Origin of the sequence: Acinetobacter beijerinckii CIP 110307, assembly GCF_000369005.1 — a bacterium.
Classification (GTDB): domain Bacteria; phylum Pseudomonadota; class Gammaproteobacteria; order Pseudomonadales; family Moraxellaceae; genus Acinetobacter; species Acinetobacter beijerinckii.
Genome location: NZ_KB849764.1, coordinates 124702 through 182372 on the forward strand (window position 1 = coordinate 124702; position 57671 = coordinate 182372).

51 protein-coding genes and 1 tRNA gene (1 of these 52 running past the window's edge) are annotated in these 57671 nt (G+C 35.6%); 29 read left to right on the forward strand and 23 right to left on the reverse strand.

Annotated features, from left to right (window positions below; genetic code table 11):
* Positions 1–2859, forward strand: a 2859-nt coding sequence (locus F933_RS02200; RefSeq protein ID WP_005058142.1) for an ABSDF2314 family large adhesin, incomplete at its 5' end; no start/stop codon positions are given.
* 226 nt (positions 2860–3085) lie between these two features.
* Here the strand turns inward: F933_RS02200 and F933_RS02205 are convergent.
* The 3 genes from F933_RS02205 to F933_RS02215 are packed head-to-tail and all read right to left on the reverse strand — an operon-like array spanning position 3086 to position 7412.
* Positions 3086–4120 (reverse strand): hypothetical protein, encoded by a 1035-nt coding sequence (locus F933_RS02205; protein ID WP_005058144.1) that lies wholly within the window; start codon positions 4118–4120, stop codon positions 3086–3088.
* Positions 4120–5661 carry a glycosyltransferase gene (locus tag F933_RS02210; protein WP_005058146.1) on the reverse strand — a complete coding sequence of 514 codons (1542 nt, stop codon included), beginning with the start codon at positions 5659–5661 and terminating at the stop codon, positions 4120–4122. The genes F933_RS02205 and F933_RS02210 overlap by 1 nt, the downstream gene beginning before the upstream one ends.
* A 59-nt stretch (positions 5662–5720) precedes the next feature.
* On the reverse strand, positions 5721–7412 hold the full coding sequence (locus F933_RS02215; RefSeq protein WP_005058149.1) for a hypothetical protein: 1692 nt from the start codon (positions 7410–7412) through the stop codon (positions 5721–5723).
* 308 nt (positions 7413–7720) lie between these two features.
* On the opposite strand from F933_RS02215, the gene F933_RS02220 reads away from it, so the two are divergent.
* Together F933_RS02220 and F933_RS02225 are read left to right on the forward strand one after the other, a co-directional pair.
* Positions 7721–8710 carry a hypothetical protein gene (locus F933_RS02220; RefSeq protein WP_005058152.1) on the forward strand — a complete coding sequence of 330 codons (990 nt, stop codon included), beginning with the start codon at positions 7721–7723 and terminating at the stop codon, positions 8708–8710.
* 421 nt (positions 8711–9131) lie between these two features.
* The gene (locus F933_RS02225) at positions 9132–9713 is read left to right on the forward strand and encodes a recombinase family protein (protein ID WP_005058154.1); all 582 of its coding nucleotides are present in this window, start codon (positions 9132–9134) and stop codon (positions 9711–9713) included.
* Between the two features lie 151 nt (positions 9714–9864).
* Here the strand turns inward: F933_RS02225 and F933_RS02230 are convergent, their stop codons facing one another.
* Positions 9865–11934 (reverse strand): TonB-dependent receptor plug domain-containing protein, encoded by a 2070-nt coding sequence (locus F933_RS02230; protein ID WP_005058157.1) that lies wholly within the window; start codon positions 11932–11934, stop codon positions 9865–9867.
* Between the two features lie 275 nt (positions 11935–12209).
* On the opposite strand from F933_RS02230, the gene F933_RS02235 reads away from it, so the two are divergent.
* Positions 12210–14456, forward strand: a complete 2247-nt coding sequence (locus F933_RS02235; RefSeq protein WP_005058159.1) for a TonB-dependent receptor — start codon at positions 12210–12212, stop codon at positions 14454–14456.
* 107 nt (positions 14457–14563) lie between these two features.
* Here the strand turns inward: F933_RS02235 and purB are convergent, their stop codons facing one another.
* The 8 genes from purB to F933_RS02275 form a co-directional block, all read right to left on the reverse strand.
* Positions 14564–15952, reverse strand: coding sequence for an adenylosuccinate lyase (purB, locus tag F933_RS02240; RefSeq protein WP_005058161.1), 1389 nt, complete (start codon positions 15950–15952; stop codon positions 14564–14566).
* A gap of 89 nt (positions 15953–16041) precedes the next feature.
* On the reverse strand, positions 16042–16773 hold the full coding sequence (gene hflD, locus F933_RS02245; RefSeq protein ID WP_005058162.1) for a high frequency lysogenization protein HflD: 732 nt from the start codon (positions 16771–16773) through the stop codon (positions 16042–16044).
* Between the two features lie 18 nt (positions 16774–16791).
* A complete protein-coding gene (gene mnmA / locus F933_RS02250; protein ID WP_005058163.1) occupies positions 16792–17925 on the reverse strand; it encodes a tRNA 2-thiouridine(34) synthase MnmA in 1134 nt (377 codons plus the stop codon).
* A gap of 4 nt (positions 17926–17929) precedes the next feature.
* Positions 17930–18418, reverse strand: a complete 489-nt coding sequence (locus F933_RS02255; protein WP_034710331.1) for an NUDIX hydrolase — start codon at positions 18416–18418, stop codon at positions 17930–17932.
* An 85-nt stretch (positions 18419–18503) separates the two neighbouring features.
* Positions 18504–19274, reverse strand: a complete 771-nt coding sequence (locus F933_RS02260; RefSeq protein WP_005058167.1) for a DUF4262 domain-containing protein — start codon at positions 19272–19274, stop codon at positions 18504–18506.
* Between the two features lie 61 nt (positions 19275–19335).
* Positions 19336–19878 carry a gamma carbonic anhydrase family protein gene (locus F933_RS02265; protein WP_005058169.1) on the reverse strand — a complete coding sequence of 181 codons (543 nt, stop codon included), beginning with the start codon at positions 19876–19878 and terminating at the stop codon, positions 19336–19338.
* Positions 19879–19968: 90 nt separating this feature from the next.
* Positions 19969–21117 carry a D-alanyl-D-alanine carboxypeptidase PBP5/6 gene (dacC, locus tag F933_RS02270; protein WP_005053136.1) on the reverse strand — a complete coding sequence of 383 codons (1149 nt, stop codon included), beginning with the start codon at positions 21115–21117 and terminating at the stop codon, positions 19969–19971.
* 114 nt (positions 21118–21231) lie between these two features.
* A complete protein-coding gene (locus F933_RS02275; RefSeq protein WP_005058172.1) occupies positions 21232–21636 on the reverse strand; it encodes an MCR_0457 family protein in 405 nt (134 codons plus the stop codon).
* A gap of 373 nt (positions 21637–22009) precedes the next feature.
* Between F933_RS02275 and F933_RS02280 the strand changes: the two genes are divergently transcribed.
* Positions 22010–22369, forward strand: a complete 360-nt coding sequence (locus tag F933_RS02280) for a hypothetical protein (protein ID WP_005058174.1) — start codon at positions 22010–22012, stop codon at positions 22367–22369.
* 101 nt (positions 22370–22470) lie between these two features.
* Here F933_RS02280 and F933_RS02285 read toward each other — a convergent pair whose 3' ends face one another.
* The gene (locus F933_RS02285; protein ID WP_005058176.1) at positions 22471–22845 is read right to left on the reverse strand and encodes an MCR_0457 family protein; all 375 of its coding nucleotides are present in this window, start codon (positions 22843–22845) and stop codon (positions 22471–22473) included.
* Positions 22846–22948: 103 nt separating this feature from the next.
* Between F933_RS02285 and surE the strand changes: the two genes are divergently transcribed.
* From surE to F933_RS02300, 3 genes are all read left to right on the forward strand, one after another.
* Positions 22949–23719, forward strand: coding sequence for a 5'/3'-nucleotidase SurE (gene surE, locus F933_RS02290; RefSeq protein WP_005053140.1), 771 nt, complete (start codon positions 22949–22951; stop codon positions 23717–23719).
* Between the two features lie 110 nt (positions 23720–23829).
* Positions 23830–24654, forward strand: coding sequence for a peptidoglycan DD-metalloendopeptidase family protein (locus tag F933_RS02295; protein WP_005058178.1), 825 nt, complete (start codon positions 23830–23832; stop codon positions 24652–24654).
* A 130-nt stretch (positions 24655–24784) separates the two neighbouring features.
* Positions 24785–25714, forward strand: coding sequence for a LysR family transcriptional regulator (locus tag F933_RS02300; RefSeq protein WP_005053142.1), 930 nt, complete (start codon positions 24785–24787; stop codon positions 25712–25714).
* Positions 25715–25754: 40 nt separating this feature from the next.
* On the opposite strand, the gene F933_RS02305 is transcribed toward F933_RS02300, so the two are convergent.
* Positions 25755–28388, reverse strand: coding sequence for a Lon protease family protein (locus tag F933_RS02305; RefSeq protein WP_005058179.1), 2634 nt, complete (start codon positions 28386–28388; stop codon positions 25755–25757).
* Positions 28389–28638: 250 nt separating this feature from the next.
* Here F933_RS02305 and F933_RS02310 point away from each other — a divergent pair, with 250 nt between their 5' ends.
* The 4 genes from F933_RS02310 to rpmE all read left to right on the forward strand — a co-directional run bounded on the left by F933_RS02310 (position 28639) and on the right by rpmE (position 32743).
* Positions 28639–30813 (forward strand): AmpG family muropeptide MFS transporter, encoded by a 2175-nt coding sequence (locus F933_RS02310; protein ID WP_005058180.1) that lies wholly within the window; start codon positions 28639–28641, stop codon positions 30811–30813.
* 2 nt (positions 30814–30815) lie between these two features.
* Positions 30816–31217: a lactoylglutathione lyase gene (gene gloA / locus F933_RS02315; RefSeq protein ID WP_005058181.1), complete on the forward strand. Its 402-nt coding sequence runs from the start codon at positions 30816–30818 to the stop codon at positions 31215–31217.
* Between the two features lie 133 nt (positions 31218–31350).
* The gene (locus F933_RS02320; protein WP_005058182.1) at positions 31351–32319 is read left to right on the forward strand and encodes a bile acid:sodium symporter family protein; all 969 of its coding nucleotides are present in this window, start codon (positions 31351–31353) and stop codon (positions 32317–32319) included.
* Between the two features lie 199 nt (positions 32320–32518).
* The gene (rpmE, locus tag F933_RS02325; RefSeq protein ID WP_005053147.1) at positions 32519–32743 is read left to right on the forward strand and encodes a 50S ribosomal protein L31; all 225 of its coding nucleotides are present in this window, start codon (positions 32519–32521) and stop codon (positions 32741–32743) included.
* Between the two features lie 128 nt (positions 32744–32871).
* On the opposite strand, the gene F933_RS02330 is transcribed toward rpmE, so the two are convergent.
* Genes F933_RS02330 through epmB form a run of 3 tightly spaced genes read right to left on the reverse strand, consistent with a single transcriptional unit; the run spans position 32872 to position 37726 of the window.
* A complete protein-coding gene (locus F933_RS02330) occupies positions 32872–34965 on the reverse strand; it encodes an EAL domain-containing protein (protein ID WP_034710332.1) in 2094 nt (697 codons plus the stop codon).
* A complete protein-coding gene (locus F933_RS02335; RefSeq protein ID WP_005058185.1) occupies positions 34947–36698 on the reverse strand; it encodes a hypothetical protein in 1752 nt (583 codons plus the stop codon). Before F933_RS02335 ends, F933_RS02330 begins: the two co-directional genes overlap by 19 nt.
* Positions 36699–36709: 11 nt before the next feature.
* A complete protein-coding gene (epmB, locus tag F933_RS02340; RefSeq protein WP_005058189.1) occupies positions 36710–37726 on the reverse strand; it encodes an EF-P beta-lysylation protein EpmB in 1017 nt (338 codons plus the stop codon).
* 87 nt (positions 37727–37813) lie between these two features.
* On the opposite strand from epmB, the gene efp reads away from it, so the two are divergent.
* The 8 genes from efp (at position 37814) to F933_RS02380 (ending at position 45704) form a co-directional block, all read left to right on the forward strand.
* Positions 37814–38383, forward strand: a complete 570-nt coding sequence (efp, locus tag F933_RS02345) for an elongation factor P (protein ID WP_005053151.1) — start codon at positions 37814–37816, stop codon at positions 38381–38383.
* Positions 38384–38561: 178 nt separating this feature from the next.
* The gene (locus F933_RS02350; RefSeq protein WP_005058192.1) at positions 38562–40664 is read left to right on the forward strand and encodes a carbon starvation CstA family protein; all 2103 of its coding nucleotides are present in this window, start codon (positions 38562–38564) and stop codon (positions 40662–40664) included.
* Positions 40665–40666: 2 nt separating this feature from the next.
* Positions 40667–40969, forward strand: coding sequence for a YbdD/YjiX family protein (locus F933_RS02355; protein WP_005053155.1), 303 nt, complete (start codon positions 40667–40669; stop codon positions 40967–40969).
* Between the two features lie 78 nt (positions 40970–41047).
* The gene (locus tag F933_RS02360) at positions 41048–42007 is read left to right on the forward strand and encodes an AAA family ATPase (RefSeq protein ID WP_005058194.1); all 960 of its coding nucleotides are present in this window, start codon (positions 41048–41050) and stop codon (positions 42005–42007) included.
* A 13-nt stretch (positions 42008–42020) separates the two neighbouring features.
* Positions 42021–42938, forward strand: coding sequence for a DUF58 domain-containing protein (locus tag F933_RS02365; RefSeq protein ID WP_005058196.1), 918 nt, complete (start codon positions 42021–42023; stop codon positions 42936–42938).
* A 1-nt stretch (position 42939) separates the two neighbouring features.
* On the forward strand, positions 42940–44916 hold the full coding sequence (locus F933_RS02370) for a transglutaminase TgpA family protein (protein ID WP_005058198.1): 1977 nt from the start codon (positions 42940–42942) through the stop codon (positions 44914–44916).
* Between the two features lie 47 nt (positions 44917–44963).
* A tRNA-Val gene (locus F933_RS02375) sits at positions 44964–45040 on the forward strand.
* Between the two features lie 433 nt (positions 45041–45473).
* On the forward strand, positions 45474–45704 hold the full coding sequence (locus F933_RS02380; protein ID WP_005058200.1) for a hypothetical protein: 231 nt from the start codon (positions 45474–45476) through the stop codon (positions 45702–45704).
* 280 nt (positions 45705–45984) lie between these two features.
* Here F933_RS02380 and F933_RS17195 read toward each other — a convergent pair whose 3' ends face one another.
* Positions 45985–46161, reverse strand: coding sequence for a hypothetical protein (locus tag F933_RS17195; protein WP_005058202.1), 177 nt, complete (start codon positions 46159–46161; stop codon positions 45985–45987).
* Positions 46162–46512: 351 nt separating this feature from the next.
* Here F933_RS17195 and F933_RS02385 point away from each other — a divergent pair, with 351 nt between their 5' ends.
* The 6 genes from F933_RS02385 (at position 46513) to F933_RS02415 (ending at position 50699) form a co-directional block, all read left to right on the forward strand.
* Entirely contained in the window at positions 46513–46722 is a 210-nt protein-coding gene (locus F933_RS02385; protein WP_005058203.1) for a hypothetical protein, read from the forward strand.
* A gap of 65 nt (positions 46723–46787) precedes the next feature.
* On the forward strand, positions 46788–47411 hold the full coding sequence (locus F933_RS02390; RefSeq protein ID WP_155758107.1) for a hypothetical protein: 624 nt from the start codon (positions 46788–46790) through the stop codon (positions 47409–47411).
* Between the two features lie 93 nt (positions 47412–47504).
* On the forward strand, positions 47505–48500 hold the full coding sequence (locus F933_RS16925) for a hypothetical protein (protein WP_005058207.1): 996 nt from the start codon (positions 47505–47507) through the stop codon (positions 48498–48500).
* A gap of 52 nt (positions 48501–48552) precedes the next feature.
* A complete protein-coding gene (locus F933_RS02400; protein ID WP_005058209.1) occupies positions 48553–49086 on the forward strand; it encodes a DUF6714 family protein in 534 nt (177 codons plus the stop codon).
* Positions 49087–49827: 741 nt separating this feature from the next.
* On the forward strand, positions 49828–50118 hold the full coding sequence (locus F933_RS02410; protein ID WP_005058213.1) for a phage holin, lambda family: 291 nt from the start codon (positions 49828–49830) through the stop codon (positions 50116–50118).
* Positions 50115–50699, forward strand: coding sequence for a lysozyme (locus F933_RS02415; protein WP_005058215.1), 585 nt, complete (start codon positions 50115–50117; stop codon positions 50697–50699). Before F933_RS02410 ends, F933_RS02415 begins: the two co-directional genes overlap by 4 nt.
* Positions 50700–50764: 65 nt before the next feature.
* Here F933_RS02415 and F933_RS02420 read toward each other — a convergent pair whose 3' ends face one another.
* Positions 50765–51715 carry a hypothetical protein gene (locus F933_RS02420; protein ID WP_005058217.1) on the reverse strand — a complete coding sequence of 317 codons (951 nt, stop codon included), beginning with the start codon at positions 51713–51715 and terminating at the stop codon, positions 50765–50767.
* A gap of 157 nt (positions 51716–51872) precedes the next feature.
* On the opposite strand from F933_RS02420, the gene F933_RS02425 reads away from it, so the two are divergent.
* A complete protein-coding gene (locus F933_RS02425) occupies positions 51873–52379 on the forward strand; it encodes a hypothetical protein (RefSeq protein ID WP_005058219.1) in 507 nt (168 codons plus the stop codon).
* A 250-nt stretch (positions 52380–52629) separates the two neighbouring features.
* On the opposite strand, the gene F933_RS02430 is transcribed toward F933_RS02425, so the two are convergent.
* On the reverse strand, positions 52630–53271 hold the full coding sequence (locus tag F933_RS02430; protein WP_005058222.1) for a hypothetical protein: 642 nt from the start codon (positions 53269–53271) through the stop codon (positions 52630–52632).
* 148 nt (positions 53272–53419) lie between these two features.
* Complete coding sequence (locus F933_RS02435) at positions 53420–54052, reverse strand: glutathione S-transferase family protein (protein WP_005058223.1); 633 nt, start codon at positions 54050–54052, stop codon at positions 53420–53422.
* Positions 54053–54835: 783 nt separating this feature from the next.
* On the opposite strand from F933_RS02435, the gene F933_RS02440 reads away from it, so the two are divergent.
* Positions 54836–55057, forward strand: a complete 222-nt coding sequence (locus F933_RS02440) for a hypothetical protein (RefSeq protein ID WP_005058224.1) — start codon at positions 54836–54838, stop codon at positions 55055–55057.
* Between the two features lie 45 nt (positions 55058–55102).
* On the opposite strand, the gene F933_RS02445 is transcribed toward F933_RS02440, so the two are convergent.
* Both F933_RS02445 and argG read right to left on the reverse strand, forming a co-directional pair.
* The gene (locus F933_RS02445; RefSeq protein WP_005058225.1) at positions 55103–55786 is read right to left on the reverse strand and encodes a pirin family protein; all 684 of its coding nucleotides are present in this window, start codon (positions 55784–55786) and stop codon (positions 55103–55105) included.
* A gap of 196 nt (positions 55787–55982) precedes the next feature.
* The gene (gene argG, locus F933_RS02450) at positions 55983–57326 is read right to left on the reverse strand and encodes an argininosuccinate synthase (RefSeq protein ID WP_005053217.1); all 1344 of its coding nucleotides are present in this window, start codon (positions 57324–57326) and stop codon (positions 55983–55985) included.
* A 291-nt stretch (positions 57327–57617) separates the two neighbouring features.
* On the opposite strand from argG, the gene F933_RS02455 reads away from it, so the two are divergent.
* Positions 57618–57671, forward strand: partial view of an NADPH-dependent 2,4-dienoyl-CoA reductase gene (locus F933_RS02455; RefSeq protein ID WP_005058226.1) — the 5' end (the start) only. It continues 1977 nt past the right edge of the window; only the first 54 of its 2031 coding nucleotides appear in the window; its start codon is at positions 57618–57620; the stop codon falls past the right edge of the window.

Genomic DNA, 57671 nt, shown 5'->3' on the forward strand with positions numbered 1-57671 from the left:
GATTCTGACTCTGACAGCGATTCCGACAGCGATTCTGACTCTGACAGCGACTCTGATTCTGACAGCGACTCTGATTCTGACAGCGATTCTGACTCTGACAGCGACTCTGATTCTGACAGCGATTCTGACTCTGACAGCGACTCAGACTCTGACAGCGATTCTGACAGCGACTCAGACTCTGACAGCGATTCTGACTCTGATAGCGACTCTGACTCTGACAGCGATTCTGACTCTGACAGCGATTCTGACTCTGACAGCGATTCTGACTCTGACAGCGACTCTGATTCTGACAGCGACTCTGATAGCGACAGCGATTCTGATGACACTACAGCACCAGATGCACCGACAGCTGATGTTGTTAATGACGGAACGCAAGTTACAGGTACAGCAGAACCAGGTTCAACAGTTACTGTTAAAGACCAAAACGGCAACGTATTGGGTACAGTGGTTACTGATGAAAATGGCAACTACACAGTAGATCTCACAACTCCGTTAACCAATGGAGAAGTAGTTGATGTGACTGCGACAGATGCAGCTGGTAATGAATCTGATCCAACACAAGCAACAGCAGATGACACTACAGCACCAGATGCACCGACAGCTGAATTTAATGATGCTGGCGATGCAATTACAGGTACAGCAGAACCAGGTTCAACAATCACTGTTAAAGACCAAGAAGGTAACGTATTGGGCACAGCAGTTACTGATGAAAATGGTAATTACACTGTTCCAGTAAATCCAGGTGATTTAGCAAACAATGAAGTTGTAGATGTGACTGCAACAGATGTGGCTGAAAATGAATCACAACCAACTGAAGCAATAGCGCCATTGTATTTAGATGCAATTAACGATGTAGCTACAGTTATGAGTGAAATCACACCAGTAGTCACTAATCCTGATATTCCAGGTGGCGCACTAGTAACCTTCCCGTCATTATCATTGATTGGTCCAATTATCGACTTGAAAGGTCAAACACCAATTACTGTGAACGTACCTGAAGGTGGAATTGCATCGTTTGATGTATCTTTTGGTGGCGTTTTATTCGGTGGTGGTATTGGTTCATATGACCTAAATATTCTTCGTTATAACGAAAATACTGGTGGATACGAACCGTACAGCAAAATAGACAACGCTGGTATCATGGTTGGATTCATCGGTGGAGTTATGGGTGGAGGAGCATCTATTGATAATCTACCTGAAGGACAATACGCACTTGTACTGACTCCAGGTGAAGGTGTTCAAGTAACTGGTATTGGTATCGCAAGTATCTCAGTAACTAACGAAGTACTAAGTGATTATGGTGACGTTGTAGCTAAAGGTAATGTAATTTCAGCAAACAATCCTGAAAATCCTACTGATGTAGCAGACGTTATTCATGCTGGTGAAACTGCGACAGTTATTAGTGTTGCTAATGAAGATGGTGTAACAACTGCTTTACCACAAGACAGTGATGCATTTACTCGTATTCAAGGTGAATATGGTGAGTTGTTCATTGATAAAAATGGTAATTATGAATACATCCGTGATTTCACTGTTCCAAATAGTCTAGGTAAAGTTGATAGCTTCACTTACACCATTCAAGATGGTGATGGACATCAAGACACAGCGACTTTAAATATTCGCATCGATACAAACGATCTTGATATCACATGGCCAGAAGATCCAACTCAAGATGGTGTTGTAGCATTGACGGCAACCGATAATACAGCGACAGCTGCGATTACTTTGGTTCCATCGACTAATACAACAGTTGATACGGGTACAATGGCTGCAAGCAGCACAAAACCTTTATTTGGTGGTGCTACTTCAGTAGCTGGTAGTGATACGAGTGATGCAATTAATGTGGCAGCAAATACCGCAGCTTCAATTAATTTCTCAGTCACAACTCAAGGTGGTATTTTCGATAGTTCAGCGAATGGAGATACATTCAGTTATCAAGTGCAAAAACTTGTGAATGGTGTATGGACAACGCAACCTGGGGCATCTGCATCTGTCGTTCATTCTTCCCCAATCTTGGGTGATGCTGGTGGTACGGTGTTAATTAGTGGTTCATATCAAGTTTCGGCTTCAGATACAGCTAGCCAATGGCGTGTTGTATTTGGTAGTACAGAATCTAATATTCCATTAATTGCTGGGACCAACACAACAACTGTGAATACGACAGTAAATACAACCTTCACTCACTACGATCAATTCGTTGGAAATGGTGCGACGGTAACATCTACTGGTAACTTGTTAACAGATGATTCGGGTAATGGTGTAGATGTAACAGGTGGAGCAAGTACCAAAGTATTTGTCGAAACTTCACCAGGTACATATGTACAAGCGAATGGTCAAACAATCACAGTTGAAGATGGCACCTTCGTTGTTTCGGCAAATGGAGCGTATACTTTCACAGCAAATGGTTCAGCGGCTTCTGGTGACATCGCTATACTGAACTATAAACTGGTTGCTGCAACAGGTGACGAAAGTACCATAGCAACATTAACCGTAAACATCGGTAGCGAGGTTATAAGTACTGCGAATCATGACATCATAACGTCAGGTGCAGGAGCAGATACAGTAGTGTTTAACTTACTGAATAGTGCTGATGCAACTGGAGGAAATGGTACAGATGAATGGACTGACTTCAATTTAGCGCAAGGTGATAAAGTTGATATCAGTACACTTCTAAGTGGCGCTGATGCTAGCAATATTGCAAATTACGTTACTGTAACTGCTGATGGAGCTGGCAATACTATAATTAGTGTTGACCGTGATGGTACTGGAAATGTTTATAACTCAACTGATCTTATCGTATTGAAAAATACTGAAACGACATTAGATGAATTATTGCAAAATAATCAACTATTATTCTAATTAAGAATCGTTGACGTAAATTTTAATTAAAAGGGAAGGCATGCGTGCCTTCTCTTTTTATTTCTATAAATTCTACTTTTTACTAAAAGTGAAGATGTGAAGATGTGAAGATGTGAAGATGTGAAGATGTGAAGATGTGAAGATGTGAAGATGTGAAGATGTGAAGATGTGAAGATGTGAAGATATGAAGATGTGAAGATGTGAAGATGTTTATATTAGAAGTGAATTATTTAATTTTTTCATTATTAATATAAGAATTTAGTACAAATTCAAACTTTCTAAGTTCTTTATTTTGATTGCTGGATAGATCAATGGTTTTCAAGAGCACAGAAAATAATTCTACATTCAACGCAGATGAGCGTTGCAGAGACTCTTTCCATTCATAGGGTCGCCAATTATTATGACGAGAAAGGTATTTATCTTGTTTACTTAGATTTTCTAGGAAAGTTCTTATGAAAAGGGAACCTTTAAGTGATTGATCTCGAAAAACAGGTTGACCATCGACATAACGAGCATGCGATATATTTGATGGTAAATGTAACTGACCTTTCGATTGATCAAGAATAAGTGTAAGACGATTCCATAATTGGGATGATTTATAAGTTCTTGCTAGTACATATTTATTCAATTCATGCACAGTGTTAGGTAATTTTCTTTGACCATATGCACCTAAATTTCCTTTAGTAATTAGCCCCTCAGACCAAGCAGCGATACTTTCTGTAAGCCACGGTTGCTTAAACATAGTGTAACCATATGTATAGAGATGAAACAGCTCATGAGAGACTAGTGAAGACTCCGTTGTAAAATTAGCTATATTGCTATTCACTTCAAGAATAAGAGCACATGCATTTTTTTTAATTGGGTGATTGGTATGTCTATGAGGTTTGTCATAAGCTAAACCTAAGCCATTTAATTTTCGTACATGGATATCAATGTATTCAATATCTTTATATCTAGGGCTATTTAAAGGGTCCTGATAACCTAAATGATTCCATGCTCTACGTACACTATTGGCTTGAATTGCAATATTTTCGATATAATCAGGTACATTATTTCTATTTTCATCTCTGATAGACGATATCGCATTCAAACCATTATCGGTATAGAAAATACGAAGATCTGAATCAGCAAAATAAACTTTATCAAGTTGAGTGATAAAAGTGGGTTTACTTGATGCGCAAATGGAGCTTGCATTGAGATCAGCACAAAATAAAATTGGAATGAAGACCAATAATCGTCCAGAAATAAGAGTTCGATTCATTATTGAATTTTTAAAAATAATTCTTGCCATTTTTGAGCAAATTTGACTTGGTCTGTAAGCTCTGTACAAGCATAAGCAGCTTCACTAAATTTTTTTCGTTTTTGGTTATCTTTCAATAAAGAAATAATTTTATTAGCAAATAACTCTTCATCTTCGAAAGTAATTAAATAACCGTTATGGTCATCGTTGATCATATCAGAAGGACCATAATCAATATTGTAACTAACCACTGGACAACCATGACAAAGAGCCTCTAACACAGCCATACCAAAACCTTCAGATCGACTGGAAAATAAAAATAAACTCGCTTGATTATATAGATCGTCAGTATTTTCGTTATAACCCATTAATTTAATATGATTTCCCATATTATTGGAATCAATCTCATCTTGCAGAAATTTCTGTTCACCGCCGAATCCGTAGATGTTTAAATATGCATCAGGAATTTCTTTAACAACAAGGCTGAATACGCGTATTAAACTATCTAAATTTTTTGCTTTGTCATAACGGGCAATTGTTAAACAAGAAAGAGGATCACGACTTTCAAAATTAACTGGAAGTACAGTTTTTTCGTATATGTGAGGAATAACAAAAAGTTTATCATCTAAACCAAAACGCTTTTGAATATGTTCTTTCTGACGTTCAGTCAGTACAACTAATGCATCAAGTGATTCAGAATGTTTGAAATAACTTTGATAATGACGGTTAATACTAGATTTATAAATATCATTTCCATTTAAATGTGTAGCATGTATTGTTCCGATAAAACGCATATTTTTAATTTTTATTTTTCTCATAGGTTCATAAAAATGTATTGCACGATCAATAAGTATATAGATTAGATTGCTACTATATTTTTTAGAGAGTGTTAAAAACCAATATTGAATCAATTGCTGTTCATCATCGAAAACTTCAGTAATCACACCATTTTTATTTAATAGAAATATATTTATAAGGATATTCTTTTTTTCTTCATTTAGTTGATAGTTCTTTATCATTACAGGGTAGCCATTTGTATGGTAATACGTTTCAGTTAAGACTGTTTGAGTTGAAGGGTTGATAATTTGTATACAACTTAAAAATCCATAAGTATCATAGATTATACGACCATTCTTAATACCTTTTTGAAAAGTGTTCACATAGCGTAATGTTTGGTATTCTTGATGTCGTATTTCATACAAATAATTTTTATTGTTTTTATCGTGAATTCGTTGGTTAAAAGTTGAAGAAATTGGTTTTTTTAGAACACCAGGATTGAAAAAATTTTCTTGAATTGGGTGGTGTTGAGGTGATGAAAGACGTAAATGTGTACCTTGTAAGTCACCATATAAATTTAGATAGCCTATAGAAGCAGGTGCTAATTGACTGGAAATTAAACTCCAATAATTTTTTGCTAAATAACGATCATAGTCGGTGGTAACAATGATCGGATCTATACTAAGTTGTTCATTTAGAATTTTAGCGCGTTTTAAAAGAGCAAAAACCAAACCATTTTTTTTCTCATCAATTTTTGGAAATAAGAAGAAATATTCAGCTTTCATATTTAAATCTCATTAATTTTAATTTAAAATAATATTGGTTTTTATATAGCTTACTTAACTTAAGCAACTGGTTTTTCGATGTTTTTAAAGTGTAGATAATATGCTATATAACCTGAAAGATTATGTTCATTATCATCAATACGGGTTCTGAAATTTTCTTGACGAACAAAAAAACTATTCATAATAATATTTGGTTTTTTAAAATATATGGCAAGTTCTGGATAAAAGAAACCAACTACTCGTTGATATTCAACTCGTGTATTTATTACATCACAAAGTTCATCAAATTTAGAGTTTTTTAAAAGTTCAATGTTAGCTTCATAATTTAGTCGGGTTACCATTTTATAAGAAGCCATAAGCATTTCTAGGAAAGTACCTCTAGCAGTACGCCTGAATTTATATCTTTTTAAATATGGAATATAGTTTTTAATACCAAACTCAATGTATTTAGACTTAGGTGAGATTAGACTAAGTTCATTTGTGCAATAACTTAACCAATGATCATTGTATTTCCAATAGTCTTTTTCAATAAAATTTTCATACATTAATTCAACTGTTCTAAGTAATTTCGGGTCATTGTTGATTTGATATAACCGAAGTAGTGAAAGAGCAGCTTCACCGTCATAATAAATTACTCTGAATTCTTCTTTTATTTCTAGTGATGGATAGTTGATAATATGAATGGTGCTGCCATCCTTTTTAATCATATCTAATATCCCATTTGCAAGTTTTTCTGTGATTATAAGATATTTTTCACTCTTTGTAATTTCCATATATTTTGTAAACATAAGTATGGCTGCTGCATTTGCACCAAGTTTTATTTCCATCTCATGATTGTTATTCTCAATAACGTATGCAGATGTTTTTTTGTTATTGAATTTTATTAAATTTTCAATTGTATAATTGATGCCTTTCTCTAACTTATCTAAAGCGATAAATTTATCTGAAATTTCAAAAACCTCTAATAAAGAATAAAGTGATGTACAGTGTCTAATACTATTATAGTTAGTTAATTTTTCATTCATTGCTGGAATATAGCCATAGATGAATTTTCCAGTTGAACTATCAATCTGTGAGTATAAATATTTTGAGTTCTTTTCGATTAATTCAAGAGAGTGTGCTTTTAGATCCTTATTTTCTACTAATCTTATGCCATTATTTATGTATTCATTATTCAGGTGGATTGTTCTTGTATCTTCATAAAATAAACTTTTTGTTTTAAATAGTATTATTTTGTCATCATTTTTTAATTTTTTTCGTTTGGAAATGTTGTATTTTAATTTTAAATATTTGTTTAAATTCTCCTCGAGAAATGTACTTGGTTGATCCCATATCTTCCCATTGATTATTGAATTTCCATAAATTTCCTGCTCCAAAATGGCTATAGAGAAATTTTCATCAAAACTAATTCCATTTTTATAATAGTTGTTTAGTTTTTCAGATTTGATTTCTAATAATAAATCTGAAAAAATAATTTTTTCGATATTGTAAACTATATCAACTTTAATAAATCTAGGGAAAATATTTTTTTGATCATGTATTTTACTGAGATAACCACAAGTTTTTTTTATTGCCTGTTCATAATTTTGAGGGCTAGTGTTCCAGACTTTAGCTCTAACTTCACCATCAGAGTGACTAATAAAAATGATAGCTTCACCTTTGTTAAAATTACTAAGTTTACATAGTTCATTATTGATCATTGAATCTAATTCACTTTTTATTTTTTCAATAAATTCATTTTTTTCTAACATAATGATTCCACTAGGCCATAAATATTTAAATCAATGGATTATTGATTTAAAAGTAGTGTTTTTCAATATGCTTAAAATTATTATTTTTAATGTATTTTAAAATTATGTTTAAAACTATCCATATTTAGATCATGGTATTGAAGTGGGGCATATCAGTATTGTTAAGTTTAATAGTTGATAATTTTTATAATTTAAAAGTATGTGTTTGTAATTTATTGTTTTTAATTTTATTTTAAGTGTTTTATTTTTATAGCGTAGATGGATCTAAGTAATTAAATATATTTTATTGTTTTTACAGGGAGAGTCTTATGCTGCTAATATTTATTAGATTACTATTTCTGTTTTTAATTACAGTTAGTGCACATGCTACTGATGTATGTAGTAACAGTTCTGCAAATTTGCCTAGTTTGGATTCAGTATATAAAATGGGTAAATTTAGAGTTTATTATTCTAGCAATCCTGCAAGCTCTGACTACCTAGAGAATAGAGTTGATCTAAATAACAATAGTATTCCAGACTATATAGAAAATATAGCTATTCAGGCAGATACAACATTAAAAGCTTTTACTTATCTGGGTTTTATTAGTCCTCTAGAAAGTGATAGATATAAAAATGTAGCGGAATATATTGATATACATGTAAATCTATCGTCAGGTAACGGTTTGGCGTATGAGGGTGTTACGAATTATATAAATAAAGCCAATAAGGAAAATAAATGTACATTGATTATACAAATACGGAAAAACCTTGAAGCCTTTCCAGGTAATTGGACTACGGTAACACATGAGATTTTTCATCTTTATGAATATGGATATAGTCAATTCAAAGGAGGATGGTACTTAGAAGGGCTGGCAAACTGGTCTGAAAGAATATTGCTCATTGAATCAACCAATGAGGGTTTAATTCAACTTCCTGCAAATGAAACTCAATTAAATAATAGTGTTTATAATGTTGATTATAATCAATTGTGGCACAGATTAGCTTATTTATCTGATACTACGAATGGACAATTAAATTTACCATCAGAATTATTGAGTAAAACTTATGTTGATGGTTCTAAAGTATTTAAGAATGAAACGTTCAAAGGTCATCACTTTATGAAATCTTTACTTCAAAATTTTAAAGTAAAGTCTTATGAACTTTCACTACTTAATGATCGAGATCCATATCGCTGGGGTGAAATTGATCAGCTAAGCATAGCTAATAGGCCGTATATGTTGGATACAATTCAAAGTACGATGCTCCAACATGGGATGAAAACACGAGATGAAGAAATAAAATTCATTGTAATTGAATAATTTTTTAAATCATATATTCAATTTTATTTTCAAGATCTTGCTAATTGGCTTTAATTAATACGACATTTTTCTTATATATGTTTTTAATTGAGATTGTTTTTAAATTTATATTTAGATCAACAGTTATTTAATACTACTCATTCTCTAATTTTAAGTTTAATAATTGATTTATTTGATGTTGTGATATTTTTAACAATAATCTTTTTTTAAAGAAATTGAGATTAGTTTTTTTAACTATTAATTCAATATTTTATAGTTAATTTAATGGAATTGATTACGAATCATAGAAGCATCAAGATTTAAATATATATGTTTTAAACATTGCTTAATAAAATAGTGTGAGTTAGTTCATGTTTTTTTTGATAAATGTGTGTTAGCATCACTTTTTTGTTATGGTTTTGTATCTTCTGGGTGCTTTAATATGCGAACATATGCCTACGTTAGATTAGACCCTAATCTACAAGTAGAATCAGGGAAGTTTCTCTCATTTTTTAATGAGTATGGCTATAAGATTCAAAGAAATAGATTAGTTTTAGAAGAAGTTTCCGTCAATAAATCAATTATCTACAGAGATAAATTTCTTAATTTAATCAGCTATTCATTGGAGGAAGAGGATGTTTTAGTTATAAAAAGTATAGATTGTTTAGGCAGTAATTTTGAGGAAATCTTAGCAATTACTGACAAGATTCATCAAAAGAAAATACGGCTCATTTGTTTAGACTATTCAAAAAATGAAATAAACGGTGATTTGAAAATTTTTTTTATTCACTTTTTAAAAATGTGCTTTGAATTTGAAAAGCTTTCTCGTTGTAATAATGATAAAGATTATAAGGTTGTCAAAAAAGTTGGTAGGCCTGAGATTTTAACGAGCGATCAAAAAAATCAAGTCGTTGAAATGTATAAGAAGGGAAGTAGTGTTTATTTCTTAGCTAAGCATTTTTCTGTTACTCGAACAGTTATCCAGCGAATATTAGATAAAGCTTCAAAAAATAATGTTGCATAGATTTTCAATTTATACTAGATTAAAACAGAATCACTTATTTAAATTCTAAGTGATTCTATTTTAATACATATATGATTGATACCTATTTCATTTTACGTTTGCTTCAATAAATTATCTATTTAATTAATAATCTTACTCCAAAATGTATAGGTTAGAACTTCTTCTCAAGTGTAAATTGGAAAGAAGGAGTACCTTCATTTATCCTAGCTTGATATAGACGACCATCTGTTTGATTCGTTAAGCGTTCTTTATAGTCTGTAGCCAATATATTGTTTAGGTTCAAACTGGCAGCCCAATCAGCGGGTAAGCGTTTGGTTGCACTTAAATCCAAGCTAAAACGTTGATTAGTCGTACGATTATAGGGTTGTTCATCTAATGCACGAGAAAATTCTGGTGTATAACTTAGATTGATGCTACTTGAAATTTTCCATGGATTGTAACTATATGATAATCCTGTGTTTATATTATATGGAGCAACATCGCTGACTAATCGTTGATTATCTTGTTCATCTTTTATTTTTGCGCGTACAGTAGAAACTTGACCATTCATCATAAATGAATGTCCCGCATCAGTTTGTTTTAATGCATATCGTCCAGAAAACTCAACACCATATGTTGTTGCCTTATTTTGGTTTTGTGGACGTTCTACATATCTCGTACCCTCGAGTGCGATCACTTTCTCGATGTAATCTTTAATTTCGCGATGATATGCTGTTAAGTTAATGCCACCTTTCTCTGAGTCATAGGCAAGTGTTGACTCGGCTGCACGAATTTTCTCAGGTCTAAGAAATGGATTTCCACCACGATCAGGATTATTTAATGTGCCTGCATCGCTGTCTGTTGAAACTGTGACATTTGGAATCAAACGATCTGTATTTGGACTCTTAAATGCTTGGCTTAAGTTGGTTTGAATCGACCATTTATCATTTAAGTCAAAACGGTAAGCAAACACAGGACTTAAATGCTGATCTTGATACTCAACTAATCCAGTACGATCTAACCACTCTTGACGAGCACCAATGGTTATTGTTTGATGATCGGTAAATCGCCAACTTCCTTCGCCATATACAGCAAAACGTCGCTCATCTATGCTTTTACTTACATTGCTGTCGAGTTGATTATTACGTGTATCAAAACCGAATTTGATTTGCTGCTTAGGATCTAACTTACGAACGCCATCATAAGCCAAACTATATTCATGAATTGTTTCATCAGTATATATGGTATTTAAAAGAGAGCGCGTGAGTTGAGTCTCATTTTGCTTTTCGAATGAAAAGCGAACTTTATCACTTAAATCTTTATCTTTACGTTCATAACGAGTACTTAGTCGAATACTATCGTTTTTATCATTTTGTGTTTGATTCGCTGAGTAACTATCCATTTTGATGTCACGATAGAATAATTCAGCAATTAATTTTTGTTGATCATCCAAGTCATATTGTAAACGTGGTGAAAACATTAACATACTTCGATTTATCGTTCGTAATTGTTCACCTGTACCAGTTGCTGTTTCAGTTTTTGTAAGAGATGTATTATTGATCCACATTTGGTTTGCTGAAACACTATAAAACCACTGATTTTCACGACCATCAGCTTGAAGATTTATTTGTTTTCGCTCATTTTTTTGTTGACCATTGTCTCGTAAGCCATAACCTAATTTGGCTGTACCATTTAATCGTGTATCTAAAGGTTCTTTTAAAATAATATTAATCACGGCGGAGGATGCTACCGAAGCTTGAGCAACGCTTGGTTGTTTTACAACCTCAATCCTCTCGATCATTTCTGGTGTAATGGTATCAATAATCGACATTCCACCGCGTGGTCCACCTTGAACAGGTTCGCCATTAATTAAAAATGTAGGTGCTCCACCACCACGAAAACGCATGCCCGAAGCTCCACCGCCTCCACGCGGACCTTGACCAAAGCTTGGTAATTGAAATCCTGCGGCACGGCGTAATGCATCCATGACAGATTGATCACCATACTTTTGCATTTCTTCTCTAGTTATAATTGTTTTAGGAACAGCACTAATATCATCATCTTGTTGTTTTTTGGGTTCAGGTGATGCTTTGAAACTAAGGGTGGGTAAAACTTGTGTAGTCGGTTCTGCTGTAGGAAAAGTTGTATTGGTATCATTTTCAACAGCAAGAATTGAAGAACTTATAGTAAACAATGCTGAGCTTAATAGACTCAACTTCCCAATATAGAGTGGATGTTTCATCGCAAATACCCCGAAAAATCAATCAAATTATTTTGTGTGTAGCGTAATGTAAAATTATGTAGAAAAATCGAATATATAACGGATAACTGAAAAATAAAAAATGATGGCTTATCTATGAGGATGATACATTTATGATCTTTTTTATATGAATAATAAATCATCAATAGAACTTAATTAGTGCGAAATATGGTGAAAATGAGAATTATTTTTATTAAAATTGTATCGCTTATTTATTTTAATTTTTTTTGAATTTTTGTCTGATTTTTGGAAATTTTATGAACTTTTTACACACTGGTGGGAATAGTAAACCTATTTTTAAGCTAAGTTTACTTAGCCTAATGTTGATACAAGCTCAACTTGTTTTAGCGAATGAAGCAAACACTCAAACTGCGGTCATGCCAACCATCAAGATTGAAGCAATGAGTGAACTCGATCCAATCAAGAGCTATATCGATTATGAACAAGCCAGTGTGACACGTAATGGTTTAAAGAAAAAAGATATTCCTCAAACCATTGATACAATTGATGTTCAAAAATATAAAATCTATGGTGCAAATGATCTGAGTGTAATGTTACAAGGCACGCCTGGTGTATCTACAAGCTATGATATGCGTGGTGATGGCATTAATTTACGTGGATTTAATGCTGATACTGGGGATATTTATCGTGATGGTATTCGTGAAAGTGGCCAAGTACGAAGAAGTACAGCAAATATTGAGCGTATTGAAATTTTAAAAGGTCCTGCTTCAGTTTTATATGGACGTAGTTCGGGCGGTGGTGTAATCAATATGGTCAGTAAATTTGCCAATTTTGATTCGAAAAGTTCAGTCGGAATGTATGTAGGTTCTTATGATAACTACGGCTCTACAGTTGATTTAAACCAAGTTATTTCTGATAACTTAGCCGTTCGATTAACGGGGGAATATGGAGAATCTGATAGCTTCCGTTCGGGAGTTGAAAATAAAATTGAAATGCTTTCACCAAGTTTCACTTATAAGAATGATGAGGGTTTAACATGGACGATGCAATATACCTACGATAAATTGCATCGTGTGCCAGACCGTGGACCATCTTATATAGCACTTCCAAAAGGAACTTCGATTAAAACAGGTTTTGCTCAAGAGGGGGACTATGTAAATGATGTTTTACAAGTTGCTCGTTCAGATTTGAATTATGAGTTTGCACCTAACTGGAACTTTCATTGGGCATTGAGCTATCGTCAAACAGAGCAGAATTTTGATCATTTTTATGCAGGGACATATTGCGCTACAAAATCAACGACGAGTAATGGTGAAAGTAGTAAGTTGAGTGATAGTAATTACACTCCTGAAGACCAAAGACGTTGTTTCAATAATGTTGGTAAAATTTCACAGACTTATTATTGGCAAAAGACAAATAATAAAACGACAAGTAATACCTTTGATATTCGAGGTGAATTTAATACTGGTACTTTAAAACATAATGTTCTAGTTGGTGGGGATTGGACTTATGAACAGCGTGAACCTGTATTAGCAAATAAGAATGCAAATGGTTTAAGAATTGATGGATTTTACGATCCATTGACTGGAGCGCTTACGCAAAAAAATCGTGATTCAGCTAAAGTAATTAATCAGCATAACTATAACCAAGGTGAAGGCTATGGCTTATTTATCCAAGATTTAATTAGTTTTAATGATTATTTTAAAGTGATGTTAGGTGGTCGTTATGATTATTTCCATTCACAAACAACGAATAGATTAAAAACAAATAATGACAAAGATTATCAGCGCAGCATAGACGGTGAAAGTTTTAGTCCTAACATCGGTTTAATTTGGCAACCTATAGAAAGCCAAAGTCTTTATGCATCTTATAGTAAAAGTTTTGCTCCTTTTGGTGGACGTGTAGGAGTAAGTGTTGTTTCGGCGAATACAAATGTGGATGCTTTTGACGCAGAGCCACAATATAACGAACAATATGAAATTGGTGTAAAAAGTGATTGGCTGAATGATCGTTTAAATACTCAACTTTCTGTTTTTGATATTCGAAAAAACAATATTCGTTATCAACCTGATCCAGACAATAAGCCAAATGAGTGGGTTGTTGGTGGACAGCATCAATCGAAAGGTGTCGAGTTTAGCTTTATTGGACGTGCTTTAGATAATGTATTCGTTCGCGGTGGTTATAGTTATATCGATGCTGATGTGACAAAAGACAATAAGACCGCAAACATTGGAAAAGTATTGAATAACACACCTCGCCACACAGGAAACTTATTTGTTCGTTATTTACCGACAGATAAGATTTATGGGGAAGTAGGCGCAAGTTATGTGGGGGATGCAAAAATTTACTCTAATGGTAATTTAGATAATAAACCTTATGACTTAGAAGGATTTACAAGACTAGATGCTGCTATTGGTTATAGTGCAGATCCTTGGAATTTGACTATTGCAGTTAATAATTTAACAAATAAAGAATATTGGCGTTCAGATTCTATGCCTGGAACACCACGTAATTTCTTAGTGCGTTTGAATTATCAATTCTAAAATCTTAAATGATTGAATTTTGAATAATAAAAAAAGACTCGGATCAATCCGAGTCTTTTTTTTATGATTTATCAAACTATAAATAGGATTTATATTATGAATAAATCCTAGATTTTGCTGATCAAATCATTGATTTGTTTTGCTTGTTCGGCAGCATTACCTGTGTAAGTTGCAGGTGTAAGTTGAGCTAAACGTGCACGTTCATCTGCTGGAACTTGTAATAGTTCATCACCATTCACAAAATCTACCATCATGTCACGTGTCATTGCCTGACCACGTGTTAATGCTTTCAATTTTTCGTATGGTTTTTCAACGTTATAACGACGCATAACAGTTTGAATAGGCTCAGCAAGAACTTCTTGTGCTTGATTTAAATCTTCATTTAAACGGTTTGCATTCAGTTCAAGTTTACCAATACCTTTTAAGCAAGCATCAAAAGCAATCAAGCTTTGCGCAAAACCAACACCCATGTTACGAAGAACAGTTGAGTCAGTTAAGTCGCGCTGCCAACGAGATACAGGAAGTTTTTCACCTAAGTGAACTAGTACTGCATTTGCAATACCTAAGTTACCTTCTGAGTTTTCAAAGTCGATAGGGTTTACCTTGTGCGGCATCGTTGAAGAACCAACTTCACCGTCTTTTAATTTTTGCTTGAAGTAACCAAGCGAGATATAACCCCAAACATCACGGTTAAAGTCTATCAAGATCGTGTTGTAACGACGTAATGCATCGAACAATTCAGCCATATAATCATGTGGCTCAATTTGTGTAGTGTATGGGTTAAATGCTAAACCTAAAGATTCAACAAATGCTTGCGCATGAGCAGCCCAATCAATTTCTGGATAAGCAGAAAGGTGAGCATTGTAGTTACCTACGGCACCATTGATTTTGCCTAATAATTCAACATTTTCAAATTGCTTGATTTGGCGTGCTAAACGATAAGCAACGTTTGCCATCTCTTTACCCAAAGTAGTAGGGCTGGCCGTTTGACCATGTGTACGTGACAACATTGGTTGTTCAGCATGTGTGATTGACAAAGCAGAGATCGCATTCAAAATTTGTTTCATGCTTGAAACTAAAACTTCACGACCATTTTTTAGCATTAAAGCATGAGACAAGTTGTTGATGTCTTCAGATGTACAAGCAAAGTGAATAAATTCACCTGCATTTTTTAACTCATCAATATTGGCAATTTTTTCTTTAAGGAAATATTCGACTGCTTTTACATCATGATTCGTCGTACGTTCAATTTCTTTAATACGGTTTGCATCTTCTTCAGAGAAATCAGCAACAATTGCATTTAAAGCTGCATTGGTTTCAGCAGAGAAAGCAGGGACTTCGATAATTTCTGCACGATTTGCAAGTGCTTGTAACCAACGCACTTCAACAGTGACACGAGCGTGGATTAAACCAAACTCAGACAAAAAAGGGCGTAGTGCATCGCATTTGCTTGCATAACGTCCATCAAGTGGTGAGAGTGCGGTTAAAGCATTCATACAGATTCCTTAAATTAAAATCTCTACTTACAAGAGAGATTTAGAGAGGTTGTAAAACGGTATAAAAATAAATTCGTTTCAGCATCGGTTTAAACCACCTGATACTGCAAACGAGCGAGGGCTTGAATATCTTGCAATAATTTACGTTTACTAAAAATCATACTCCACGAGCTGCCACCAGATTGCTTCCATAAATGAGCAAGTTGTAGGCCTGTGAATAAACACGCGCGGATACGATTTGTATGATTAATATCTTTAAATGCTTCGGCATTGCCGCGAACGAGAATGCGTGGATTGATTTGTCCCGCAGTTTCTACATAGGTTTGCGCTAGGTTGGCAATGATACTTGGGTGTAAATAGTTATTATCAAAAAAAGATAGCTGTTTTAAAATTTTTTGTTGAGAGGCTTCAATAATTTTAACGTATTCAGGATTGCTATAAACCTTCTTTTCCAGTTGCAACAAAGCCATCGCATAGGACATTGGTAGTTTCGCAGCAGAAAGTTTAGGAACACGTGATTTAGGAGCACTATTAAAAGGTTGTGTGATACAACCTTCCAAGGTTTTTAATCCTAAAGAAATATCAGCCAGTTGATTGAAGAAATCTAAGGTTTGGGATGCTTTATTAATTGTAGGGCGAATGTTTAAACTCGCTTTTATGAGTAATTCAAAATAGAAATTACCTGTATCCCCAATACTTTGCTGACCCGCCATCGCGGTCATATGTGTAAGCTGTGTTGCTTGAAAGACCGCTGCTAATGCTAAAGCACGGTTTTGTCTAACATTCAACGCTTGAGCGTGCTGAAAGGGTAACTCGACCATGCTTCGCTTCCAATTTCCTTAAATAAAATCTGGTTCTGGTGCATTTGTATGGTGAATGACACCACCGCCTAAGCAGACCTCTCCAGAATAGAACACCACGCTTTGTCCTGGAGTCACAGCTCTTTGTGGTTCATCAAACACAACACGAATTCCATTTTCGGTTTGCTCATCACGGTAGATTGTACACGCTTGGTCAGGCTGACGATAACGGGTTTTTGCCGTGCATCGGAATCCAGTCGATGGTATATCTTGTTCACCAGCAACCCAATCAATCGATTCGCTCCAAAGCTGCGTGCTTTGCATCAATGGATGTTCATGTCCTTGACCGATCACCAGTCGATTATTGGCAATATCTTTGTGTAATACGAACCATGCACCTTCTTGTACACCTTTCATACCACCGATACCAATACCACCACGCTGACCCAGCGTATAGTACATCAAGCCATGATGTTCACCAACTTCTTTACCTGACTCCAAAACAATTTTTCCAGCTTGAGCAGGTAGATATTGTTTAAGGAAATCTGTAAAACGACGTTCACCAATAAAGCAAATACCAGTCGAGTCTTTTTTCTTGGCAGTTGCCAGATCTAACTCTTCTGCAATGCGACGAACTTCTGGTTTTTCAATTTCACCTACTGGGAATAAAGTCTTGTTTATTTCACGACCATGCACCGCATGTAAGAAATAAGTTTGGTCTTTATTATTGTCAAGACCGCGTAGCAATGGTGCATAAGTTTCGCCACGTGAGTTTTGTGTACTTGCGCCACGACGTGCATAGTGACCTGTTGCGATGAAATCAGCACCCAAAGTCATGGCATGGTCGAGGAAAGCACGGAATTTAATTTCTTTATTACAGAGAATATCAGGGTTGGGCGTACGACCAGCAGCATATTCAGCTAAGAAGTGCTCAAAGACACGGTCCCAATATTCCATTGCAAAATTAGCAGTATGTAGTTTAATGCCAATTTTATCTGCAACCGCTTGCGCATCTGCCAAGTCTTCTAGTGCTGTGCAGTAATCCGTACCATCATCTTCTTCCCAGTTTTTCATGAAAAGACCTTCAACTTGATATCCTTGTTGAAGTAATAGTGCGGCAGAAACGGAGGAATCTACACCACCAGACATACCGACGATGACACGTTGTTGCATCTAATTAAGCATCCAAATGAGAAGTGAATGAGGGAGAGAAAGGGTGCTCATAAATAAGCGATAAAGGATATTTCTTGCCGGCAAGGGCATCTTGAACAGCTTTTAAAACCAATGGGCTACGTGCACGTGCTGATTCTTGTAGTTCAGCCAAGTTCATCCATACTGCAGCAACGATGCCTGTATCGAGTTGCGCATTTTCTTCAACTGAAGTCACATGTGCCAAGAAGCAAAAACGGTAATAGGTACGATCAGGAAACATCGGTGGAGTATAGGTATAAATACCGAGTAAGTGATCAACTTCAACATGATGACCTGTTTCTTCTAAGGTCTCACGTATCGCTGCCTCGATAATGGTTTCACCGCATTCGACATGACCAGCAGGTTGGTTAAACACAGTATGTACAAAGCCTTCGCTGTGTTCTTCGACAAACAAAAAACGTCCGTCTTTTTCGACAACAGTGGCGACTGTGACATGAGGTGTCCAAGCGGTCATAGAAAGCACCATGATTTTAAAAAACGTATTCTACAAAATTTGTGAGTTTTTGGCTACGGTCAGATTTCTAGACAAAATAATTGCCTTATATATCTTTATAATCTTCAAGATTTGATATTTTCCATTTACCACCCTTAACGTCTCTTTCTGCTGCTTGATTGTATTCCAGATCGAATACCTCATTCAGAGTTGGATCTCTTAATATCATTTGTTCCAAAGCAACGAGACGAATATCATCGGGTTCTTGATCACCAGTTAAAAACTGCCAATCTCCATCGGTATCATGAACAACACGTAAGATTGCTTGATTATGCTCTAACCATTGCCGAGTGGTAAAAATACCAAGGTTTTTCGCCTCTCTGAACTTAAAATCAGCATTTCGGTCTAAGAGTGGTTGATCATAAATGAGTTTTTCCTCAAATCCATCTTCCCAAGGCAATTTATTATTACGATCTGCCCAAACTAATTGCAAAGCGGGAAAATTGTCGTGTTGATAGTAATTTAAAGCAGCACCAAAATAATCTTCAATATTTTTAACATCTACATGCAAAAATTGAGCACGAGTTTCTTTAAAAATTTGATCGCCATACTCTTGATTGAGAGCAATTATTTTTCCATTTTTGATCAGATTGGCGACATCATTGATGATGGTATATGCTAAGTCCGTTGGTAACCCAAAGCATATGATTTCAGGGTGCTGATAATTTTCATATAAACCGATACTATAACTAAAAGAGGGTAAATAGTCTGTCGCGCTAATTCCTATAACTTGCAGTCCGTACTTTTCAATATTGAGCTTAGTTGTATTAATGAGTGCATCAGGAGTAGGGCAATTATGTGGATGATCAGTGTTCATTAGATATCTCTAAAAGTTTATTATTTTTTTATGCATAAAGGGTTGAAAAATAATAACGAAGCTAGGCTTCGCTATTCTTATAATTATCCTTCACTTTCACATAATTTTGCGCCGAATAAGGTAGAAATGCTTTTTCTTTATCTGTGAGAGGGCGGACTTGTTGCACAGGACTACCTACATACAAATAACCGCTTTTTAAGACTTTGCGTGGTGGAACAAGGCTACCTGCACCAATCATCACATCATCTTCAATAATCACGTCATCTAAAACTACAGTATTGATCCCAATCAGGACGCGATTACCAATAGTACAGCCGTGTAAAGTCACATGATGCCCAACAGTCACATCTTCACCAATAACTAAAGGTGAGCCATTTGGTTTTGATTGATTTTTATGACTGACATGCAACATACAATGATCTTGCACATTACTATTTTTGCCAATCTGAATTGAGTTGACATCACCACGAATCACAGCAAAGGGCCAAACTGAAACATTCTCAGCTAATTTAACATCACCGATGACAACTGACATTTCATCAATATAGCAACTTGCGTCAATGTTAGGTGTTTGATCGAGATACGGACGAATGTTTTTAGTCATTAGAAGCTTCAAAACAAAATATGATGGAATTATAAATTAAAAAAGCATTCATACCCAAGAGTATGAATGCTTAAGGTGCAAACTTAAAACTTAGAACAAGTTGCTAAAGAACATTTTGATATGGTCGATCATACGAGCAAAGAAACCCGCTTCTTCAACAGGTTTTAATGCAACAAGCGGTTTTTCAGCAATTACTTTACCATCAAGGCTTGCCACTAATTTACCTACCACTTGACCTTTTGCTAAAGGTGCATTTAGTTTAGGTTGAACGACAAGCTGAGTTTTGATTTTATCTGCTTGACCTTTAGGCATGGTTACGTTGAAGTTTTCGGCTAAACCAATTTGAACGTCATCTTCTTTACCAAACCAAACTTTTGCTTTCGCAAGAACTTGATTTGCAGGTTGTACATTTGCAGTTTCAAAGTTTGCAAAACCCCAAGCCAATAATGTACGTGTTTGATTGGCACGCTCATTCATGCTTGGTGTACCAAAGATCACTGAAATTAAACGCATTGGACCACGTTTACTTGAGGTGGTTAAACAATAACCTGCTTCTTCGGTGTGACCTGTTTTTAAACCATCAACACTTGGGTCTGTATAAAGCAAAGCATTACGGTTGCCTTGTTTAATACCATTAAATGTAAACTCTTTTTCTGAGTAAATTGGGTAATATTTAGAGCTATCTTTGATAATATGCTGTGCCAACACAGCCATATCTTTAGCAGTAGAATAATGTCCTTCTGCTGGCATACCTGTTGAGTTCATGAAATGGGTATTGACCATACCAACACGTTTAGCTTCTTGGTTCATCATGTGGGCAAAGGTTCCTTCGTTACCCGCAACATGTTCTGCCATTGCTTTAGAAGCATCATTACCCGATTGAATAATAATACCACGAAGCATTTCTAATACGGTCGCCGTACCATTTAAAGGTACATACATGCATGACTCAGTACTACTTCCACGACACCACGCAGATTCATTCATGCGTACTTGTTCGTCCTCAGTCAATTCACCCTTTAAAAGTTTTTGTTCAATGATGTAACTGGTCATCATTTTTGTCATAGACGCTGGCGCAAGTTTTTCATTTTCGTTTTTTGCGGCTAGGATCTGTCCTGTCTCATAATCCATTAATACATAGGATTTATTATTTAATTCTGGTGGAGCAGATAGGACAGTTGCTGCATATGAAAAGCTTGGCAAAAGTAATAATGCAGCAAGAGCGCTTTTTTGAGTCATTCTAGGTGGTTCCAATATCTTGTGTGAAGCAGAAGAGCCTAGCATTTTAGGATAAAGCTAAGCCGACTTCTATGGGCGAAGTCGGCTTTTTCATACAGTATTGTAACCAATCAGTTACTTCGAATAATAATTCCGAACGTCATCGCAAATTTGACGATTATCTTCGTCAGAAGCAGCTTTTGCATCACTACGAGCTTCTTTTAATGCTTCTTGGAAATCTTTAGTTTTTACTTGCTTATTCAGCGTTTCAACTGCCTTAGTATCATTATTTAAATAGGCTTTAACTAAATTGTCATATGCCTTATTAAATTTTAAGTCTTTACCAATCAAGCTTGGGCAAATTTCAGAAAGAACGTAGATTGCAGCAAGTTCTTGCTTAGTGACAGTGTCAGAAATCGGTGTTACTTCAATCTTTTCTGCTTCAGATGCTTTTTTATCTGCTGCAAAGGCCGTAGGAGCTAAAACGCTAGAAGCGATGAGAAATGAAAGACCTAGTGCTTTAAAAACATTTTTCTTCATAAGAAATCAAACTCAGAACAAGACTTAAAGAATTTGAATAACTTATAACATAAAAGCGTGTTAAAAAATGTAGGTTTGCTGTAGGAATGGTAGTGTTATGTGATTTTTAAATTTACTTTTTTTATTCAATTTATTATTTAAAGAATGATTTTTGTAGATATAGAATGACTTTACAGATGAATTAATGTTTTTTAAAACACGACTGAGTAAGCTGATTCTATAAGGGCAAATGTTCTTAAGCTTTCTAAAATGAAGTTTGGAATAAAAAATAATTCATTCCCTCAGCTTTAAAATATCGAGTAAGTTAGACGAACTGAGTGGAGATAACCTAAAAGATAAAAAATCAGAATAAGGTATAAAAAGGAGCAGAATAATGACTAGATTTAATGGCGGTGTTGATATCGCATTGAAACTTCCACCTCACCAATTCGACGCTACTGTCACATTTTATCGTGATGTAATTGGTCTTAAACAAATTACAGATAAAGCCCCAGAGATAGGTTTTGAGTTAGGTTCGATCAAATTATGGATTGCTGCTGCACCAGAAATGAGTCAAGCCGAAATTTGGCTTGAACTATTTACAGATGATTTTACTGAAGCTGCTCAATATCTTGATAAAGTCGGTGTTATTCGTTGTGATGCAATTGAGGCATTACCTGAAGGTTTTCGAGGTGGTTGGATTACGAGTCCAGCCAATATTATTCATATGGTTCGAGAACCTGACGCTTGGTAAATTGATTGGTATCACAAGAATTGAGAGAATTGACTTTGTGCAGATGTAAAAGTGTGGTTTTAAATACGGGCATTTAAAACCACACCAATATCGAATAGACATTAACCTTCAAAGTTTAAAACATCTTCACAGACAGATTTCTGCTCTGATTTTTCAACTTCTTTAGCTGCTTCACGTGCATCTTTTAATAAAGATTGGAATTCTCCATCTTTTTGCAAGCTTCCAATTGATGCAGATTTATCAGAATAATTACTTAAATATGAAGCAACCATTTGTTTGATGTTTTGGTCAAACTTTGCATTTTTGCCAATAAGAGCAGGGCACATTTCAATTAAGACTTGTGCATTTGCAATATCATCTTTGATCAGCGCATCTGCTTCTTTTACTGAAACCGCTTCGTCAGCAAAAACAACTGACGCCGTAAGAAGTGAGAAACCAACCCCAAAAAATCGAATAAAATTAGATAAATGTCTCATGTCTGTATAAATTTCTAATACTAAGAAGATATAAATATATATAATTCAATGAATAATTCAATTGAAAAAACTCAGTAGTAACATTTAAAGAGATAGGATTTTAGTGAATATTTTAATAGCAAATGATGATGGTGTTTTTGCTCCTGGGCTTCAAGCCTTAGCACAGGCTTTAAAACCTTTAGGGCGTGTTGTTGTGGTTGCACCTGAAAGTGAACGTAGTGGTTATTCCAGTGCTTTAACCTTAGATCGTCCATTACGCCCGATTCCGATTGCAGAAGATGTTTGGGCTGTTAATGGAACTCCAGCAGACTGTGTTTATTTATCGATGAATGGGTTGTTCGATTTTGAGTTTGATCTTGTCGTCAGTGGCATTAATAGTGGCGCAAACTTGGGTGATGATGTTTTATACTCTGGAACAGTCGGCGCTGCTTTTGAAGGTCGTTTAATGAAGCATCCTGCATTGGCTGTATCATTAGCTGGATCAAATGTACGTTCTTATGAACACCCACAAGATTATGCACGCGCGGCTCAATGGGTACATGATTTTATTGCTAAAGGTTTGCCAATTTTACCACCACGTCATATTTTCAATATTAATATTCCAGATGTTGAGCAGATTCAAGGTGCGCAAGTGACTTATCAAGGACGCCGTGCGCAGTCTAAACCGATTAGTAGTCATGTTGATCCAAGAGGTCGCCAAGTTTATTGGATAGGTTTAGCAGGAGAAGCTGTTACTGAACCTCAAACTGTATCGAGTCATATCCAATCTGATTTCTTTGCAGTTGCAAATGGTTATGTCAGTATCACTCCAATTCAAATGGATGCTACAAATTACGATGTACTTGATAATTTGCATGATCATGTAAATGGTTAACAGGTGCTATGTTATAACTTTGTGAATATACAATGTGAGAGCTCTTTTTTTCTCACTTTTTTGGTACTCTTAGGCGCAAATAAAATAAGGTTTTTTCGATGAGGGCGAAGATGCACTTGAACAATGTCTCGATTTTTCTATCACAGAAGATGATTAAAACAGTTGTATTATCTATGGCGGTAGCAACAGCGGCAATTGTGACGGGTTGTGCATCAAAACCACAGATTAATGGTGGTACACGTTATGTACAAGCACCAAATTATTATACTGTGCGTTCTGGTGACACGCTTAGTGCAATCGCCAATCGTTATGGTTTGAATTATTTAGATATTGCTGCTTTAAATGATATTGCTGCGCCATATCGTATTTATGTCAATCAATCGCTTCGTTTAAAAGGATCGGTTGCACAACGTACTACATCGACTCAAGCAGTGGCTCAGACGACACCAATTCAACGTCAAACGATTAATTTACCGCAGCAACAACAAGTTATAACTAAAACTCAGCCTGTTGTACCTAAAGCTGTCGTACCAACCGTACCAGTCAATCCTTCATCAACGCTAGCTTCAAATTTACGTTGGGTGAAACCAACCAATGGAACCATTATTCAAAGCTTCAATTTAGCTAGTAATGTTAAAGGCACACGATACGGTGGTAATGAGGGTGATCCAATTTTTGCTGCTGCAAATGGACAAGTGGTTTATGCCGCTGATGGCTTGAAAGAGTATGGTAATTTGGTGTTAATTAAGCATGTTGATGGATACATCTCAGCTTATGCTCATAACAGCAAAATGCTAGTAAAAAGTGGTGATAATGTCACTGCTGGGCAGAAGATTGCAGAAATGGGATCAACAGGTGCTTCACGTGTAATGCTAGAGTTCCAAGTTCGCTTAGATGGTAAGCCTGTTAACCCGACAACAGTATTGCCTAATTAAATGAAGCAATTAACACTCTTTCAATAAATTATTAATAATCGCTAGTTTAAGGGTAGACTTCCCTGTATACTTATTAAGATTGCTTTAACTACAACAATAAGCACATTTTAATAAATTAAGAGGGAAGTCTATGTTAGACCAATTGCGTGCAATGGGGGTTTTTGCCTGCGTTGTAGAAAAAAGTTCTTTTAGCGGTGCAGCAAGAGATCTTGGGATTACAACGAGTGCAGTTAGCCAACAAATACGTTCTTTAGAACATGAAATGGATGTCACATTACTTCATCGTTCAACTAGAAAACTCAGTCTTACAGAAGCTGGACAGGCTTTTTTCTTGAGTTGCCAAGAAATGTTGGCAGCAGCAGAACGCGGTAAAATCCGAATTAATGAATTAAGAGATGATCTTGTCGGTGATCTGCGTATTGCAACGACACCAGAGTTAGGTGCTTTGCATGTTATTCCTGCACTTTCACATTGGATGTCTGCACATAAAGGTTTAGCCATTCATTTTGAGGCAGATCACCGTTATATCGATTTGATTGAGGAACGTATTGATATTGCGATACGTATGAGCTTACGTGTAGATGATCATCAATTAACTGCGGTTCCTTTGGCTCGTGTAGATCAAGTGTTGGTTGCTTCACCAAGCTATATAAACCAATCAACACCAATCACGCGTCCTGAAGATTTACGCCACCATGAGCTTCTTCCTATAACATTAATGCAAAACTATCAACATTTCGCTTTCCGTAATGGTTTGAGTGGGGAAGTCGTAAATGTAGATATGAAGACACGTTTAGGAACTAATAATGTATTTGTTGCTAAATCGCTCTGTCAGCAAGGACATGGTTTAGCACGTATTTTATATATGGACATTCAGAAAGAGTTGATGAATGGCACTTTGGTTGAAGTTTTACCAGATTGGCATTTACCGCATTATACGCTACATGCTTTGACCTCGAAGCGTGAACAATACCCAATGAAAGTTCATCGTTGTATCGATGCACTTAAACAATATTTTGGGCAGCTTCCAGGTGGACGTTCTTTACAAGGCGTAGCCTAATCAAAAAAGCCATGTTCAATCTAGAACATGGCTTTTTTTTTTACTTCAACTTCTTTTTAAGTTTTGGCTTCATTGTTTTCGCTTCAACGGTATTGTCTTCAGACACTTTATTATTCGTTTCAGAGGTTTTCTTTACTTTTTTGCGCTTCTTCTTTTTCTTGGATTCATCATCCTCGACAGCTTCACCATCTTCAATTGCTTGCCAATACTCTAATTGCTGCATAACGGCAGCATAAATTGAGTTTTTACTATAGCGACCCTTTTTATCAAGAGTACCTACTGGGCGAGCCATTAAAATTTCTAAGGCTTGATCAATCGTATCAATCGCATGAACGTGAAATTGTCCTGTCTCTACGGCTTCAATCACGTCTTGGCGTAGCATTAAATGCTGCATGTTTTGACGAGGAATAATGACACCTTGTTTGCCTGTTAAGCCTTGCAGCTTACAAGCATCATAAAATCCTTCAATTTTCGCATTAACACCACCAATCGGTTGTACTTGACCTAACTGATTCATCGAACCCGTGATAGCCCAAGATTGATCAATTGGAATTTGGCAAATTGCAGAAATTAGAGCTGAAAGCTCCGCAACAGTCGCACTATCCCCATCAACTTGTCCATAACTCTGTTCAAAGGCTAAAGCAGCAGAGAAGTGTAGAATTTGCTCACGTCCAAAGTGTGCTTTTAGGAAGCTAGACATGAGTAAGACACCTTTTGCATGCAAAGAACCACCAAGTTCAACGCTACGCTCAATATCTAAGATATCTCCACCACCTTGATAAACAGATGCAGTAAGACGAGAAGGTAAGCCGAACTCAACATCTGCATAATGGATCACGGATAGGGCGTTAATTTGACCTAAGCGATGTCCAGAGGTTTCGATCAGTTGTGTTCCACGAGACAAGTCTTGCCAGTAGAGTTCACGTAAATATCCCAATCGGTATTGACGATGATGTAAAGCTTGATTGACATGATGATCAGTCACGAGCTTATCATCTGCTTTAAACGCATGATGATGCGCTTCACGGATCAAATCTCCTAATGTGGACGCATGTAATGAGAGAGAGCTTTGATCTTCTGCTTGGCGGCTAGAGTCGGTCAGTAGGGCTGCGAGTGCAGAGCGATCAAAAGGTAATAATTTGTCGGCTTGAACATAGTCGGCAATGAGCTGTACATAAGCTTGTTCATTACTGTCATTACGTTGTAATGTGTCAGTAAAGTCAGCGCGAATTTTAAATACACTGCCAAGCTCAGGTTCGACCTCTAAAATTTCATAATAAATTTCAGGCTCTGCTAGTAATACAACTTTAATATCTAAAGGAACAGATGCGGGTTCAATTGAAATGCTTCCTGTTAAGGTGAGCATGTGTTCTAAAGATGAAAGTTTAAGTTGTCCTGATTTCAGTGCTCTTTTTAGACCTTGCCAAGCATAAGGCTGTTCAAGTAGCTGTTCGGCTTCTAAAATTAAGAATCCACCATTGGCTTGATGAAGTGAGCCAGGTCGAATTAAAGTAAAGTCAGTGGTAATGGTGCCATTGTGCGTGAGTTGTTCTACATGTCCTAATAAGTTGTAGTGCGTTGGAAAATCTTCAAAAATGACAGGTGCGCCACTATTTGGTTTGTTGGAAACGATAACATTGGCTTGATATCTTGATGGCACACGATTAAAAAGTGCTGGTGTGAAGTCATCTTCTTCTTGTTCCAAGATGAGCTCAACATTATCAATAATATCATCTGCATATTGCTTTAAATATTGATCTAAGCCTTTAACATCTTTATTTTTATTTAATAACAGTTCAATGCGTGGCATCACCACTTGAGTTGCAATATCACGATTTAATATTGAAACTTTATCTCTGGCATCATCTTCTAAATCACCTAAATGCAAACCAAGACGTTCTAGTTTCTTTTCCATATAACGCATGTTTGAGGTAATTTCTGCGCGTTGCTTGGTATTTAAGCTATCTAAATCATTCTGTGTCATTTCATGATATTCATTATCTTGAAGATACATTGGAATGAAGACATGTTTGTCATTACGAGAAATCAGTTTTAAATCGAGCTCTTCACCTTCTTTGGTCAATTCGATTAATGCTTGTTGCTGTACATCACCCGTGTCTTGGCGAATGCGTTCAATGCGGTTGTGATAGGTTTCAGCACTAAAACGACGCTCAAGTTGTTTTAGAATAATTTGCCATGACTGTTGTAAAGCTGCTTGAAACTTTACGCCTTGACCTGCTGGAAAGCGTAATGCAAGAGGTTGTCTTGGATTTTTAAAATTATTGACGTAGACCCAATCATTAGGCGTTTGCATGGTTTTCGCATGCTGTTGAAGTAAACGCTTAATCATTGTGCGTTTACCAAGCCCCGCTGTACCTACAGCAAATATATTATAACCAGAATAAGGTAATGAAATTCCCGCCTCAACTGATGCGCGTGCACGATCTTGTCCTAGAAAATTATTGAGTGGCTTGATTCGTTTGGTAGAGCTAGGAATTTTGGCGAAATCTGGCATATGCGTAAGTTGATCTGCTTTTAAAGCTGTTTTGGTTAATGTTGGTTGTATATCCGTCTGTTCGAAAGCGCTTGGAAAGGTATTGATATTTGCTGTAATCGTGTTTGCTGGTGTTAATGAAAGGGTTGTTGCAGTCATTTGATCGAGCTTTTGGGTCACTATTGATATCCAACAAATAAAACGAAAGTTAAGTAATTAAAGGTATACAGTTTTAGGTCTAAAGATCAAGCGAACTTGTGTTTTTTATCGACGAAATAGCAAGACTTTAGCAATATTTGATTTGCTTGAGTTTTTATAGATTGAAACATGTGATGAATAACGCTCAATAGTTGCATAAAGCAACTTGCAAGCAATCTCAAGAAACGATTGAATATGCACATTCAAGTAAGTTCGTGGAAAATAATAACCAATGACTACACAAGCCTCTAGTTGGGCATCTGCATTTAAAGCATTTTTAGATCGACGTGCTCTGATCATGTTGTTTCTTGGTTTCTCTGCGGGGATACCAATTTTATTGATTTTTTCTAGTTTATCTTTGTGGCTAGGTGAGGCAGGGATTGATAAAAGTGCTGTCACATTTTTTAGTTGGGCAGCGTTGGGATACTCATTTAAATTTGTTTGGGCACCTTTAATTGATGAATTACCTGTTCCTTTTTTAACGAAGAGTTTAGGTCGCCGTCGTGCTTGGTTGTTAATTGCTCAGTGTTTAATCATTTGTGCAATTTGTATCATGGCATTTTCTGATCCTTCACTAGGGCAAAGCTATCTTGTACAAATGGCAGTCGGAGCAGTTTTATTGGGCTTTTCCGCGGCGACACAAGATATTGTTATCGATGCTTATCGTATCGAGCTTGCTGAAAGCGAAATGCAAACGGTTTTAGCCTCAACATATAATGCTGGTTATCGGATCGGGATGATTGTTGCGGGTGCAGGTGCTCTATTCTTAGCAGCTTATTTAGGAACTGCGAAGGGTAACTATATTTATGACGCTTGGAAATATACGTATTTAGCGATGGCGGCTGTGATGGCGGTAGGTATTATCACGACCTTATCTATTCGTGAACCCCAAGTAAATCGCACCTACAAGCATTATAAAACCACAGATTATTATCGTCTGGTTTTTGTCTTTTTTGTTGCTGTTTCAACTTTTGTCGTGAGTTATATCTATTCGGGTAATTTAACTGAAGCGATTACTCAATCTGCTCAAATTAAAGATACCGCTGCTTTATTTGGTCTTGAAGCATTACGCTTTTTAACCGCCACAGCCTTTGCCTTATTGATAGGTTTTGCTTTGGTGAAAATGGGTGTTGTGAATCAACAAATGGCGAAAGAAACTTGGGTCGCGCCAATTCTTGATTTCTTCAAACGATATGGGCTTAAACTCGCATTAGTGCTGTTGTTATTGATTGGGTTTTTCCGTATCTCTGACATTATCGCAGGGGTAATTTCGAATGTGTTCTATCAGGATTTAAACTTTACTAAAGAGCAGATTGCTGAAGCAGTTAAAATTTATGGTGTTTTATTTAGTTTGGTCGGCGGTTTCTTAGGTGGATTGTTAGCGCAACGTATGAACATTATGAAATTAATGTTTGTAGGTGCAGTATTGGCAAGCTCAACGAATTTAATTTTTATTGGTTTAGTGAAGTCAGGAAAACCATTGGATCAAGTTGAAGTGCAGGTTGGTGATCGGCACTACCAAGTTGAAACTGATGAGGTCGGATATTGGAAACTTTCAATACCTAATGAAGTTCTATCCAAACAAAACACTGTGAACGTAAGCGCTCAGTATCAAAATCAGGCAGACTCAAAAGTGGCTTTGTCTATTCCTTATCTAGTAAGTTCTCAAAAAGCTCAGATTCAATTATTGCCGATCAGTGGCGATGATCAACTTACTCCTAACGAGTTAAAGCAAAGTTTAGTCATTAAAGGTCAGTTGGCAGATATAAAGATTGATGAGTTGAACTCAGAGCGTCCAGTTGTTTTAACATTGGATGGTCAGGAGTTTGTCGCTAAAGTTGATAAAAATGCGGTGTTTACTGGCGTTATTGATGGTAAGCTTTTACAAGCATCGCCAACGAAAACAATTACTGCATTGGCAAATTTAAAAAATAACGCTGAACATGCATTATTGGCAACCCGACAATATCGTATTGATACAGCGAGCCATGCCGAAATGGCTTTAGATGTGGACATTGAACCTATTGCAGTGATCGATCCAGCACAACAGGGTGCAGTTGAGCTTTCTGGTAAAGTGATTAAGAGCTATAGTTCTTTATGGCTATATTTCGCTATCATTATAGATAACTTGGCTTCAGGATTGGCAGGTGCGGCATTTATTGCCTTTTTATCTAGCTTAACCAGTGTGTCATTTACTGCAGTTCAATACGCTATTTTTAGCTCCTTAATGACTTTAACTCCTAAATTATTAGGTGGGTACTCAGGTACGATTGTCAGTAATATTGGTTATCCGAATTTCTTTTTAATGACTACTTTAATTGGTATTCCAATTTTAGTATTAGTGGTTTGGGTCGCAAAACTGTTACGCGATCATGAAAATCAAACAACACAACAGACAGGTGAATAACGATGCGCATGTTACATACGATGCTACGAGTAGGTAATTTAGAACAATCTTTAATGTTCTACACTGAGGTGCTTGGTATGAAATTGCTACGCCAACGTGATTATGAAGAAGGGCGTTTTACCTTGGCTTTTGTTGGTTATGGTGATGAAGAAAATAATACGGTACTTGAGCTAACGCATAACTGGGATACATCTAGTTATGAGCTTGGAAATGCTTATGGTCATATTGCGATTGGCGTAAATGATGCTTATCAAGCATGTGAAGACATTAAGGCACGTGGTGGTAAAGTTGTGCGTGAAGCAGGACCAATGAAAGGAGGCGTGACTGTTATTGCTTTTGTTGAAGACCCTGATGGTTATAAAATTGAGTTGATTCAACAAGATCAAGACGCGCGTAATAATTAATCTTTGATCTATTTAGTCTAGGGTTTCTAAACCGAAGCCCTAGCTTTATTTATTTAGCCCAGTATGATGTTTGAGCGAATGGTCAACAATATCATATTGGGCTTTGTTTTTAGTGAATAGATAGGGATAGGTTATGTTGAAGCTATTGGGAGTGGATCGCTTTACAATATTGTTAATTTCCATGGTAGTACTGGCGACGTTTTTGCCAGTTTCAGGTCAAGCCGCGCATTTTTTTAATATTTTAACGACAGTTGCGATTGCCGTACTTTTTTTTCTTCATGGAGCAAAGCTGTCGCGGGAAGCTGTGGTTGAAGGTATGTTGCATTGGAAAATGCATGCTTTAGTGTTTGGATTTACTTTTCTGATTTTCCCTGCAATTGGTCTTTTGTCGAAACCAATCTTAGAACCACTGTTAGGACAGCCACTTTATTGGGGTTTCCTATTTATGTGTTTCCTACCATCAACAGTTCAGTCATCGATCGCATTTACTTCAATTGCAAAGGGCAATGTTGCTGGTGCAGTGTGTAGTGCATCTTTTTCAAATATTATTGGTATGTTCATTACACCAATTTTAGTAAGCTATTTTATTTTAGGACAGAGTCAACATGGCTTTGATCCAACCAAATCAATTATTCAAATTACATTGTTATTATTGGTCCCTTTTGTTTTAGGACAATTGTTACGTCCATTTGTTTTTCCATATATGGTGAAACGTCCGAGTTTGGTCAAAGCATTCGATCAAGGCTCTATCTTGATGGTGGTTTATGGTGCTTTTAGTAGTGCGGTTGTTGCAGGGTTATGGCATCAGGTGAGTGGTATAACTTTATTATATCTGACACTTGCTTGCTCAGTATTGCTGACCATTGTTATGTTACTTGCTCTATATTTACCAAAGTGGTTGGGCTTTAATCAAGCTGATCAAGTCACAATTTTCTTTTGTAGCTCAAAGAAAACACTGGCAAGTGGTGTGCCGATGGCACAAATTTTATTTATTGGACAGCCTTTGGGAATGATCGTATTACCAATTATGATTTTTCACCAAATCCAGTTAATGGTATGTGGCATCATTGCCAATCGTTGGGCAAAATCAAAGCAAGATTAATTCGCTAAATTAAATTACTTGGCGTATAATAATCGCCACTTGTTGGCTTTGCTCTGACCTTTATGAGTCTCGGTGAGTCAAAAGAAATGGTCTGTTGTGGTATTGATCTGCGAGTTTAAATACTCTGCTTTCCTCATTTTGAGAGTGATCAATTGCGATAACAGCTTAAGCCTTTCTTACTAAATTAGGAGCATCGACCATGCGCGCCGATATTCATCCAAAATATACAACATTAGTTGCAACTTGTTCATGCGGTAACGTGATTGAAACTAAATCAGCTTTAGGTAAAGAAACTCTTTATCTTGACGTATGTTCAGCTTGCCACCCATTCTATACTGGTAAACAAAAGAATGTGGACACTGGTGGTCGTATCGACAAATTCAAACAACGTTTTTCTGGTATGTCACGTTCTATCAAACGTTAATACTAAAAACGCAAAAAAAACGGGCTTTATGCCCGTTTTTTTGTCTCAAAATAAATGTATTGAACTAGATGTATTTTAATATTTGCACTTAGTATTGATCAGTGCAAATATTAAAAATACACAAGACCTTACTGGTCTTGTACATCTGTTAATCGATCTAATTTCTTTTGGAAGTAATTGCCTTGTAGGTATCTTGCTTCTACATTCCAAGCATTTGCGAATAAATTCATATCATTCAAATCTATGAGTAATATTTCTACAGATTTCATGCCAATGAAATGAAGAATTTTCTCCTGTAGTACAGCAATATCTTTCTCGGAACTTAGCATTTTTGCTAATTTATGATTGAAACGTAAATATTGCGTATCTATTTGTTGAAGAATTGAGTCGCTATAAAGTGAATCACCAAAATTTCGAATCGAAATTTCTGCGCCATGCTGACGCAGTAAAGCAATTTGAGGCTGTGCTTGTGATAAATTTTGTTGTAACGCTTGCTCAGAAAATTGTAAAACTAAAGGATGAGCTTGTTTACTACCTATAATCGTCAGTAATTTAGCCGTTAATTCAGGAAGCTTTTTATCATTCAATAAGATGTGATGGTTTAGATTTACAATTAATTTAGCCTTTGGATATTGGGTAATAAAGTTATGCAACTGTTTAGAAGCTTCCACTAATATCCAACGATCTAATTGAACTGATAGTTCAGTATCGTCTTTTAACTCATCAATACTATTCAAATCTTGCCACTGATTATTATGAATAAACCCACCGGTAACTTCATACGTATGGGTATTTTGATCTTGTTTATCATAGAGCTGTTGATATTTAATATGGATATCGCCCGCATCTAATTTCAATTTTAGTTCTTGTAATATACTTAACTGTGCAGATGTCGGAACATGCTCTGTCGTTAAACTAATATCTGCGTCAATTTTTGGACTATTAATTTCAGGTAGAGCTGAAGCAAATGCTTTTGTGAGGATCTGCTCAAAGATAGTCTCATCTGAAATTTGCTGTGATAGCTCGTAATGACCTAATTTAAGCTGGAGTGGGAAAGTATAATTTGCCGTGACTAAAAGCTGTGGTTTTTGTAAAGCATTAAGGCTAATTAATAGTGAGTTTAAAACGATTTTAGATTCTGCTTGAACCAAAGCAATAAACAGAGCTGTATCAATTTGATAAACAGGGACACTGAGTTGTTCTTTGATAAAAGTTGGAATATTTGCAAAATATGCTTTTGTTGCGCGCCAATCAGATTGAAACACTTCATTTGGACAACTCTTGAGGCTAAACAAAACTAAAGCATTTGAATTGGCAGGATGATTTGTTAAATGGCGATTGATTTGTTGGAGCACAGAATTAATGTTAGATACTTTATCAACTGCAATAGATGGTTGCGCGCTGTTAGCTGAGCTTTGAGATAATGATTCACATTCAATATTGAGCTGAACTTCATCATCATTACCAGAAGGTAAGAACTCTAAATGTAGGGGATTATTTTTTACACTAAGGTTTTGTGTACATAATTCAAATCGAGCTTGCTCAAATTGCCCTTGGGATATCTTTTTAAAACGGACTTTAAACTGAGCTAAATCTTCAGGTTGTAAAACATCTAAAATTGGCAACCCAATTAAATCATCTTCACTACTGAATCCAAATAAATTGGCATATTCAGTATTGGCATTCATGTGAATACCTTCTTGCAGAATCGCGACCGCTTTATGGCTTTCTGCAACTAATGATTGTGCTTGTGTTTGTGCAGCCTCTAATTCATCGAGTAAACGATGCTCTGCTTGAACAAGTCGGCTAAAAGATAGCGCACGAATAATACTAATATAAAATCTTTCAGGCGCTTTAAGATTTAAAACATCGTAAATGCCTTTATGAATATAGTTCTGAAATTGGTCGGAACTATAATCCTCAGGTTCAAGCAGCAAAATAGGAAGACTCGGCTGATGAGAAACTTGAATTAAAGATAAAGTTTGTTCTACTTTTAAATCATAAGCTCGACCAAAAATAACAATATCCCAAGTCAAATTGAGCTGTTTTTCAAACGCTTTTAGATCATCTAATAATGTTGCTTGAACTTGATGATCTTGCTGATTAAATATTTGTAAAATTTGATTATAACGTAATTGGTTATCATCAATAATAAGTAAACGTGTTTCGGTACGCTTTAACTTTTTAGAGAGTAAAGAATTTCTCACTTCAATGCTTCCCATAAATCTTGATCATTTGTATCCATATTTTTTTGTGCCATAAACTTATTTAGAACAGGCTGTTCTTCTTCGTTTAGCAGTTCAAAATCAAATTGAACAAAACTTTGGGTAATTAATTGTGCTGTTAATAAGTACACTTTTACTTCCTCTTTCCCCAATCTTAAATGAACAGCTTGCTGCTCTCGAAAAATTTGTGAACCTGGTAAAATTAAGGTTGTTTTAGTCTCATCCAAATTTTGATTTTTTAATAAAAGGGCAGGATGATAATTACTGATATGACGATCTGCTTGCAAACGCACTGCACAAGGGAAAATATCTTGTGCCAAAACTTCTAAACCGAGTTCTAAACTTTTTTCTGTTGATTGTTTTAACCAACGAATAACACCACCACGCCAATGTCCGTGTGAGGTTTCTTTTACAAGAATATATTCACCTGTTCTTAGGTTTTTAGGTGCATCCCCAGACCACTTGATGCGATATCCATTTACACTAATATCCAGAATGTCTGTTTGATACACAGATTTACTTTCACGACTCAAACGTTGGATGGATGATTCTTGATTGCTAGAATTATCTTTTTTATCCCAAGTTGATAAAAACTTAGACTCACTTTGTAAGCCATAGCCATGTTCTAACATTAATGTTTCAGCGAAATTTTTAGCTTTAGATAAATAAAAGTGTGCAGTCAGTAAGCCGAAACAAATATGTAATTGAGCAGAATATTCATAACGTTCGTGACGACGTTCTGCTGTAGAACCTAAAATTGTTTGCACATGAAATTTCAGTGCAGGGGTTAAATATATTTTTTCATTTTTAGAGATATATTCTGCATTTTTATGGAGTGTCGCAGTAACGTGATCGAGCAGGCTATGCGTACTAATAAAAATGTTAGGATTAAATCCAGAACTTTGTTTTTTATTATAAATCGGTGGATGATCTTTGGTGACATCGACTACATATTTGGTTAAGTCTGTTTCTTTGGTTAAAAGTTGAACCATTTTCGCCCAATCGAAACTACACTGAAATAGGGCTTGAATCTCAGATTGACGAATTTGATTAGTATTAAAAATATCCATTAAAATCAGTTGAGCATATGCTTGGCTGATATTGTTCAAACTCGGTTTACCTGGTGCTTGCTCAATATTGGTGTAATGGTATTTGTGTGTCAATGCAGCATCATATAGCTGATGTGCGATTAACCACTGACCAGCAACAGGCTCGCTATACAACATGTGTTGTTGATAAAGTAATTGAGTGAGTTGCTGTAATGCTTGAAAGGTCGCAAGTGTTCGTGCAGTTTGTAGATTTTTTTTCTGATTTAAAGCGAAAAAAGAAAATTTTTGATGTTCTAGCTGATCATTGCTACGACGTACGATATTGATATAGATCGCCGCAAAGTAGCAGCGTAACAGCATTGCAAGTTCAATGATGTGTTCATTTCGGTCAGAGCTGATCACACCTTGATTAAAGAAATTTTTCTCTAGACTGCCTAAAACATTTTCAATGGTTGGATGTAATGCTTGGATTAAATCAAATCGTAATGTTTCTGAACATTCTAATTCACTCAGTTCGAGCAACGCTGCAAATAAGGCTTTTGATGTATCGCCTAATTGCATAATGGATAGACCTGAGATCCATTCATTTATACTTTTAGTGTTCATCGCGCAAAAACTTAATTTGTCACGTCTTAAAACAGTAGGAATTTGAAAAATATCCGAAAATGCATTATTCATCATTGTAATCAATCTCAGAACGTTTGAACCCCAAAAAGCGGTGTCTTATTTTTTTCGCCCGCTATTTCCCTGACGAGTTTAGGGACTAAATAGCCTGGCAAACTCGCTAATACATCACTGTATATCTGATCTATCTCTGAAGATCTTAAGTCAAAATGTTGAGCGCCTTTTACTTTGTCTAAAACATGTAAATAGTAGGGCATTACTCTAGCTTCAAATAGTCGCCAACTTAGTGCGGTTAAGGTTATTGCAGAATCATTTACACCTTTAAGTAAAACTGCCTGATTTAACACAGTAATATGATGTAATGTTAACTGTTCTAACTTTGAACACGTGTAATTGTCGAGTTCTGAAGCATGATTTGAGTGTATCACTACTATAATGCGTAGCCTACTGTTTTTTAAAATAGAAATCAGTTCTTCATCGATTCGATTTGGTATAACAATTGGAACACGTGAGTGAATTCTCAAAATTTGAACTTGAGGGAGAGATGATAGACGTTCTAACCATAGTGCCAATTTTCGATTCGATAAAGTTAATGGATCGCCACCACTTAAAATGACTTCATTGATTTTTGGATTTTGCTCAATGTACTGTTTAATTTTGATCCAGTCATCATTTTTGGGCAGATTTTCCTGATACGGAAAATGTCGACGGAAACAATAACGGCAATGGATTGCACATGCACCTGTCAATGTCAGAAGAAAACGCGATTGGTATTTATGCAGAACGCCAGGCATTTGGTTCGCCACTTCTTCCCCTAGAGGATCGGTTACAAACTCAGGATGCTCTTCAAGTTCTAAATGATGAGGTAACACCTGTAGCAATAGCGGATCAAAAGGATCACCAATGGTCATTTTTCCGACGAATGCGCGAGGAACACGTAATTTGAACTGTTCAGAAGCAAGGATTGCCCCTGATAATAACTGTTCAGTGGATAACTCAAGCAGATTTAACAACTCTAAAGGATCAGTAATTAGATCACTGAGTTGTGATTGCCAGTTTTGCTCTTGATGTAAATAGTTTATCATGCCATACGTTAAAATAGTGTTAGTGCAACACCTGTACGTGTAGTCTAGCATTAATAGATTTGAGTTTTAAGTTGGAGTGCGCCTTTCATGGCCTATTATTCTACAAATGATTTTAAAGGTGGCCTTAAGGTCATGCTTGATGGTAACCCATGTTCAATCATGGAAAATGAATATGTAAAACCAGGTAAAGGTCAGGCGTTTAACCGCGTAAAATTACGTAACCTTCGTTCTGGTAAAGTTTTAGAAAAAACTTTTAAATCAGGTGATTCTTTAGAAGCTGCTGATATTGTAGAAGTAGAAATGGATTACCTCTACAACGATGGTGAGATGTGGAACTTCATGGATCCTGTAACTTTTGAGCAAATCGCTGCTGATAAAACAGCAATGGGCGATGCTGCAAAATGGTTAAAAGACGATTCAAATGAAAAATGTACGATCATGTTATTCAATGGTGTACCTTTAACAGTAAGTCCACCAAACTTCGTTGTACTCAAAATTGTTGAAACTGATCCAGGCGTACGTGGCGATACTTCTGGTGGTGGCGGTAAACCTGCGAAACTTGAAACTGGTGCTGTAGTACGTGTTCCATTATTCGTTCAGCAAGAAGAAAGCGTTCGTGTAGATACTCGTACTGGTGACTACCTAGAGCGTGCTTAATCGTTAAACATAAAGTATACGATTATAGAGGGGATGATAAAAAATCATCCCTTTTTTTATGCCAAAGTATTAGATAAAAAAGATGTAATAAAAGATAAACTAACAAAGATATTTCTTCTACATAGAATGAGAAAGGGAAATCAATATAACCACAACTTAAGTATTTGAGAGGTTTTGAATGGAAACAATACCAGCGAAATCAACACTTCCCTCAAAGCTCCTCTGGAGTTTAGTTGCTATTGTCGGAGCAACTTCATTTGGGATTTTAGCGGTTAGTCGTGGTGAACATGTAAATGCAGTTTGGCTTGTACTTGCTGCAATTTGTGTCTATAGCATTGCTTATCGTTTTTATAGTTTATTTATCGCTAATAAAGTTTTTGAATTAGATTCTAGACGGTTAACGCCAGCTCATCGTTTAAATGATGGTCTGGATTATGTTCCTACCAATAAATTTGTCTTGTTTGGTCATCATTTCGCAGCGATCGCTGGAGCTGGTCCTTTGGTTGGACCAATCTTAGCGGCCCAAATGGGGTATTTACCCGGAACCATTTGGTTGCTGGTCGGCGTTGTGATTGCAGGTGCAGTTCAAGATTTTCTTGTACTGTTTATCTCCACACGTCGTGATGGTCGTTCACTAGGTGAAATGGCAAAGCAGGAATTAGGTACATTTGCTGGTGTTGTGGTCATGCTCGGTACATTAGGCGTGATGGTCATTATCTTGGCAGTACTTGCACTTGTTGTCGTGAAAGCACTCGCTCATAGTCCTTGGGGCGTATTTAGTATTGCAGCAACGATTCCTATTGCATTGTTTATGGGCGTTTATATGCGTTATCTGCGCCCAGGCAAAATTGCGGAAGTATCAATCATTGGTTTTGTATTGATGATGGCTGCGATTGTATTTGGTGGTGATGTCGCAAAAGATCCATATTGGGGTCAGCTATTTACCTTGAGTGGCACTCAATTAACTTGGGCATTGATTATTTATGGTTTTATTGCATCAGTCTTACCCGTCTGGCTACTGTTAGCGCCACGAGATTATTTATCAACATTCCTTAAAATTGGTGTTATTGCAGGTTTGGCAATTGGGATTGTTTTTGCAATGCCTGATTTGAAAATGCCTGCGGTAACCCATTTTGTTGATGGTACTGGACCTGTATTTGCTGGAACGTTATTTCCATTTCTATTTATTACCATTGCTTGCGGTGCGATTTCTGGTTTCCACGCACTCGTTGCTTCTGGTACAACGCCTAAGCTTGTCGATAACGAAGTCAATATTCGTATGATTGGCTATGGTGGGATGTTGATGGAATCATTTGTCGGTATTATGGCAATGATTTGTGCGACTGTGCTTGATCCAGGTATTTATTTCGCGATTAATGCGCCTGCTGCTGTTTTAGGAACAACTGTAGAGACTGCTGCCGAAGCGGTACGTAATTTAGGCTTTGTTGTTACACCAGAAATGTTAACTGTACTCGCTCAAGAAGTGGGTGAGAGTTCAATTTTATCTCGTACTGGTGGTGCGCCGACCTTTGCGATTGGTATGGCACATATCATTTCAGAGATATTCAATAGTCGTTCAATGATGGCATTTTGGTATCACTTCGCGATTTTATTTGAAGCATTATTTATTCTTACTGCCGTTGATGCAGGTACTCGTGCATGTCGCTTTATGGTTCAAGATACAGTGGGAATTGTGATTCCTGCAGTTAAACAATCAAGCTCGTTTTTTGGGAACTTGGTTGGAACTTTCGTTGCAGTCGCAGGATGGGGCTTCTTCGTTTATCAAGGTGTGGTTGATCCATTAGGAGGTATTAACTCCTTGTGGCCATTATTTGGTATTGGTAACCAAATTCTTGCATCTATGGCATTGATCTTGGGTACGGTGATTTTATTCAAGATGAAGAAGGAAAAATATGTTTGGGTCACCATCGTTCCAACAATTTTCTTATTTATTACATCAATGACTGCTGGTTGGCAAAAGATATTCCATGAAAACCCAAAAATTGGTTTTCTCGCTCAAGCAAACCGTTTTTCTGATGCGATTGCACGTGGTGAATTACTTGCTCCAGCTAAAACAGTGGCAGAGATGCAAACGATTGTGATGTCCAATCAAATCAATGCTGTATTGTGTGGATTCTTCATGATTGTTGCAGTGGTAATGGTGATTGCATCTATTGGTGCAATTCGAAAAGCACTAGCGAGTTCAACACCGACAGTGAATGAAGCACCCGCTGTTTATTCAGAAGTGCCGATGACTGCGAATAGCGTCAAGGGAGAATAGCTATGGACTTTAAAATTGCACGAGAAGGTGGATCAGTGATTGTGAAGATTATTAAATTCACAATTATGTCGCAAAAACACCTGATTTTTTCACCAAAAAATTGGTCTCGTATCGCGATACTGTGGCAAAACTTACAAAAGAGTTTTCGTTTAATGGTTGGTGTACCAGATTACGAAAATTATCTTAAACACATGCAGCAACACCACCCAGATTTAACACCGATGGATGCGAAGACTTTTTATCGTCATTGTGTCGATGCACGTTACCCATCTTCTGGCGGGAATATGAAAAAATGCCCTTGCTAGAAATCATTTGATTTCTTTGAAAAAAAATCAAAACAGTGTATGTTGAGGCATACACTGTTTTATTTTGGGGATAGAATTATGTGGGGCATGGAAAAAGCTTCTGTTCAAGAGAAAAAAATACAAAATCAACAACTAGAACATGATATTAAAAGCTTTAGCCATAAAATTGAAAGTTTCCTTATTGAAGTGAATCAGCTAATTTTAGATAAACCACAACAAACCAAACTTGCACTCACTTGTTTGTTGGCAGGTGGTCATGTGTTATTTGAAGATTTACCTGGTTTAGGTAAAACCACCTTAGCCAGTGCTTTAGCACGTTTGGCGGGACTGCATTTTCAAAGAATTCAATTCACTAATGATATGCTGGCAAGCGATGTGATTGGGATTAATATTTTTAATCAAAAAGAACATGTTTTTGAATTTAAAAAAGGACCAGTTTTTACCCAAATTTTACTCGCAGATGAAATTAACCGTTGTAGCCCAAAAACGCAAAGTGCATTGCTCGAGGCTATGGAAGAAGGGGCTGTAACAGTTGATGGGATTCATTATGAGTTACCTCAACCTTTTTGGGTGCTTGCAACTCAAAATCCACTCTTTCAAAGTGGAACTTATGCATTGCCTGAGTCACAGCTAGATCGGTTTTTAATGCGATTGTCTTTAGGCTACCCATCTCGTCAAGCTGAAAAACTTCTCTTACAACAAAGCTCACGCCAGCTTCTTATTCATCAATTAGATGCAGTATTTACTCAAGCAGATATTCTGCATTTACGTGAGTTGGCAAAGCAGATTTTCCTCAGTGATGCAGTGCTTAACTACATTCTAGATTTGGCCGCAGAAACACGTAAGCAAAGACATGGATTATCGACACGTGGTGTATTGGCATTAAAAGCCGCTGCACAAGCTCATGCATTGGTTGAAGGGCGTGATTTTACAACGACTGATGATGTACAAACTGTTTTTATTGCAGTTGTTGCCCATCGTTTGAGTCTAAGTGAGGTAGAAGTTAAGCAAATCTTGCAGGCAGTTGAAGTCTTGTAGTTGAGATCAGCGTATGCAAAATGGCTTTAAACAAAAAATAGAAAAATGGGTTGCGAAGCGTTTTCAAGTAGATGGAGAGAAGACACTCTTACAAAAAGACGTATTAGTGTTTATTTATAAACAAGGTTTTCTATATTTAGTTTTGATATTAATCACCTTTATCGCTGGAATTAATTATGCAAATAACCTGATTTTAGGTTTTTGTTTTTTAATCAGTGCAATGCTCTGTATCAGTTTTTATCTAACATTTAAACAACTTCATGCATTAAAAGTTGAAGTGATCGTAGCTGAAGTAGGACAGGTTGGACAGTCCTTAATACTAAAAATTTTATTCAAGCAGAAAATTAACTCAGCGAGATATTTACGTATTCAATGGCAAGAAAATGAGCAACTTATCTATTTTAATCAAGCGCAGCAAGTTTTAGAACTTACTATATTGCCGAAAAAACGCGGTCATTATGAGATAGGTTCAATAAAGCTTTTTTCCACTTATCCACTTGGCTTGGTACGTGCGTGGACATATTTCTATCCTAAACAAAAAATATGGATAGCACCTAAAGCTTATGATTGGCAAAAAGAGCATAAGAATCAGCCGACCAATGCGAATGATAGCCTAGATGAGTTTAAAGAACTTCGATCTTTTCAATTTGGTGATTCATATCAAAATGTAGCGTGGAAGCAAGTTGCACGTGGTCAAGGTTTTTTTATTAAGATGTTTGAAGCTCAAGAGAATCATCAATATTTAGTGATCGACTATCAACAAATACCTGTACTAGGGCATGAAGAAAAACTAAGTTTCATAATGGGTTTGGTCGAGCAATGTGAACAATTAGGGGATGATTATTGTTTGATTTTACCGCATGCGATATTAGAAAGAGGGCAAGGACAGGCTCAATTGATCAAAGCTAAACTTTTACTTGCGCAGGCCTAAGATGAATAGACAAATATATTTTTGTATTCTAGCTGCACTTGGGTTTGTGTTATTAGGGCAAGTTGCATTCATTCCAGTAACACTGAGTGGATTGTTGGGAATTGTTTGGCTAAGTTTAGTTTGGAGATTTAGTAAACATCTTATTAATCCATTTCCCAAATGGATACTCGTTCTGTTTGTATTTATGTCATTAGCATTAATCTATGTAAATTATCAAACACTATTTGGGGTTGAGGCGGGCGTAGCCTTTTTGAGTACATGCCTTTTTGCTAAAAGCTTAGAATCGAAAAATACTCGAGATTTATTAATCGTCTTTAATTTTGCCTTATTTGTCAGTGCAAGTTTACTCTTACATAGTCAGGCCTTTTGGATGGCTGTAATTGTGTTCTCAGCATTTATTATGTGCTTACTCGGTTTATATCGAATACAAACCAATTTATTTAATAAAAGTAAATTATCGTCTAAGCAGTTGAAACAAGATATAAAACAAATTTTTAAGTTCGTTGGAATTGCAACGCCTTTTTTTATTTTACTCTTTATTTTCTTTCCGCGTTTACCACCTTTGTGGGCGATTCCAATTCAAAAAGATCGTGCGACCACAGGCATTAGCGATCGTATGTCGCCGGGGGATATTGCTCAATTATCTCAGTCCTCTGCTTTAGCTTTTCGTGTAATCACGGATATGTATCAATTACCTAGTCGACAATCATTATATTGGAGAGCATTGGTATTAGATGAATATGATGGTGCAACTTGGACCAGTAGTTTTTTTAATCAACAGATTAAAATGGAGCCAGCTCGTCAAAGAGTTGTGAAATATCAATATTTGCCCGCAGATGAACAAGCCAATTGGATTATGGGACTGGAATATTCAATTCCTCAAGAACGCTATTTGCAACTTTATCAAGATAACAGTATACGCCCAAGTAAATTAATTAAACGCAACCAACCGATTCAAATGCTCTGGCTAGGAAGATCAGCAGATGAAGCTATTTCTTTGTCACCGAGACAACTCGAATTTAATATCAAGTTTGATAAAGATCGTGATCTAAAATCGCAACAATTGGCATATGAATTGTTTGAAAAAAATCAGAAGCAACCTGAAAAATATATTCAGTCTGTTTTGTCATGGTATCGAAAAAATGGCTTTGTATATACGTTAACACCAGGCACTTTGGGTGGTGATCGCATTGATCAATTCTTATTTTCTAGTCGTAAAGGGTTTTGTGAGCACTATGCATCTAGCTTTGTCATGCTGATGCGTTATGCAGGCATTCCTGCGCGTGTGGTGACAGGTTATCAAGGTGGTCAATTAGCACCTGATGGGCAAAGTTGGGAAGTGAGACAATTAGATGCACATGCATGGAGTGAAGTTTATTTGAATGGTAAATGGAAAAGGATTGATCCTACAGCAATGATTGCTCCGCAACGACTTGATTCTGGAATGCAGGATTATTTAGCACAAGACCAAACAGTTTGGGGCGATGAAAAAGCAAAAGCTTGGCGTTTACAGCAATTTAAATTTTTGAAAAACGTGCGAATTTGGAGTGATTATTTAAGTTATCAATGGCAAAGTAAAGTTGTTGGTTATGATGTGGAAAAACAAAAAAGTTGGTTGGCGAGATTAGGTTTAGATTCAACTTATGGATATGTAATCGTATTAATATTGGGTGTGGGTGGGGTTTTAGTCTTATATGTTAGCTTTTATTGGTGGAAACAAAAAAAACAGCATAAGGCGTATCAGCGCTTAATTTTTAAGTTTGAAAGATCATTACCTAAATATTTGCATAAAATGCCTTCTGAAACTTTTTCAGTATGGATGCAAAGGTTAGCAATACAAGTTCAAAATAAGCAAGTATTTGAACAAGTAATTGTGTTACATCAAAAAATCGTATTTTTAGAACAGAGTAATCGTGCAAATATTCAAGAATTTAAGCGCTTGCTTAAAGACTGCGCGATTGCACTAAAACAATCTTAAAAAAACTTGTGAAGCTGATCAAAAGTGAATATCATGCTTTTCATTCTAGGTGTATAGCTCAGTTGGTTAGAGCGCTACGTTGACATCGTAGAGGTCTCCAGTTCGAGTCTGGATATACCTACCAAAATTCACTGTGAGAACAGTATATTAAAGCCCACTCAAAAAGTGGGTTTTTTTGTTTTCGGGGAACTTCGTTCGGTTTTAATGTGAATAAGTACAATAAATCGCTGTATTTAGAATTTTAAAAGTTAACTAAAACTGATTCGTGAGATCGAGGCCCGCTGTTCCGCGTGGTCGTTTAGTTATGTTATATCTCAGCTAATATTCGATATGTGATCAGATTACTTTTTACATATGGACAGTCCGTCCAGTAAGCACAAAAGCTTTATACATGAAAATTAACTGTAAAAACTAAAGAAAATAATCTAAATAACCTCCTTTACGAGGTTTTTCTTGCCGAACGGATTACGGCGCACAAAGCCCTGCTAACACAGATGTGATAGTGGGGCTTTATATTTTATGTGTTAAGCTGAGATTCATAATTATGGATTCTTAAAATGTATATTTGTATTGGCGGCGATTTAAATGGGGAAGTAGTTACAGGTCGTGAAGGAACATATTTTGAAGCGAGTGAAATTAACGCTGAAAAAAAGTCTACATACAATCGTCAAACTTACATTGTTGGTGAAAAAACATATCGGTTTTGGCTTTGCGCTGAGCTAACCTATGCTGAGACAACAAAAATAGCGAATGATTACTTGGCTCAAAAGCACCCATACCTTTCATAATTTTGAGATTGAAAATAAGCCCGCCCATTTTGGTGGGTTTAATCTTATAGAGAGAGTCGTTCGGATAAATATTGCTTAAGAAAAAAATCCAATTAAAAAAGCCCCTCATATCTGAGAGGCTAGTTATATCAATTTTCTGGTATGAATGGCTGCAATTTCTTAAAGAACTAAACAAATCAAATTGATAAAAGTAGTTGATAGTATAATAAATCAGTGCACTAATTTATTCTTTATAGTAGCAGAGCCTCAAAACAACGTCCAAGGCACTGTTAATAAGAAATTATTTGTTATTAGGATCAGGTTGTTCATTATTCTCAGGCAGATCCTTAACGGTGCCAGGAACTTGTGTAGATTGAGTTTCAGCAGGTGGTGTTGCTGAAGAATGCTTGTTTATTTGAGATTTGAGGATATTTGCATGGTTAGTTGTATTCTGAGAAAAACTTTTAAAACCTGACATTTTTATCTTCTTATCTTCACTAGGGAGAGTTCATAGTACGCTTTAAACGCCGTTACATTGCGGTAGTTTTAAGACTTATATGTGTTGATATGTCCTAGAAAAGATGTTTATCTCGATGACTTATTTCATAAATAAAATCAATTATATATAAGCTATTGAGTCTTATCTTTTAAATTCTGAAATTGATCTATCCAAATTTCAAGTAGGGGTACACAAAGCACACATATATGATTTTTATTAATGTATTTGATTAAAAGTTATAAAAATTAATTAAATATAGTTCCATATGAAATATTGATAGTATAAATCTGTCGTTAAGCATAGTATGTATAATTAAATTGGAGCATGTTAATGCTAAAAGACATTACAATTATTGATTTCCAAGGTAAAGAAAAAAGAGCGCAAGCAAATTATACAGAAGTAAATGCTAATAAAATCAATTATTCAGCTAGAGTTCAGAAACCAAACGTTGAATATATCTTGTTAAAAGGTGAATTTATTTATCCTACTTTAGATTTAGTTTTCAATAGCTCCGATGGCAATAGCTACTATATTGAGTAAACAAAGCTCATATACAGATTAAACATAACCCACTTCGGTGGGTTTTTTAATGTCTGATGATTGAGGTGAAACTGAATGAGCAGACCTTGCAGGGAGTTTGGGTGTTCAAACTTAGTCAAAAGCTACCTGATGCTAATGTCGTCAATGCAAAAGAATTGGAAATAAAGGGAATTACGAATTTTCAGCAAGCGATGCTTCAAGCTTATCGCGCATTGAACAAGATCAAGTATCAAAAGCGGTCTGTAGAATTTGGCGCATATCATGAAGCTGATTTGATCACTCGAAATGATTTAATTCTAGTTGCTAATGATACACGACCAATGCTAATCAGTTCAGGTTCTGTGCTAGAACAAGATGGTTTGTATTTAACGCTGTCCCAACCTTGTCTGCTCACACCAGGTAAAACATATGTGATTCATTTACAAATGCCAAATAAGCAAGTGGATGTAATTGAGGTCACTCAGGGTATAAGTGAATATGAAGTCCTACTTGCACGTGCACCTACTTCTTTAATTGTGCTTGAATATGAGGGAAATATTAGTGCCTCAACTTATTTAGTCACAACAGATACGCATAGTAAAAGAGATCTATTTTTAATTACTGAAAAGTCGGGTGGATGTGCTGAATCTTCAATTCCCGCGATAAACTACACTGATCAATATTACTTAAAGGATAAAGACTATATCTGAATCTTAATGTCACAAAATATTCTTTTGGTTTGTACGTGACTTTTAACTAGAAAGTAAAATAAGCTATTTGAAAATAATGGGGTTTATAAAAACATGAGTGAGAAAATTGATCAATTATTAGGATATTTACATGATGCGAGATTGTATGGCTTTTTATTAGATGTAGATCCGAAGACATTTAATTTGAATGTTCTGCTATACATTCATATTTTTTCATACTTTGAAAATGAAAAGTATTCATTGGAAAAGGCATTGGTTGTTTTTGAAAAGGCATCAATTCATAAATTTAGTATTACAAACGACTTGAGTAGCGGACAATTTTATATTGTTAATTGTACTGTGAAATATATGTTAAATCAAAAGCTTGAGTTCACTTTTTCTTTTAATGATCCTTCAATCGCTCTTGTTTTGATTGCTGAGAATATGAGGATTAAAACTTCAAGGGTAGTAGAAGAAAAAGATGAACAGTTCATACCTACGAATTGGAATAAATTATTAGAGCATAAAAACTCTGAAACTTTATTAATACAAGTAGAGATGGGGTTCAAAAATTTAACTTTAGGTCATGATTATACCCTTGCTGAAGAGGATTATGCTGATACAAGCCATTGGTATTTCGATGAAAAACGAATTGATAAAAATTTAACGGAAGAGGAATGGAGAGATCAGGAAATTCGTTTTATTGAAACGAGCGGATGGCTCTCTATAGACAAAGCCGAGGCAATTCAAGCTATCAAAGAAAAGAGAAAAATGGCTAATAGGTTTAGTAGCCCTTTAGATATACCTGCTTTATATTTAAATATTTATTTTTCAGGTTATAGCTATTTAAAACCTCAAGCATACTTATTTTACACACCTGCGATTATGAAACACTTCTTAAATGATAATGATACATTTTATTCTAACAGCTTTACATCTTGGCTTGATCGGCTTATTTGGGCTAATACATATGAGAATATAGAAAAGTTATTAAAATATTTTAGCAAAGAGCAAATTTTCTTACTAAAAGAGTTCTTGCACTATGCATTAGGTACTAATATTGAGAAAGAAAGACTTAACAAAGCATTAGAGAATATTGAGCTAATTTAAACCATCTAATTAAAATCATTATAAAGGTTTGTAAATATTGTGAGATTTAATAGTGAATAATATTGCAATGGAATATCTTGAAAAAATTTTTCCGACTTTTGATTTAAGTGACTCTTACTCATTATTAGAGAGTGATTTTTATGATACACATTATAGATACTTTGATGAGATAGATGATAACTATTTATGTGCGTTAAATATGTCGGCAGAAGATTTAATTCTAAAATATAATTTTCAATGGCCTGAGTATTATACAAAAATTGCTTTGATGGCTGTTTCAGCTCGTAGTAGAACCCAAGAAGGCATTAAAATATGGAAAGATGTTAGTTATGAGTATCTTTACTATTTTGGTGACTCTTGTAGTTTTCTAGATACAAAAGGATTTAAGTTCTTTTTACCTGCAGCTATTTACCACTTTTTAACAATAGATCATAATAAAGCTTATATGGATAGCTTTGTTATTAGGTTAGAGACACGTTGGCAAGAGGATAGTCATATTTTTAGTAATGAGCAAAAATATCTTATTAAAGAATTTTTAAGTGAAAACTATAAGGGAAAATTTGTGGGTTCTAAAAGATATTTATGAAAGATTATTGGAACTGTAGGTTTTTAGTAATTGCTGAATAAATTAACAGCTTAAATGCTGTTTTAATTAAAATATTTAAAAATAGGAGATCATTTTTAAAATTGTGTGATTATTTTTTTATTTGAATGAGTTAAGTCGAAATTTTATTTTAGATTTATAAAGCCTCTGCTTAATGGTATATGATGCTGATATAAATGATTAAAAAATTATTAAATATGGTGGAATAGTGGAATTAATTAATGACTCTGTAATATTTCTATCAGGATTTTTAAAAGGTCTTGCAGAAATTGATGGTGATATAAGAGAAAAGAATCTATACATCTTTGATGTAGAGAATGATCCCCTTATTATCAGTAGAAGAAAACTTTTTAAGCATTATTATAATTATGTTGTATTAAATTTTACCTACGAAAAATTAATTTTTTAAAATTTAATTACTAATACAGGATTATCTATTAACCAAACCATTAGGTATTATAGTCGATACAACTGAGCGTAAAAAGTATTTAGCTTGTCGTATCTTGGAGTATCTTATGTGGTGCTTTAGTAAAGATGTAAATGTAGATGATTTAGATGTTTATTTTGCAAAAATTTCTCAACCAATTGGGGTAATTGTAAGGTTTATTATTCCACTAAATAACAAAGCACTCTATTTTGTTATTGAAGAGAAAGTAACTTTGGAATAGTTATATTTTTAGTTGACCGCCGAAAGGCGGTTTTTTATTACCTAGAGAAAAGTGAATGCAAGATTATTTTAAATATGCAATTGATTGGTTAGATGCGCATAACCTTACAGTGGTCGCCGTAATTCTGTCAGTGATTGTAGCGATCGTGAGATCACTCAAGAAACGTGGAAAGATTGACTGGTTAGAAGCTGTATTGTGCGGATGTCTAACGTTAACGATTGTGAGTGCATTAGAGTATTTAGCGTTACCTATACAGCTTTCAATCTTTGTGGGTGGTATTGTTGGCTTCAAAGGCACACTTTGGGTAGATCGAATGATTAGCAAAAAAGTAGGTGAGGAATCATGAAGGCGATCATTGATTATTTACGTAAAATCAGTGGTGGAAAGCTGACCCAAAAACAAGTCGATGCCACTGATAAATTAATGAATGTAGCAACAGCCTATGATGTTGCCGATATGCTTGGAATCGCAATTGATTCTGAAATGATTATAAGCTCTGTCGGTATTCAACTCATTACCAGTTTTGAAGATTTAAAGTTGAAAGCTTATGACGATGGTGTAGGAGTCTGGACCATTGGTTATGGGACAACGATTTATCCAAATGGTGTTGCTGTAAAGAAAGGTGATAGTTGTACCTTAGAACAAGCAAAGTCCTCTTTTCAACATGATTTGAGGCGCTTTCAAACAGCAGTAAATGATGCTGTGAATATTCCACTCTCACAAAATCAATTCGATGCATTGGTTTCTTTAGCTTATAACATCGGAACGAATGCTTTTAAAACGTCAACTTTAGTGAAGTATCTGAATGCCTTAGATTATAAAGCCGCAGCGGATCAATTTCTTGTATGGAATAAAGCGGGCGGTAGTGTATTGAAAGGTTTAGTTCGCCGCCGTGAAGCAGAGAGAGCATTATTTTTAAAGAAATAAAAAAAGCCCTTTTTTTAAGGGCTTCCTAAATACTTAATAACTATTTATATGGATTTTTTTTGAAATTAATTTTCTCCACTTAATGATTTTAATAGGCTAGATAATTTGGGACTTAAATAAAATCCAATATTTTCTGCTTCATTGGTGGCAAGTTTGTTATTGTAAATATTTATTAAAATTTCATTTTCTCTTATATCTCTTATTCTTATTTGTGCATTAAGAAATGCTAATGGTTTGCCAGGTATTTTTATTTTTGAACCGGAAATAATCTCTTTAGTAATTATTTTAATTATTTCATTATCATCAATAACTAATTCTTCTTTGTTAACTAAATGAGAATTAAATACTAAATTAATATTCTTAATTTCAGATGATTTTATAGAGTTACTGCCTAAAGTAATAATATCACTCATAATTTCGTATTCTTGAAAATGCGGGCTTGGAGCAGAAATAGGAGCTGGTCGATTTTCAGGTGTTGCTACTTGCCATACTGCACCATTTTCTTGCCAAATTCGGCATTTGTTGTTGGAGAATAAAAAACCTGTATTAGCCATTACAGGTTTTTTTATAACTTTAGCAATTGCGTAAAGTAGAGCAGCTCCCTCTTCACCTGCACCAGTATGACAAGACCAAATTTTCAACCATGGAAAGTTACGTTGACTAAGTTTTTCTAAAAAAGGGCCCCATGCAACTTGATTCCAATTAGCTATAAAGTTCTTTTGCCAGTCTTGGGGACCATGACCACTACCAGACGTTAAAAAACCTTCACTTCCATGACCACCAATATTCAGTGCCCCTGAACCTTGTATTTGATTATCGATTGAATTGGAGGCTGGTAGTCTACTTAAAAAATTATTGACTGCTTGCTCAGTAGTTGAATGTCTCATTGAATTCCAAAAGCCACATGCTAAATTATTATTTGCACCGTTATCAGCACCGTTTGAAATAGTGTTTATTTCACCTATACCTGAGATGCCTATTTCGTAAGATATTTCAACTAGTTTTAGTTCATTCATTTTTATTACTCTTTTTTTGTTAGTTATATTATTATATGATAATAATATATGAGATTAAAGCAAGGTTTGAGTAAAATAATTGTTTTAATTATTTTATAAATTTAATTTAGTTTTTCTAAATTATTTTCTAATAATATTTTAAAGATAAGGTTTTGGAATGCGAATATTAATATTTATTATAGCTATTTTTATTTTAAATGGGTGTTCTGGAAATGTTTATACAGTAAAAAATCCTATCATAGAATCCAATAAAAAAGTATTGGGAATTCCATTCTATGGATATAAAATCCAAGAAAAAACTGTTTTATTGGATCGTATAAGAAATCCAAAAACTGGTGAAATTACACATTCTATGTATGAATCGGAAAGCTCTAAAAAATATTGCAAACCTGATAAACGTATAGATAAAATTCCTGTAGCTGATTATTCGCAATTATATTATATTTATTATGATCCTGCTTTTTTTGAAAGTAGCAAATTTGGAGTAACTTTAGAAAAAGGAATGTTGACAAGCATAAATAGTGAGTCAACTCCAGGTCCTAAAGTTGCTATCGAAACGCTTCAAGGGATTGCTTCATTGAGAGAGGATATTTTGAATGGTTTCAATGTTCAGGAGAGTTTGGTACAAACAAAATCTATAATTTTATGTTCTGAGGAAAAATAATGAAAATTATAATTCAAAAGCCCTTTTTGAAGTGCTCGATTCAACGATATATAGATACTACAGATTCTCATTTCAAATAAAAGCCAAGCATCACAGCAAACATTCCAGGAAGCATACATAAAAAGCCCATCGCTTTAGCTTCTTGGGTGTTTCTGATATGTCTATGAAATATATGTGGACCAAAGATCACTCCGAAAAAAGCTAAGATGAATCCAATAATTATCAAAAATGCAGACATATTTTTTATCCGTTAAGATGTTTTCTTATCAAAATTAGAACTCAAATACACAACATTTTTTGGTTCAACCATAGAGACATTTTTCTTTTCATCAATGACGGCACATAAGGCAGAGCCACATAAGATACGGTATTGTTTTAAATCGGTTTCAGAGCCAGTAATTTTGACTAAAGGTAATTCATTAATATTGGCGAGAATGTCCATACCATTTTTCTTGCCTTTTTCTTGTGTATCAAGAATTGATGTAAATATTACAACTGAACAACCTATGATTAGAGATACATAAAGAGTAAAAGTTGTATAGTTCTTTTCTAATTCATCTATTTGACTAGAATTGTGAGGTTTAACTTCATGTTTAAAGCGAAACTTAATCTTCCGTCGTAAAAAATCAACTATTGTTTGATCTAAATCTAGAGAAACATAAACATATCGTAAAACATAAAGACCTATTCCAGTTAGGAAAATAGCGATTAAAGGGCTTAATGCTTTCAGAAATCCCCAATAGATTTTATCTTGAACGCTAAAGTTTAGGACGACTGGATCTACATAGAAGGGACGTAGTAACCCTCCCAAATAAGATTGACCAGATACAAATAGAAAAATGGCGATCAAAGAAGTGATGATTGCCAAATCAAACGAAAAATTAAACTTCATGTTCTTTCCTTATTATTTCTTGTTCGGGCAATTCTTGCCATTTCCACCCGATAAACAATCATCTTAATTGTATTTGTGAAAGCCCTCATAAGAGGGCTTAGTTCACAGGCTAGTTTTTGGAAACGTACCTTAACTATTCTTATCTTTTTTAGATCACTACACCATCTTGTTCAATTTTTTCTGCAGCTTTCCAACTTGGTAGCGAGCTCAAATGTTCGACATAGCTTTTGATATGGGGGTATTTTTCACCTTGTTTCATATGATGAATTAACCCGTGAAGAGCAAATCCCATCATAAAGTCTGCGCCAGTTAAACGATCGTCCACCAAAAATAATTTATCATTTAAATAATCATTTAAATAACCAAAAACTTTATCAAATTCAATTTGTGTATAGTTTTCTAGAAATACTAATTTTGTGCCGTGTTTAGTTTCTATTTGATTAAACGTTTTTAATAAAAATGGCACCATCGCAGAGCTTTCTGCAAAGTGAATCCATTGTAGGTAATCTGCATAAGTAGCGTCATTTGTATCGGGTGCTAGATGTGTTGCAAGTTTTTGAATCAGTAATTCTACAATAGCTCCTGATTCTGCAATGACTTTACCTTGCCATTCAATTACAGGGGATTTTCCTAAAGGGTGAATGTTTTTTAGTGACTCAGGTGCCAAATGAGTTGTTTTGTCACGGTAATAGCGTTGTAATTGATACGGTTGTTTGATTTCTTCTAGTAACCACAAAATGCGGAAAGATCGTGATTGATCTAAGTGATGCAATGTAATCATGTTGATTCCTATCTTAAAAACTTTATGGGAAATTCTCCCAAATTCTACGGTTTCAAATATACCCTTAAGTCAATTGATAGTGCTGTTTATCTACTTATAAATAACAATTCAAGCTAGGGCTATATTGATGAGGCTGAGAAAGAGGCATTACAGAGAAAGTTGAATGCTCATCAATATAATTTAACTTAAATGAAAGTTAAAATTATTTTAATTTCATCCTAGAATTTTATAGAGCAGACTTTGATTTTTGATCGAAAAATGTTAGAAATTTTTGGAGAATAAAATTGTAAAATTCTGATTTTATTGAAGTAAGGAAAGTGGTTTTTGACCTGATTTTCAGTCAAATGATGCATACTATTTTTATATAATGTAATTTGTTAGGTTGGGTTTGATGCAATCTTTAAATCGTAAAGGTTAATAGTTCGAGCCTACACTTACCAAAATATAGGGACTTAGGAGCATAAAACAGTTTGTAAGTTCTTTATTAAAGTTTATTTGTATTTGTCACCCTACATTATCTTGACCCAAACAAATATTGGTGATAATTTAAACAATAAGGAAGTCATATACTATTTGGGATTCAAGAGAAATCTTGCCTAAATGAACAAAGATATGACAACCTGAATACACAGCTAACAACGAACGAAACGGTTCAGATCGTTTTTAAAAATGTTCAAGGTTGTAGAAAAGCCCGTTAATCGGGCTTTTTTAATGCCAATTAGGTTTGAAGAAGCTTTAGGCTTTAGTGTGAAATAAAGATTGGGGTAGCAATAGGGGATTGTGATGCTGATGTTTATTATTTTGGTCATCGTGATTGGCTTAGTTTTATTAATTTTCTTTGCAAAGAAAACAGATGATACACAGGATAATTCTGATTATAGCCACTCTTATACTTCTACAACATCCAACTGCGATTCATTTCAGGACAATAATGATCAACGTATAGATAATAGTGGTTCTAATGCTGACTCAAGTAGTTGCGATAGTAGTAGCAGTAATGATTAAAAAAACTTGTACCCCTTGGGGTAAGGGGTACAAGTTAAACTGAGTTTAAGGCAGGTCAAACCAGATCATTTGACTGTCATGCAATGCTGTAATGGTTGCCGTCTCATCAAATACTAAAGCGTCACCAGCTTTAACCAAATGATCGGCAATCATTACTTCACCTGAAATTACATGTACATAATTCACTTTTTTCCGTGCTGTAATTTCTAAATGTTGATGTTTCTCAATCACTGCAGTTTTGACTTCAGCATTTTGGCGAATCAGCATTGGCGCGGTTTCATCACCAGCAATCAAGTGCCATTGATTTGGGTGATCTTTCGGATTGAGTTGAATTTGCTGATAGGTTGGTTCAGTATCTTGTACATTCGGTTGAATCCATATCTGTAATAGATGCACCGCTTTATCATGCTTGTTCATTTCACTGTGGGTGACCCCAGTTCCAGCGCTCATCAACTGCCATTCACCGGCATTGATTTGGCCTTCATTACCCATACTGTCCTTATGGGAAATGGTGCCATCAAGTACACAGGTCAAGATTTCCATGTTGTCATGGGGATGAGTGCCGAAACCATTATGCGCAGCAACTGTATCGTCGTTAATCACGCGAAGTGCACTGACGCCCATGTATTTCGGGTTATACCAGCTTCCAAATGAAAAGCTATGATAGGTGTCTAACCAACCTGCTTTGACATGACCACGGTTTTCACTACGATGTAGATAAGCATTCATCTTTCATCTCCCAAATTATTGTGTTTTGCTTAATGCTTATATTATCGATTCATAATGACGATAAATAGTCTTTAATTGCGACATATTGTTCTATAAATGCAATGATTCAATAGTTTCTATTTTCTTGGATAAAATAAAAAAGGGCTGAATAAAAATATTCAGCCTTTTTAAGTTGGTAAATTAATTTACCAATCTTTTATTTTGATTTGTTTTCTAATTGTGGAATCGCAGAGCCTTGGCCAACTGCAAGTAAACCTGTTTCAGTATAGATACCCAATTTTGCACGAGTATCGGTAATGTCGAGGTTACGCATGGTTAATTGACCGATACGATCCATTGGCGTAAATACAGAATCACCTTTCTCCATGGTTAAACGCTCAGCTTCATAAGTAAGGTTAGGAGATTCAGTGTTCATAATCGTGTAGTCATTACCGCGACGTAATTCTAAAGTCACTGTACCTGTAATGGCTTTAGCAACCCAACGTTGTGCTGTTTCACGAAGCATAAGCGCTTGTGAATCGAACCAACGACCTTGGTAAAGTAGGCGACCTAAACGTAAACCGTTAATACGGTATTGTTCAATCGTATCTTCGTTATGAATACCAGTTACTAAACGCTCATAAGCGATATGCAACAAAGCCATACCTGGTGCTTCATAAATACCACGAGATTTTGCTTCGATAATACGGTTTTCGATTTGGTCAGACATCCCCAAACCATGACGACCACCGATACGGTTCGCTTCAAGAATGAATTCAACTGGATCTTCGATACGTTGACCATTTAAAGCAACAGGGAAGCCCTCTTCAAATGTGATTGATACTTCTTCAGCATCAATTTTTACATCATCTTTCCAGAATGCAACGCCCATGATTGGGTCTACGATTTTAATGCCTGCATTAAGGTATTCTAAATCTTTGGCTTCGTGCGTCGCACCTAACATATTTGAATCGGTCGAATACGCTTTTTCTTTTGACATTTTATAGTCAAAACCGTTGTCGATGAGGAATTGCGACATTTCGGCACGACCGCCTAACTCATCAATAAAGGTTTGGTCTAACCAAGGCTTATAGATTTTAAGCGCAGGGTTGGTCAATAAACCGTAACGATAGAAACGCTCAATATCGTTGCCTTTATAAGTCGAACCGTCACCCCAAATATTGACATCATCTTCTTTCATCGCCGTTACAAGCATCGTACCTGTAACTGCACGACCTAAAGGTGTGGTATTGAAGTAAGGTACACCACCAGTGCTGATGTGGAAAGCGCCACATTGAATTGCAGCAATACCTTCAAGTGCAAGTTGTAAACGACAATCGATTAATCGAGCTTTGACTGCGCCGTACTGTTCAGCTTTCTTTGGAATAGCATCATAGTCATCTTCATCAGGTTGACCCAGATTTGCAGTATATGCATAAGGCTCTGCGCCTTTCTGTTTCATCCACAATAAAGCTGCTGAAGTATCGAGACCACCAGAAAAGGCAATCCCAACTTTTTTGCCTACAGGTACGTGCTGCAAGATAGTTGCATTATCAGTCATTGCTTGTCCTAACGTTTATTAGTAAAGACCCCTAATCGGTAGTCTTGGAGAATAAAAAATCGGAGCTATTGTAACACTTTTCATTAAGCTTGTTTTCGTCAAAAAAAAACTAAGCAAAAAATTTATGCTCTAATTCATTTTGTTTTTAATTTTTAAGCTGAAAAGCATATTCGTTACATTAGTTTTGACTTTAGTGTCAGCATTTTCTCAAAAAGAGTCATAAACTCATATAAAAATTCAGTTAAAGTACTATGCAACAAGTTGCAAAGCCAAAATTATAGAAGGAATACCATGACTAGCTATGCAAATATCTTAAAACCATTACATTTAGGTTTTACTACTATT

Excerpts from the sequence above, each read along its gene's own strand:
- F933_RS02275 (WP_005058172.1), bottom strand. The coding sequence starts at position 21,636 with ATGAAGAAAAATGTTTTTAAAGCACTAGGTCTTTCATTTCTCATCGCT.
- F933_RS02385 (WP_005058203.1), top strand. The coding sequence starts at position 46,513 with ATGCTAAAAGACATTACAATTATTGATTTCCAAGGTAAAGAAAAAAGA.
- F933_RS02295 (WP_005058178.1), top strand. The coding sequence starts at position 23,830 with ATGCACTTGAACAATGTCTCGATTTTTCTATCACAGAAGATGATTAAA.
- F933_RS02320 (WP_005058182.1), top strand. The coding sequence starts at position 31,351 with ATGTTGAAGCTATTGGGAGTGGATCGCTTTACAATATTGTTAATTTCC.
- gloA (WP_005058181.1), top strand. The coding sequence starts at position 30,816 with ATGCGCATGTTACATACGATGCTACGAGTAGGTAATTTAGAACAATCT.
- F933_RS02260 (WP_005058167.1), bottom strand. The coding sequence starts at position 19,274 with ATGAACACTGATCATCCACATAATTGCCCTACTCCTGATGCACTCATT.
- F933_RS02335 (WP_005058185.1), bottom strand. The coding sequence starts at position 36,698 with ATGATGAATAATGCATTTTCGGATATTTTTCAAATTCCTACTGTTTTA.
- F933_RS02310 (WP_005058180.1), top strand. The coding sequence starts at position 28,639 with ATGACTACACAAGCCTCTAGTTGGGCATCTGCATTTAAAGCATTTTTA.
- F933_RS02330 (WP_034710332.1), bottom strand. The coding sequence starts at position 34,965 with ATGGGAAGCATTGAAGTGAGAAATTCTTTACTCTCTAAAAAGTTAAAG.
- F933_RS02300 (WP_005053142.1), top strand. The coding sequence starts at position 24,785 with ATGTTAGACCAATTGCGTGCAATGGGGGTTTTTGCCTGCGTTGTAGAA.
- F933_RS16925 (WP_005058207.1), top strand. The coding sequence starts at position 47,505 with ATGAGTGAGAAAATTGATCAATTATTAGGATATTTACATGATGCGAGA.
- F933_RS02350 (WP_005058192.1), top strand. The coding sequence starts at position 38,562 with ATGGAAACAATACCAGCGAAATCAACACTTCCCTCAAAGCTCCTCTGG.
- F933_RS02220 (WP_005058152.1), top strand. The coding sequence starts at position 7,721 with ATGCTGCTAATATTTATTAGATTACTATTTCTGTTTTTAATTACAGTT.
- F933_RS02410 (WP_005058213.1), top strand. The coding sequence starts at position 49,828 with ATGCAAGATTATTTTAAATATGCAATTGATTGGTTAGATGCGCATAAC.
- hflD (WP_005058162.1), bottom strand. The coding sequence starts at position 16,773 with ATGGTCGAGTTACCCTTTCAGCACGCTCAAGCGTTGAATGTTAGACAA.
- F933_RS02205 (WP_005058144.1), bottom strand. The coding sequence starts at position 4,120 with ATGAATCGAACTCTTATTTCTGGACGATTATTGGTCTTCATTCCAATT.
- F933_RS02265 (WP_005058169.1), bottom strand. The coding sequence starts at position 19,878 with ATGACTAAAAACATTCGTCCGTATCTCGATCAAACACCTAACATTGAC.
- F933_RS02285 (WP_005058176.1), bottom strand. The coding sequence starts at position 22,845 with ATGAGACATTTATCTAATTTTATTCGATTTTTTGGGGTTGGTTTCTCA.
- mnmA (WP_005058163.1), bottom strand. The coding sequence starts at position 17,925 with ATGCAACAACGTGTCATCGTCGGTATGTCTGGTGGTGTAGATTCCTCC.
- epmB (WP_005058189.1), bottom strand. The coding sequence starts at position 37,726 with ATGATAAACTATTTACATCAAGAGCAAAACTGGCAATCACAACTCAGT.
- F933_RS02415 (WP_005058215.1), top strand. The coding sequence starts at position 50,115 with ATGAAGGCGATCATTGATTATTTACGTAAAATCAGTGGTGGAAAGCTG.
- F933_RS02380 (WP_005058200.1), top strand. The coding sequence starts at position 45,474 with ATGTATATTTGTATTGGCGGCGATTTAAATGGGGAAGTAGTTACAGGT.
- F933_RS02365 (WP_005058196.1), top strand. The coding sequence starts at position 42,021 with ATGCAAAATGGCTTTAAACAAAAAATAGAAAAATGGGTTGCGAAGCGT.
- F933_RS02210 (WP_005058146.1), bottom strand. The coding sequence starts at position 5,661 with ATGAAAGCTGAATATTTCTTCTTATTTCCAAAAATTGATGAGAAAAAA.
- F933_RS02430 (WP_005058222.1), bottom strand. The coding sequence starts at position 53,271 with ATGAAGTTTAATTTTTCGTTTGATTTGGCAATCATCACTTCTTTGATC.
- argG (WP_005053217.1), bottom strand. The coding sequence starts at position 57,326 with ATGACTGATAATGCAACTATCTTGCAGCACGTACCTGTAGGCAAAAAA.
- F933_RS02215 (WP_005058149.1), bottom strand. The coding sequence starts at position 7,412 with ATGTTAGAAAAAAATGAATTTATTGAAAAAATAAAAAGTGAATTAGAT.
- F933_RS02445 (WP_005058225.1), bottom strand. The coding sequence starts at position 55,786 with ATGAATGCTTATCTACATCGTAGTGAAAACCGTGGTCATGTCAAAGCA.
- F933_RS02360 (WP_005058194.1), top strand. The coding sequence starts at position 41,048 with ATGTGGGGCATGGAAAAAGCTTCTGTTCAAGAGAAAAAAATACAAAAT.
- F933_RS02435 (WP_005058223.1), bottom strand. The coding sequence starts at position 54,052 with ATGATTACATTGCATCACTTAGATCAATCACGATCTTTCCGCATTTTG.
- F933_RS02425 (WP_005058219.1), top strand. The coding sequence starts at position 51,873 with ATGCGAATATTAATATTTATTATAGCTATTTTTATTTTAAATGGGTGT.
- dacC (WP_005053136.1), bottom strand. The coding sequence starts at position 21,117 with ATGACTCAAAAAAGCGCTCTTGCTGCATTATTACTTTTGCCAAGCTTT.
- F933_RS02280 (WP_005058174.1), top strand. The coding sequence starts at position 22,010 with ATGACTAGATTTAATGGCGGTGTTGATATCGCATTGAAACTTCCACCT.
- F933_RS02355 (WP_005053155.1), top strand. The coding sequence starts at position 40,667 with ATGGACTTTAAAATTGCACGAGAAGGTGGATCAGTGATTGTGAAGATT.
- purB (WP_005058161.1), bottom strand. The coding sequence starts at position 15,952 with ATGAATGCTTTAACCGCACTCTCACCACTTGATGGACGTTATGCAAGC.
- F933_RS02230 (WP_005058157.1), bottom strand. The coding sequence starts at position 11,934 with ATGAAACATCCACTCTATATTGGGAAGTTGAGTCTATTAAGCTCAGCA.
- efp (WP_005053151.1), top strand. The coding sequence starts at position 37,814 with ATGGCCTATTATTCTACAAATGATTTTAAAGGTGGCCTTAAGGTCATG.
- F933_RS17195 (WP_005058202.1), bottom strand. The coding sequence starts at position 46,161 with ATGTCAGGTTTTAAAAGTTTTTCTCAGAATACAACTAACCATGCAAAT.
- F933_RS02225 (WP_005058154.1), top strand. The coding sequence starts at position 9,132 with ATGCGAACATATGCCTACGTTAGATTAGACCCTAATCTACAAGTAGAA.
- F933_RS02235 (WP_005058159.1), top strand. The coding sequence starts at position 12,210 with ATGAACTTTTTACACACTGGTGGGAATAGTAAACCTATTTTTAAGCTA.
- F933_RS02370 (WP_005058198.1), top strand. The coding sequence starts at position 42,940 with ATGAATAGACAAATATATTTTTGTATTCTAGCTGCACTTGGGTTTGTG.
- F933_RS02420 (WP_005058217.1), bottom strand. The coding sequence starts at position 51,715 with ATGAATGAACTAAAACTAGTTGAAATATCTTACGAAATAGGCATCTCA.
- F933_RS02440 (WP_005058224.1), top strand. The coding sequence starts at position 54,836 with ATGCTGATGTTTATTATTTTGGTCATCGTGATTGGCTTAGTTTTATTA.
- rpmE (WP_005053147.1), top strand. The coding sequence starts at position 32,519 with ATGCGCGCCGATATTCATCCAAAATATACAACATTAGTTGCAACTTGT.
- F933_RS02255 (WP_034710331.1), bottom strand. The coding sequence starts at position 18,418 with ATGACCGCTTGGACACCTCATGTCACAGTCGCCACTGTTGTCGAAAAA.